37 protein-coding genes and 1 tRNA gene are annotated in these 47,938 nt (G+C 50.9%); 11 read left to right on the plus strand and 27 right to left on the minus strand.

Features of this window, described 5'->3' with window-relative positions; translation table 11 throughout:
- Positions 1 to 699 (plus strand): hypothetical protein (locus tag EKO24_RS22550; RefSeq protein ID WP_206667257.1); only part of this gene is annotated, 699 nt, incomplete at its 5' end.
- A 532-nt stretch (positions 700 to 1,231) separates the two neighbouring features.
- On the opposite strand, the gene EKO24_RS10540 is transcribed toward EKO24_RS22550, so the two are convergent.
- From EKO24_RS10540 to EKO24_RS10570, 7 genes are all read right to left on the minus strand, one after another.
- Positions 1,232 to 2,593 carry an HlyD family type I secretion periplasmic adaptor subunit gene (locus EKO24_RS10540; protein ID WP_127028308.1) on the minus strand — a complete coding sequence of 454 codons (1,362 nt, stop codon included), beginning with the start codon at positions 2,591 to 2,593 and terminating at the stop codon, positions 1,232 to 1,234.
- 3 nt (positions 2,594 to 2,596) lie between these two features.
- Positions 2,597 to 6,547, minus strand: coding sequence for a peptidase domain-containing ABC transporter (locus EKO24_RS10545; RefSeq protein ID WP_127028309.1), 3,951 nt, complete (start codon positions 6,545 to 6,547; stop codon positions 2,597 to 2,599).
- Positions 6,548 to 6,549: 2 nt separating this feature from the next.
- Positions 6,550 to 8,211, minus strand: coding sequence for a LuxR C-terminal-related transcriptional regulator (locus EKO24_RS23400; protein ID WP_127028310.1), 1,662 nt, complete (start codon positions 8,209 to 8,211; stop codon positions 6,550 to 6,552).
- On the minus strand, positions 8,208 to 10,649 hold the full coding sequence (locus EKO24_RS10555; protein ID WP_127028311.1) for an efflux transporter outer membrane subunit: 2,442 nt from the start codon (positions 10,647 to 10,649) through the stop codon (positions 8,208 to 8,210). The genes EKO24_RS23400 and EKO24_RS10555 overlap by 4 nt, the downstream gene beginning before the upstream one ends.
- A 212-nt stretch (positions 10,650 to 10,861) precedes the next feature.
- Positions 10,862 to 13,531: an ATP-binding protein gene (locus EKO24_RS10560; protein WP_127028312.1), complete on the minus strand. Its 2,670-nt coding sequence runs from the start codon at positions 13,529 to 13,531 to the stop codon at positions 10,862 to 10,864.
- A 21-nt stretch (positions 13,532 to 13,552) separates the two neighbouring features.
- Entirely contained in the window at positions 13,553 to 15,043 is a 1,491-nt protein-coding gene (locus EKO24_RS10565; protein WP_127028313.1) for a DcaP family trimeric outer membrane transporter, read from the minus strand.
- Between the two features lie 10 nt (positions 15,044 to 15,053).
- Positions 15,054 to 15,530: a cytochrome c gene (locus tag EKO24_RS10570; protein ID WP_127028314.1), complete on the minus strand. Its 477-nt coding sequence runs from the start codon at positions 15,528 to 15,530 to the stop codon at positions 15,054 to 15,056.
- Between the two features lie 415 nt (positions 15,531 to 15,945).
- Between EKO24_RS10570 and rlmN the strand changes: the two genes are divergently transcribed.
- Positions 15,946 to 16,989, plus strand: coding sequence for a dual-specificity RNA methyltransferase RlmN (gene rlmN / locus EKO24_RS10575; protein WP_127028315.1), 1,044 nt, complete (start codon positions 15,946 to 15,948; stop codon positions 16,987 to 16,989).
- Positions 16,990 to 17,189: 200 nt separating this feature from the next.
- Here rlmN and EKO24_RS10580 read toward each other — a convergent pair whose 3' ends face one another.
- The 8 genes from EKO24_RS10580 to EKO24_RS10610 form a co-directional block, all read right to left on the minus strand.
- Positions 17,190 to 19,406, minus strand: a complete 2,217-nt coding sequence (locus EKO24_RS10580) for a heavy metal translocating P-type ATPase (RefSeq protein WP_241674463.1) — start codon at positions 19,404 to 19,406, stop codon at positions 17,190 to 17,192.
- Between the two features lie 85 nt (positions 19,407 to 19,491).
- Entirely contained in the window at positions 19,492 to 22,683 is a 3,192-nt protein-coding gene (locus EKO24_RS10585; protein WP_127028317.1) for an efflux RND transporter permease subunit, read from the minus strand.
- 41 nt (positions 22,684 to 22,724) lie between these two features.
- The gene (locus EKO24_RS10590) at positions 22,725 to 24,200 is read right to left on the minus strand and encodes an efflux RND transporter periplasmic adaptor subunit (protein ID WP_127028318.1); all 1,476 of its coding nucleotides are present in this window, start codon (positions 24,198 to 24,200) and stop codon (positions 22,725 to 22,727) included.
- A gap of 16 nt (positions 24,201 to 24,216) precedes the next feature.
- Positions 24,217 to 25,557: a TolC family protein gene (locus tag EKO24_RS10595; protein WP_127028319.1), complete on the minus strand. Its 1,341-nt coding sequence runs from the start codon at positions 25,555 to 25,557 to the stop codon at positions 24,217 to 24,219.
- Positions 25,558 to 25,640: 83 nt separating this feature from the next.
- The gene (locus EKO24_RS22865) at positions 25,641 to 26,090 is read right to left on the minus strand and encodes a hypothetical protein (RefSeq protein WP_206667258.1); all 450 of its coding nucleotides are present in this window, start codon (positions 26,088 to 26,090) and stop codon (positions 25,641 to 25,643) included.
- Between the two features lie 525 nt (positions 26,091 to 26,615).
- On the minus strand, positions 26,616 to 26,768 hold the full coding sequence (locus EKO24_RS22380; RefSeq protein WP_154671591.1) for a hypothetical protein: 153 nt from the start codon (positions 26,766 to 26,768) through the stop codon (positions 26,616 to 26,618).
- 14 nt (positions 26,769 to 26,782) lie between these two features.
- The gene (locus EKO24_RS10605) at positions 26,783 to 27,013 is read right to left on the minus strand and encodes a hypothetical protein (protein WP_127028321.1); all 231 of its coding nucleotides are present in this window, start codon (positions 27,011 to 27,013) and stop codon (positions 26,783 to 26,785) included.
- A gap of 69 nt (positions 27,014 to 27,082) precedes the next feature.
- A complete protein-coding gene (locus EKO24_RS10610; protein ID WP_127028322.1) occupies positions 27,083 to 27,292 on the minus strand; it encodes a DNA-binding protein in 210 nt (69 codons plus the stop codon).
- A 98-nt stretch (positions 27,293 to 27,390) separates the two neighbouring features.
- Between EKO24_RS10610 and EKO24_RS10615 the strand changes: the two genes are divergently transcribed.
- Positions 27,391 to 27,660, plus strand: coding sequence for a DNA-binding protein (locus EKO24_RS10615; protein WP_127028323.1), 270 nt, complete (start codon positions 27,391 to 27,393; stop codon positions 27,658 to 27,660).
- Positions 27,661 to 28,130: 470 nt separating this feature from the next.
- Positions 28,131 to 28,610, plus strand: coding sequence for a hypothetical protein (locus EKO24_RS10620; RefSeq protein WP_127028324.1), 480 nt, complete (start codon positions 28,131 to 28,133; stop codon positions 28,608 to 28,610).
- A 75-nt stretch (positions 28,611 to 28,685) separates the two neighbouring features.
- Here EKO24_RS10620 and EKO24_RS10625 read toward each other — a convergent pair whose 3' ends face one another.
- The 11 genes from EKO24_RS10625 to EKO24_RS10675 form a co-directional block, all read right to left on the minus strand.
- Positions 28,686 to 30,203 carry a cbb3-type cytochrome c oxidase subunit I gene (locus tag EKO24_RS10625; RefSeq protein WP_127028325.1) on the minus strand — a complete coding sequence of 506 codons (1,518 nt, stop codon included), beginning with the start codon at positions 30,201 to 30,203 and terminating at the stop codon, positions 28,686 to 28,688.
- 2 nt (positions 30,204 to 30,205) lie between these two features.
- A complete protein-coding gene (locus tag EKO24_RS10630) occupies positions 30,206 to 30,802 on the minus strand; it encodes a c-type cytochrome (protein ID WP_127028326.1) in 597 nt (198 codons plus the stop codon).
- Between the two features lie 42 nt (positions 30,803 to 30,844).
- Positions 30,845 to 31,150 carry a hypothetical protein gene (locus EKO24_RS10635; protein WP_127028327.1) on the minus strand — a complete coding sequence of 102 codons (306 nt, stop codon included), beginning with the start codon at positions 31,148 to 31,150 and terminating at the stop codon, positions 30,845 to 30,847.
- Positions 31,151 to 31,682: 532 nt separating this feature from the next.
- Positions 31,683 to 31,758, minus strand: a tRNA-Thr gene (locus EKO24_RS10640).
- 130 nt (positions 31,759 to 31,888) lie between these two features.
- Positions 31,889 to 32,536, minus strand: a complete 648-nt coding sequence (locus EKO24_RS10645; protein ID WP_127028328.1) for a uracil-DNA glycosylase — start codon at positions 32,534 to 32,536, stop codon at positions 31,889 to 31,891.
- Between the two features lie 119 nt (positions 32,537 to 32,655).
- On the minus strand, positions 32,656 to 32,928 hold the full coding sequence (locus EKO24_RS10650) for a GIY-YIG nuclease family protein (protein ID WP_127028329.1): 273 nt from the start codon (positions 32,926 to 32,928) through the stop codon (positions 32,656 to 32,658).
- A 5-nt stretch (positions 32,929 to 32,933) separates the two neighbouring features.
- Positions 32,934 to 33,626 (minus strand): VIT1/CCC1 transporter family protein, encoded by a 693-nt coding sequence (locus EKO24_RS10655; RefSeq protein WP_127028330.1) that lies wholly within the window; start codon positions 33,624 to 33,626, stop codon positions 32,934 to 32,936.
- Between the two features lie 150 nt (positions 33,627 to 33,776).
- On the minus strand, positions 33,777 to 35,720 hold the full coding sequence (locus EKO24_RS10660; RefSeq protein ID WP_127028331.1) for a heavy metal translocating P-type ATPase: 1,944 nt from the start codon (positions 35,718 to 35,720) through the stop codon (positions 33,777 to 33,779).
- 91 nt (positions 35,721 to 35,811) lie between these two features.
- Positions 35,812 to 36,585, minus strand: a complete 774-nt coding sequence (locus EKO24_RS10665; protein ID WP_241674464.1) for a Nif3-like dinuclear metal center hexameric protein — start codon at positions 36,583 to 36,585, stop codon at positions 35,812 to 35,814.
- Positions 36,573 to 37,079 carry an NUDIX hydrolase gene (locus EKO24_RS10670; RefSeq protein WP_127028332.1) on the minus strand — a complete coding sequence of 169 codons (507 nt, stop codon included), beginning with the start codon at positions 37,077 to 37,079 and terminating at the stop codon, positions 36,573 to 36,575. The genes EKO24_RS10665 and EKO24_RS10670 overlap by 13 nt, the downstream gene beginning before the upstream one ends.
- 306 nt (positions 37,080 to 37,385) lie before the next feature.
- Positions 37,386 to 37,967, minus strand: a complete 582-nt coding sequence (locus EKO24_RS10675) for a beta-class carbonic anhydrase (RefSeq protein ID WP_127028333.1) — start codon at positions 37,965 to 37,967, stop codon at positions 37,386 to 37,388.
- 187 nt (positions 37,968 to 38,154) lie between these two features.
- Between EKO24_RS10675 and EKO24_RS10680 the strand changes: the two genes are divergently transcribed.
- The 7 genes from EKO24_RS10680 (at position 38,155) to EKO24_RS10710 (ending at position 47,532) form a co-directional block, all read left to right on the plus strand.
- On the plus strand, positions 38,155 to 39,072 hold the full coding sequence (locus EKO24_RS10680; RefSeq protein WP_127028334.1) for a LysR family transcriptional regulator: 918 nt from the start codon (positions 38,155 to 38,157) through the stop codon (positions 39,070 to 39,072).
- A gap of 20 nt (positions 39,073 to 39,092) precedes the next feature.
- Positions 39,093 to 39,692 carry a TetR/AcrR family transcriptional regulator gene (locus EKO24_RS10685; RefSeq protein WP_127028335.1) on the plus strand — a complete coding sequence of 200 codons (600 nt, stop codon included), beginning with the start codon at positions 39,093 to 39,095 and terminating at the stop codon, positions 39,690 to 39,692.
- 363 nt (positions 39,693 to 40,055) lie between these two features.
- Positions 40,056 to 40,469, plus strand: a complete 414-nt coding sequence (locus EKO24_RS10690; RefSeq protein ID WP_127028343.1) for a response regulator — start codon at positions 40,056 to 40,058, stop codon at positions 40,467 to 40,469.
- Between the two features lie 23 nt (positions 40,470 to 40,492).
- Positions 40,493 to 42,967 carry an EAL domain-containing protein gene (locus EKO24_RS10695; protein WP_127028336.1) on the plus strand — a complete coding sequence of 825 codons (2,475 nt, stop codon included), beginning with the start codon at positions 40,493 to 40,495 and terminating at the stop codon, positions 42,965 to 42,967.
- Positions 42,968 to 43,415: 448 nt separating this feature from the next.
- A complete protein-coding gene (locus EKO24_RS10700; RefSeq protein ID WP_127028337.1) occupies positions 43,416 to 45,416 on the plus strand; it encodes a TonB-dependent receptor plug domain-containing protein in 2,001 nt (666 codons plus the stop codon).
- 4 nt (positions 45,417 to 45,420) lie between these two features.
- Entirely contained in the window at positions 45,421 to 45,933 is a 513-nt protein-coding gene (locus EKO24_RS10705; protein WP_127028338.1) for a YfiR family protein, read from the plus strand.
- A 12-nt stretch (positions 45,934 to 45,945) separates the two neighbouring features.
- Entirely contained in the window at positions 45,946 to 47,532 is a 1,587-nt protein-coding gene (locus EKO24_RS10710) for a sensor histidine kinase (RefSeq protein ID WP_127028339.1), read from the plus strand.
- 180 nt (positions 47,533 to 47,712) lie between these two features.
- Here EKO24_RS10710 and EKO24_RS10715 read toward each other — a convergent pair.
- On the minus strand, positions 47,713 to 47,938 hold a 226-nt coding region (locus EKO24_RS10715; protein ID WP_143733213.1), incomplete at its 5' end, for an EAL domain-containing protein.

Here is a 47,938-nt window from a genome sequence, read left to right on the forward strand (position 1 = left end):
CTCACCGGAGCCGTGCTGCTCACCGGAGCCGTGCTGCTCACCGGAGCCGTGCTGCTCACCGGAGCCGTGCTGCTCACCGGAGCTGTTGCGCTAACCGGAGCGGTACTGCTGACTGGAGCGGTGCTGCTCACGGGTGCCGTACTGCTGACCGGAGCCGTACTGTTGACAGGAGCCGTACTGTTGACCGGAGCCGTACTGTTGACCGGAGCCGTACTGCTCACCGGAGCTGTTGCGCTAACCGGAGCCGTACTACTGGCCGGAGCGGTACTGCTAACCGGAGCCGTGCTACTCACCGGAGCCGTGCTGCTCACCGGAGCCGTGCTGCTCACCGGAGCCGTGCTGCTCACCGGAGCTGTTGCGCTGACCGGAGCTGTGCTGCTAACCGGAGCTGTGCTGCTAACCGGAGCTGTGCTGCTCACAGGGGCCGTGCTACTAACCGGTGCTGTCGCACTAACCGGAACGGTGCTACTCACCGGAGCCGTACTACTGACCGGAGCTGTTGCACTAACCGGAGCTGTGCTACCGACCGGTGCGGTGCTGCTAGCTGGTGCGGAGAAATTGGCAGGTGCCGTGCTACTGACCGGAGTCGTGGCGCTAACAGGTACGGTGGCGCTAACCGGAGCCGTCGGGCTAGTTGGCGCCGTCCCGCCGACAGGTGGTGGCGCCGAAATATTGTTATCGGATATCGGCGCTGCTTGAACACTACCCGTTTCTGTACTTGCCGGCGAAAATTCTCCTCCTGAGACGGACATGTCTACCTCAGGATTAGCGTCCTGGCCACCTTCGCTGTTATTTAATAAAGCGGGAATAACCGTTTCACTGTCTTGAGGACTCGTAGCGATCTCTATATCTTGATGACGAGACTCACCTTGATCGAAATAGGTTTGCTCACTAATATCCTTGCCGGATGTGTCGATGATCAGGTTTTCATTTCCCGCCGAAGGAGCGTCCCCTGCTTGACCGGCAGGGCCGGAAAGCGCTTCTTGCGGAGTTTGGCCGTTGCCGTTTTCGCCTCGCGCAAGAAGCGTTAAATCATCAAGTAACTGTGCATCTGTTTGCTGGCTGCCGGTCCCGGTACCGCTTGTTTCATTTTGCTCTGCCATGACACATCTCTCTTACTAATTAATTATTCCGATGCTGCCATACTAGTAGAATTACTTAGTGATTGGCTAGACGTCCAGAAGTTATATACCCATACAGAACAATACTTGCCGCTACGTTATTGTAGGTATCAGCGTTCGTGGAAAGAACGCGTCACGACGTCAAGGACCGGCTTGGAAAGATAGGTCAGCAGCGTTTTCTCTCCCGTTACGATTTCCGCGTCAACGCTCATTCCAGGCTGCAACAAATTCTGGCCGGGCGTCTTCCCCATATACGATTTGTCGAGCTTTGCCCAGGCAATATAGTAAGGCATCTTGTCATCATCTACGGTACTGGTGGCCGACACGCGTTTCAACGTACCGGTCGCAAAACCGTAGCGCGAATAATCGAAGCTGCTGATTCGTAAATTAACCGGCTGGCCGACCCTGACATAGCCAATATCCTTGGGCTGGATATGAACTTGCGCTTCCAGGGGCACGTTGTCCGGGACGATTTGCATCAGCACCGCGCCCGGCTGGATTACTTGCCCCACTGTTTGCACTTTTAAGTCATGAACGTAACCCCGGTTCGGCGCGGTAACGACCAGACGTTCGACTTTAGTTTGCAGATGCCGGATCGACTCTTCCACTTCAGCGATTTCAGCCTGTACGCTTCCCATTTCATTCAGCGCATCGCGATACATCTGGTTGAGAGTGTCGGCGCGGCGGTTTTGCACTTCGGCCAGTTCCTGCTGGGTAATATCGTTATCCTGCTGGATACGGAAGACTTCGCTGTCCGCGGTTACCTTGGCGCGTTGGGTTTCCAGCAGCACAGTACGCTTTACCAGCTTGCGAAACGCCAAGTCTTCGCGCAATTTCGCCATTTCTCCGGTTAATTGCTGATGCTGTTTGGCGGCGGCCAACGCGTGGCCCTGCTGAATAATACGTTGCTTTGTTTGCTCGATTTGACGGTCGAATACAGCTAAAGTCGAGTCGCGCGTAGCAAGCTGTTTACGGTAAATCGCCTGCTGAGCCGCCAGTAAATCCGCATACCCGCCCATTAACGGTTCCAAGTTCGGAGTCCGGCCTTCGGCAAAAGCGCTGAGCCGTTCCGAACGCAGCTTCAGCGCCACCAGCCTGGCTTCCATCTGGCGCAAATCGGCCTGAGCCTGGTCGCCGTCAATGCGCAACACGACCTGGCCGGCCTGCACCAACATATGCTCTTCGACGGTAATTTCCTTCACTACGCCGCCGTCAAGATGCTGGACGACCTTTATTTCACCGCTGGGTATGATTTCTCCCGGAGCCCGCGCCACTTCGGTCACGGTGGCCAACCCGGACCAGACGAAGAAAAGCACCATAATCGCCGCCGTAACGCCCAGCATTGGCCGAACAAATACCGGTATGAATTCTTCTTCAACATGCACGTTATCGGACAGAAAGCTCCGTTGGCGACTGCCGAGGCGGACGGGGTGCTGTTGCTGTTTTTCTGTAGATGCCGTCTTTTTGAACATTGCTTACATGCCCCCTAGATTCAGTCTTTCCTTAATCGTGTCGAATGGCCCCATTGCAGCTATAGAACCACGTTCCAAATAAATAACGGTATCGGCCAAGCGCATGTGCGCGGGACGATGAGAAATCATCAATAATGTCGACCGCCCCCGCAACCACGCTATACATCGAAGCAAAGCTTCTTCTCCGGCTTCGTCCAAAGCGTCTCCAGGCTGGTCCAGTAATGTAATCGGCGACGGCATCAACATTGCCCGCGCCAATGCCAGCCGGATCAGCAAACCTTTAGGCAATTGACTAAGCTGGCTGGCGGATATGCGGGTATTGAAGCCTTCGGGCATTAACTCGACCTCCGTATCCAAACCGGCCATTTTGGCGGCCCAAGCCAGTTCCGCATCGGTTGCGGCAGGATGAACCAAACGCAAATTCTGGGTAATGGTGCCGTAAAAAATATCGCAGTTTTGCGGCATATAGCTGATGCGCGTACGCAGGTCGGTTGCGGCTAATTGGCGAATATCGACGCCATCCAGCCGTATAGTGCCGGCCTGCGGCGTATACAGACGAGCAATCAGTTTGAGAATAGTCGATTTACCGGTGCCGCTTGCTCCTGCAATGACTGCAAACTGCCCCGGCTTTAGAGAAAACGATATGCCCAGCAATGCAGGGTCCGCATCGTTCAGATAACGGAATGAAACGCGCATGAAGTTGAGCTCTCCTTGGAACGCGGGCCTGATTGCCTGGTGAGCGCCAATATCTATATCAAGCGGCAAGCGCATCAGGTTTTCAATTTGCGAGACGCTGGAACGAATCCTGCCCAGTGAGTTGGTCGCCAGGAAAATACTTTGCATCGGCCCAACCAGCCGCCAGACCAGCATCATCGTCACAATCATCGCTCCGGAACCGATTTGACTGTAAATCGCGCCTAATGCGCAAACCACCAGTACCGCAAAACCCGTTAACGAGCTGATAATCTGCGCCACGCCGCCGATACGGGCTTGCGTCTGGTTATCGTGGAATTTGGCCAGTACGGTTTTGGCGCTTAAATCGCGGAAGCGCTCCAACCATACATCCTTGTTGCCCGAGCAGCGGATGGTATGCATCTGCGTCAAGGTTTCGTTTATAAATTCAATGCGGGAACTGGCCGCACGCGATAGCCGCGTGCTCATACGCGCACTGTACGATTTTGACGCCCAGCCCAAAAGGCAGTACAACGTAATCGCCGCACCGATAACTATCAGCGTCCACGGATTAATGATGCCTATAGTGACCAGGATGACCAAATTAGCCGGCATATCGAGGGTTATCGTCGCCAAAGGCCCATGAAAAAAATCGCGCAGCCCTTCGAAATTCCTTATCCGCTCGACTTGACGGCGAACCGACACGTTCGATGTTGAATTTACCGGTAAATTGATGATCTGCCGGAATACGCGAGTACCCAGAATGTAATCGGCCCGTCCGCCGATATAGGCAATTATATGGCTGCGCAGCCTGCGCATATAAAAATCCAGGCCTAACAGAAGCAAAATGCCCAACAGCAAATAAACCTGCATCTGCAAATCGCCGCTAGGCAAAACTCTTTCATAGATGGATTTCGTGAATAACGGCGGCGCAAGCGCGAACAAGGTATTAAAAACGGTTAGCGCGAAAGCCAAAACAATCAACTTTTTGAATCCCCCCAACAATTTATTGAAAAATTTTGTCTCGCTTCTAAGCGCTGTGGTCTCAACTTCATTAGGCTTGAAAATATAAATCCGGCCTTGCTCGCGATCGGGTTCATGCACCGTTTCGCAAGCGCTGCCGCCGTCAAAGCACCTGAAACGTCCGTCCGCCAATTGCTCCAGGATCACCTTCGCATGCACATCCGGCGCTACGAACAGGCAAGGCAGCAACCGGGCATCCAGGTTTTGCAGATTGCCGCTAAAACTGTTCGCCACCCATCCCAAATTAGACAACGCGTTACAAAAACCGGAAATATCCAGGTTGCTGTCCGCCGACGGCACCGACACCATGACTTCCTTAATCTCGCCATCTACTTCAGTCGTAACCTTTTTTTGCCAAAAACGCACATGCGGCATCGACATCATCAATTCCCTAATATTTCCTTCCCAGCCGATAGCGCTAAGCAGCGGCGCCAGACATAGCGAAAAATCGGAAGCCCCCTGAAAATGCTGGCGAATAACCGCAGCAGGCTGGTCCAGACGCGGAGGACGTTCATAATCGACAGCGACCGCACTTTCAGCTTTCCGTAGAGTGAAATCCGTCATCTCGCCTTCGATAAGCCGGCCGCCGGAGATAGTAAATATGCGGTCGGCAATTCTTTTCCAAGACGGCCGATGCGTGATCAAAACCATTGTGCACTGCCCTTTTTGCTGCTTCATATATTCCAATAAAAGCTTATCGCCTTCCATGTCCAGATGACCGTTTGCCTCATCGAACAAAATCACGTTGGGCTTATGCACCAGTACCCTGACCAGCGCGATAGTTTGACGCATGCCTACCGTAACTACTTCGGTATTGCCCTCGCCGACCGGCGTTTCATAGCCCAACTTCATATTCGCCACGGCCCGGTCCAGTCCCAGTTGGGCCGCGATTTTCAACGCCGGCTCGTTCAAACCGTGGTCGAACATCGTCATGTTTTCCAGAATGGTGCCGGTAATCAATGTACCGGCTTGCGGCATGAAGCCAATCTCGCGATGAATGCTGTCGGTGGCAAAGCTGTTTAAAGGGCGGCCATCAACCAGGACCTCGCCCGCGTCCGGTTGGTGGACGCCGCTTAACAGCGTCATCAAAGCGGTCTTGCCGCTGCCGCAAATGCCCTCGATAACGATGCATTCGCCTGCCGCGACTTTCAACGACAGGTTGTTAAAAACCGGCTCCCGGCCTTTGCGCTCCAACGTCACTTGCCGTAGTTCAATCTCCTCGCTGATCCTGGGCAGGGGCGGTTTGTCTTGATCGTTGATTTCCGGCATATCGGCCACTTCCTGTAAGGATTTCCTGGCGATCAGGAAAGATTGATATTTCGCCCAGGTGGTCAATCCCCGCCGCAGCGGTTGCAGTGTGCGAACGGAAAGCAACATGCAGGCCGCCAAGCCGCCGGGCGTCATTTGTCCCCACAAGACGCCCAGCGCTCCGGCAAAAATAACGCTGACAATCATCAGTTGGGAAATCAGCATTCCCATTGCGCCTACCATCGCATTCGCAAAAACCATCGCTTGGCTGGCTTCGGCATTGGTGGCCTGCAAACGTTCATGGCGGCGCTCCATTTGCGCCTCCATCGCCATCGTTTTCACGGTATAGATACCGCTCAGAACTTCAATTAAAAAGTTGTTCCGCCTTTCCGTCGCTAAACGGCCATTTTCAACCATCCGGTTTAACCACGGTGCGATTTTGGCAATTAAATACGTAAAAATGCCCAGCAAGGCCACAGGAACCCAAACGACCCAGTCGCCGATAATGTAAATCATCGCCAGAAATATCAGCATGAACGGAATATCCAGCAATACCAGCAAAACCTGGCCCGAGTAGAATTCCGCGACTTTCGCGGCCGCCGCAATGCGCTCGACATGTACGGAGGGCTCTTCATGCTGCAAATAGCGCAACGGTACGCGCAAGAATTTTTCAAACATTTTTACGCTTTCCAGGTGTTCGAAACGCGCGCCCAACCAACTGGTTACCGTCCCGTTCAATTGCCGGAGGATTTCTTCAAGCATTAAGCTGACCACCACGCCGGCAACCAGCACCGTCAAGGTTTCCATCGATTGGTTAACCACAACCCTATCCATGATTTGCAGGATAGTCATCGGCAGGACCAAGCCCAGGATGTTATAAAGAAAGGCGACCAACACCAGAATAGGGATAGCCCGCTGCAAATCGGCCGAACGTATGATATCCAGGAACGGGTTCAGGGAATGCGTAGCGGACTTAGTTGCACCGTATGACGTTCTACGAAAAGCAAACATGATTATTCAACTCTGGATTCAGCAACTGCTTGCTGTAGTAAAGGATGTGTAAAACTGAGCCGGGATTGGGCATTTTCCTGCAACACGCCGCTTTCGATGGCCTGCTCTACCGCCAATTGCACCGTCTGTAGCGGTTCGTGCAAAGCATCGGCGATTTCCTGGACCGTGCAGGATTCCGGGCTTTGAGCCAGATGCGCCAACACCGTATGATCCAGGCGAAGGCCGTCCATCCGCGCCGCAATGACCACACGCAAAGCGAAAGGCATGGTTTTATTGCGATACTGTTGCGCGAGTACAATTGCAAACAGCGGCACGCCTGACGCTCTTCTCGTAATGCCGTCGATAAGCCGGGGTTCCGTCTCGCCGATCAGATGCGTGGATAAAGCTTCCAGCGCCTCGCCGGACAATCGCCCTAATTTAAAAACCTCATTGGCTAAGGCAACGCCTTGCGGAAAGCGCCGGCCGGCGATAAGCACCAGTTTATTGTTGGCTACCGCGCCTTGCCGGGTCAGCTTTATCAATATTTCGGCGGACAGTAAATGACTGTCGTCGACAATAACAACATCGGGGAGATCTATCGGTTCAGCTTCAAGACATTGAACCAATTCATCCGCTTCGGCCGGAAGCCCGCTCGGAAACCGGTACAAAACGCCGGTCAGGCTTTTAGGCTGACAAACAAAGTGATAAACGCGGCCGCCTTGCTTGATATGATGCTCGGCCAGATGACGGCAAATGCGCGACTTGCCCATGCCGGTTTCCCCTTCCAGATAAACCAGGCGGTTGCGGCCCTGGCGAACTTCGGCCATCAATGCATGCAAACGGGCAATTTCCTGCTCGCGCCCGACCAGCGGAGGCTGCCTGCATTGACCGCTAGTCCAGGGCATTCTCTGAAGCGCCGCAAACGGCAGCACCGATGCCGTTGCATCGACACAGCCCGGCCCAAACACTTGCAATAATTCCAACGCGGACGTATCGACTTTGACGGTGCCCGGAACGGTGCTATGCGCAATATTCAGGGCCTGCGCGAAAATCGGGCTGGTGACCACTTCGCCGGTCCAGCCGCCGTGCCGCTTCATGCTGACAATGGCCATGCCCGCCGACAACCCGCCCCGTAATGCGCGGCCAACACCGGGATAGTTCTTCATCGCCAGGAAAACCGCGCGCCCGGCATGATAGGCTTTATAAATATCGTATTCGGTACAGGAATGTATACCGAACATCAGCTCGGCGGAGTTGTCTTTACGCGTCAGCAACAACGCATCGTTTGCGGATGCAAACGCCGCTAACGACTGCAACAGTTTTTCCAGCGCGTCCGGCGGCGCCGCATCCGGCGCAACGATGCTGAAGACAATACAAGGCCTGCGCGCAAGAATACCTTCGTCAAACTGAGGCGGCAGACTAGCAGAGTGAACCGTCGATTCCCGGCTCAAGCCGTGCGACACCGCCATGGTTCGATTGCTTGCACGCAGCTTTTTGAACAAAACCACCATATGCTGCTTAACCGTGCCAAGGCCTATGCCCAATTCCTTCGCAATTTCCTTGTTGACCTTCCCGGCTTTCAGCAACTCCAGGATTTGTTTCTGCCTCGGCGTCAACTCCGGCTGTGCGCCGCCATCGGAAGATCCTGCATTTGCCGGAACGGATTCATGCAGCTCGTGCTTCATGGTGCAATAACGGGTATCAACGGCGCCGGATGTCCCGCTTTATCTACGCGAATAGATACCGGTATGGTATCGGCATGCAGACTATTACTTAACAAAATACCGCTACTGGCCGCGCCTTTCCGATCTTTGTAGATACCGGTACGGATAGTAAACAGTTTTCTTCCATCGGCTCCGGCTATCGGATAAATATAAGCGTCTATCCCTTTATGTTGCCAGGCAGACAGCTCTTTCTCGGCATTAGCTTGATTACTGAGCGTGGAGAGCTGAACCGCATACGCCTCTTGGTAACTGTCATTGGCATTTTTCACCGTTGGAAGTCCGTTATCAGGATTTGCAGTGCTCTGTCCGTCATTTTTTGAAGCCGGTTCGCCGGCAGCGGGCAAGAGCGGTTCTGCCGGCGTCGCCGTCCGGTTTGCTTGAATTTCAGCGTCGGTGGATAAGGATAATTGAGGTTTAACCGGTTCAGGCTTAGCCTCTTCCAGCGCGTCCTCGGTTTTAAGATCACGAAACGCACTGGACTTGGAAGACACAACATTGCAACGCAGCAATTGCGAACCTAAGGCCCGGCAAAATGTTTCCGCGTCGTCCTGGTCGGCGAAGCGGGCAATAAATAAACGATACCAGCGGATGCGCTCTTGGTTGTCTTTCTCTATACGCCCTTGTTCGCGCGGCATAAGGACGCGATCAACCATCAGCGCCGAAAAACGTTGCTGCATATCGCGCCAGACATGGCCTACGCCCGAAATATCCTGTAGCCCGGCCAATTGAACCAGCCAGAACTCTTTATCATCGGCCGGCTTATCCCAGATAACGCCCGGTATACGCAAGGAAGCCGCCGACAAATTCGCTGTTTTGTTTGCTTCAGGCCGCTTGCCGCCTCCCGGCAAAATATCGCCTTGCGAGACGCCTCCGCCCAGCGCGGCGAACAAATCGACCAGCCCCCGATAGCGTTCCATACGGATACGGTGCAATTCATCCAGATCGCGGTGATACGTGCGCTCGGTATCGAGCAATGTCAAAAAATCTATATCCCCGAAGTCATAGGAATCCTGGCTGTATTTCCATGCCTGGGCAGCGGCATCGGTAGCGGTTTGCTGGGCCTCCAGGCGTTTACCGTTCATATGCGTGTTGGCCAATGCGTCTTCAGTTTCCCGCACGGCCGCATAAATCACGCGAATATAGGTTTCGACCAGCTCTTCATGACGCGCCCGTGCAAGCGCCACCCCTTCCATACGCTTACCGTAATCGAAAATGGTCGCCGATAGATTCGCCGCAACGTTTAGCAGCGGGCCATAAGGCGATACCATGCTGGCCAGCGAAAATACGCCCCAGCCGGCCTGAGCCGTCAGGTCCAACGACGGCAACACCCGCGCGCGCGCCACGTCAATATCCGCATCGGCGGCCAAAAGCTGCGCCTCGACCGCACGCACATCCGGCCGGTGCAATAGCAGAGTTGAAGGCACAACCGGTATTACCTTCGGAAATTTCAGCGAGTCCATTCCCCGCCCGGATAATTTCAGCATACCGGGCGTTACGCCAAGCAACTGCGCCAGCGAATTAACCGCCGTTTCGCGCTGCAATTCCAGTCCCGGAATCGTCGCTTCCACGGCCAGTACCGCTGCGCGCTGTTGTTCCAACTCGATAATCGTCGCATCCCCGGCTTTCAATCTTTCGTTAACCGCCTGCAGCAGATTTTCCAGCGCGGCTTTTGTCTCACGGGCAACGCGAAGACGATCGTTTAAGGAAAGATATTCGACATACCGGCTGGTGACATTGGCAACCAACAGGCGGCGCGTATCGTCGCGCTGGTAAGTCGCGCCCCACGCTTCCATTTCAGCGGCTTCGGTGAGCGCCTTAAGTTCGCCCCATATATCGACGCGCCAATTGGCGGCAGGACCGATTTGCGCGTTTTGTCGGTCCTTTTGCGACCCGCCTTGAGTAAACGAGTTAATGCCATTGGAAGGGCTATCGTGACGCAGTTGCCCAACAGCGGATATTTCCGGAAATTGTCCGGCAAAAGCCTGTTCGGCACGGGACTGGGATTGAGAAATCCGCAACATCGCGATGCGCAGATCGGCGTTGTTGGCCATAGCCTGGTCAACGAGATGATTGAGCTCGTCGTTTTCGAAAAAATGCCACCATTCATCGAGCAGCTGTTCGACGCGCCGTTCTACCTGGACCTTATCCTTAGCTTCGCTTTCTATCCGCTGGGTAAGCGCTTCGGTATGCTTGAATTGGGCGGGTAACGGCGCAATCGGCACATCATAACTGTCCTGTTTAATTGCGCATCCGGGAATCAGCAGACTGCATACCGCTAAAATTGGTAACCATGCCCCATCGTGAAAAGCTTTGCTAAGTGGACTGGAGATGCCCGGGTTATCTTTATTGCGGAAATATCCCTCAACAAAACAAGCATTCCATAAAACTTTTTTTGGCATTAACAGTTAATCTCAAAACCACTATGTTCAATATGGAAAAGTATATGCAGAAACCGCAGCCCCCACAAATTGGATATTTTATTGGCTAAATATTGATCGGAAACGGTCAAAAATAACGACCTGAATCAACGACCGATTAATGCGGCGACAGTAAAACGCACAAACACAACCTTCAGCGCAGGGATTTACTGCAAAGGCTTGTCCGATTGGACTTATCGACCGTTTGCGCTGTCGAGTGCATCCAAGATGGCCTGATAGTCGAAGTAATCAGCCAAACGGGACAACGAATATCCCAACTTTTCATCGATTTGGCCAATTTTCCGGATGACGGCCATGATGTCTTCGGTATCCAGCGTTTCCAGGACATTTCTTAGATCCCGGCGCAATGCGGCAGGCAGCTGCGCCAATCCGTCGACGTCAAGCTCGGTAAGGTTCTCGTCCTTGGTTTCGGCTGTATTGCTGTCGTAGCGGTATTTTATGCCCAGATGTTTCGCCATGCAGTCGTAGATCTCGTCGAAACGGTAAGGTTTGCGCACGAAATCGTCCATGCCGGCGTCGAGCATTTCCTGTTGCTGTTCCTTGAACGCGGAAGCGGTAAGAGCTGATATCTTGACCAGCTGCCCGCCTTCCAACTGGCGAATACGCCGCGTGGCCTCCACGCCATCCATGACCGGCATGCGCCTGTCCATCCAGATAAAATGCGGCGACCAGCTTTGGAAACATTCGACGCCTTCCTGCCCGTTTTCCGCTATTTTGACCTGGAAGCCCACGTTTTCCAGTAACTTCTTCAGCAACTGCTGGTTCTCAGGCTGATCTTCGACGATCAATATCCGATAGTCGGGTTGACCCGGCTCCAGGCCGGCGATCAAGCCGCTCTCAGGCTTGATCGCCCGGATTTCGGATTCACTGGCGATTTCGACCGGAAATTCGGCCCGGAATGTGGAGCCTTTGCCCAGCGTACTGTCGACGCTGAGCTCGCCGCCCATCAAATGCACGAACTGGCGCGAAATGGCTAAGCCCAGGCCGGTACCTTGATGCGCACTGGTCTTGCCGGCCTGCACGAACGCTTCGAAGACTCGTGCCAGGTCCATCGGCGCGATGCCCACGCCGCTGTCTTCCACTTCCACAATCAGCCATTGCCTATTGTTGTTCTCTTTGACGTCCAGGCGCAGGGTGACGCCGCCCTGTTGGGTAAATTTGATCGCATTGCCCAACAGGTTGGTGATGACCTGGCGCAGTTTGCCTTCGTCGCCGCGGATCAACCGGGGGAAACGGGAGGATTGGTCGAGCAGCAGCCGCAAGCTTTTTTCCTCGGCTCGCAAACGCATCATATCGGTGATGTCGCGGACCAGCGCGCCAAGATCGAAGGCCGCAATTTCCAGTACGATGCGGCCTGCCTCGATTTTGGCCATATCGAGCACATCGTTGATCAAATTGAGCAGATGTTCGCCGCTACGGTTAATGATGGTCAGATTCTCGCGCTGGCCGGCGGAAATCTCGGGCGAGCGCTGCATCAGGCCGGAGAAACCGAGAATCGCATTCAACGGCGTGCGCAGTTCGTGGCTCATGTTCGCCAAAAACAGGCTTTTCGCCCGGTTGGCTTCTTCCGCCTTGACCTTGGCTTCCGCCAGCTCGGCGGTACGCGCCTTGACCATTTCTTCCAGATGATCGCTGTAACGGAGGATTTCCGCTTCCGCCCGCTGTCGTCGACGGTTGCTGCGGATCAGGCTGACGATCAACAAGGTTTCCGACGCGAAAGCGGCGAGTACGGCGATAATATAGCCGCGGTAGCTTTCCCATAGCCCTTTTTCCCTGTTCAAAATAACGCTGCCTTTCGGCAGGCGCTCGTCGGGAATGCCCCAGCGTTTGAGCTGGCTATCTTCGAAATAATAGCCGTTCAAAGCTTCCCTGAGTTGGTCGGGCGTCATTTGCAGCGGTTTATCGTTGCCGGCCACGATAATGCGGCCAATCAAATGTCCCTCTTTATCCGCACTGACCATGTAGCCGCCCAGAGACGCAGGGTTCAGAAACGAATCGGCGACAATGAAAACCGGAACCGAGGCTATTTGCGACAACTTCGACGCAACCAGAGCGGGGATGTCTTTTTGGCCCGCACGATCCCTAAAGGTAGCGATGTAAAGAATGGCGGTATCGTTGGGCAGCTGCTTCACTTGCTCGAATAGCTCGTCGAAGACGATGTCTTCCCAATATTCCAATTCAACTTTACCGGTGAAATGTCCGGCAATGCCCTTGATCGCATGTATGCGGGTCTGCGCATACTCCGTCCACTTGTCGCCGATGACGACGATACGCCGGGTTTTGGGCAATACATCGAGTATGGTTTGCAGCGTGATTTCCCAGTCCGACGGTAACAGCACGAACGCTCCGCTGGAACGGTCGGAAGGCAGGTTTGGCGCAGCGTAATCGAAGTAATAACGCGGCACGCCGGGAAACATACCGGGTCTGTTCAACAAGAATATCGCCGCATCCTGCAGTTCGGTAACGACGGCGTCGAAAGTGACCGTGGCATATTTTTGCCTCATGTGTTCGGCGACATGATCGCTGACGGCCGCCTTGCCCAAGCGCGCTGCATCAAGCTGTTCCTCGTAGATTTCCGGCCGCTGTTCCAGCGGCAGCCGATTCACTTCCTCGTAAATACCCTCGCGCAATTTCCTGACCCACGGGTATTCGCTGGTATACGAATGGATAATCAGGACTTTGCGCGTGGCTGCCGCCTGGGCGGCAGCCACGGCGGATTTGCATTCCGGTTGCGACGAAAGGCAACCGCTTTCCGTTGCCGGGGACGCCGCAGGGTTGGCAGCCAGCAACACTCCCAGCAATCCGACGGCGAGGCGGTGGCGTCTACTAGCCGCGGTTAACACGATACAGTCTCTCCTTTCCGACTAAAAATTGAAGCGCGAGGAGAACTGCACCCTGTTCAGGTCACCGGTCTGGCCGTCCGCCCGCTCGCGCAGGACGTAAAAGTATTCCAAGCCAAAAGTGGTCGACAGCCAGGGGCTCCAGAGCAGATTGATATGAGCAGACTGCGCCTGCCGGTTCATCTCGCCAATGCTTCCGTTCAAATTAACCGCTTGTTGCACGAAGGCCGGCTGATCCGCCGCGGAGAAACTATAGGCCAGCGTTGATCGCCAGGCCTTGTTCCACCAATGTTGGTAAGAGGCCATCGCGCTGTAGACATTGACCAGTTGCAATAGGCCGGAAGCATCCAAAGCCGCGTCCTCAAACGCGTTGAAGGCGGCATAGCGGCCGTAGGCATCCCCATAGCCGAGCATGAATTTGACGTTATCCATGCCGACGGTATTGATCTTACCGGCTAAGCTGATCGCACCGCCCCAAGCCTCCTGCTGCCGGTTGGTCGTTTGCTTGGTGTAACGAATCTGGCGTCCCATCGCAGCGAGGGACAGCGTCCCCCAATCGGGACTGTAATTGAGACGGGCTATCAGATCGGGATAGCGCTCGTCGTTGGGATTGGTAAAATTATAAGCATCCGTACTTTCTCTAAGTTGCGGGTCCGTCCACAGACGGCTTTTAGGCGACTCCACGGCCGCCTGAAATTCCAACGCTGTCCCGGCAACCGTAAAAGGCTGGGTCCACCGCACCACAGGCTGGCGCAGATTCAGCAAGTCGCCGGCGGGGCCTGTTGTATCCAGCGTTTCCGGGATAGCGGCGACATTCAGGAAAGTCGTCCAGGTAAATCCCCCGAGGAAGTTGCCGATGGAGCCGTAAGCGTGCCGCAGCCGCGGCGTGTAGGTAGAGACATCCGACGCTCCCAGAAAATCCACTTCCAGAAAAGTGTCGATGTCGCCCCAGGAACTGGGCGTGAACGACTTCAGCCAGAAGCGGCTTTCCTTCGCATGAAAGGTACTTTTGCTGTGTTCGCCGAGCCGGTTGTCGCCGACGGGGATTTGGGAAATAACCAGATGTTGATCGCCCAATTTGTCGCCGCCCATGCCGATGCTGCTGTAGTTTGCGTCCAGCTTGACGTAACCGCCAAAGCCGAGCGAGGTGTCGCTACCCGGTATTTTGAAAGTACCCTTGGCATCGCCGACGGCGACGGCCGGTGCGGTTTTTGGTTTCTCCACGGCGGCCGGAACCTGAGGCGTCGCGCCGGCCGCTACGGTTGTTGCTTGAGCGCCCGGCGGTTGGGCGGCAGGAGCGGCGGAGCTAACGAGTGCTTTTTCCCTCTCGCTTTGCGCCAGTTTCTCTTCCAGTTCGGCGATGCGCCGGTTCGATTGCTTGACCTGATTGTCAAGTTCAGCCATCTTGCCGCTCATAGCCTTAATGAGGGTTCGCAAATCCTCTTCGGCTGAGACGGAAAACGACGTGACGGCAAACGCCGGCAGCAGTAAGAAGACGGTTTTTTTTACGTTCATTGTAATTACCTCAGTTGCCGAACTTTCTGAATAAACTGTGGCAAGATGAACAAGTCGCTGTGATCTGCTCCAATGTAGGCTCGATGGCGTCGATGTGGTTGAGCTTGGCTTGAGTATTCAGAATAGTGGCCTGTGCGCGCAATTTGCCGGCCAGGGCATGGAATGCCGTTTGCTCGTCCGGATTCAGATTTAATGCCGGTAAACGCGACAAAATGACGTCGACGGCCGAGCCGAGTTTATCCGCGGCATCGGCCATTTTCAGCGCATAGTTGCGGCGCTCGCGGTCGATGTCCGGTTCGGTCTTGAAGCGATCGAACATCAAGCCGTTTATTTGATCCATCAACTGCCGCAAGCGGGCGTCGCTGACTGCATGCAGGGCCGGCCGGCCAGTGTCGGGCAAGCCCGGGTGCGCGGCTGGTTGCGAGGTCGAGGTACAGGCTGGGAGCAATGTCGCTACGATAACAATGGCTAAATTTTGCAGCTTCATATTTCTCTTCCCGGAACAGTGGATGTCGTTGTAAATAAATCCCGAAAGATTATTTAAACACAAAATGATGGGGAATTATGAACCAAGATTACTGCAAGACCAAGCACTCTGCCAGCTTGCCAATAAAAGCCGCATTTGTTCGAGAGCGACGTAAGACAACGTCTTAAAAGACAGTGGCTTACGCTCGTCCATTGATTAACTCAGGCTTCATTTCGACAGCTGCTAATTTGATGTGAGGCCTTCATAAATTAGTTTATGAGGAATGAAAGGCGCTCCCCATAAACTAATTATCTAAGCCCTATACTGCTCGTGGGATGATTGTTGCATGAAAATTAAGCTGGGTTGGAATAAAATTTGCCCCTAATACTTAAAGCGAATCGATATTGGCAAATGCTGATATTGCCAGGAGAAACTTTTGAAACAGTCTTTTTACGATCTAAATTTTTCTGATTTAGAGGCGGTTGTAAATCAAAATAACTTAAATCCCTCAGTAGCGGCAGTTCTTTTTAATTGGCATTACAAGAAAAAACAAAGCTCTCAGTGCCATAATAAAATTTCTAAATCCTCATTGGCTTTTTTTGAACAAAATTTCGACTTTTTTCTACCCGAAATCGATACGGTTTATGAGTCGCAAAAAGATCGATCGGTAAAATTTCTTTTTAAGCTTAAAGACAATCATAAGGTTGAAACGGTGCTTATCCCGTTTAATAACAAATATTCGATTTGCCTGTCATCGCAGGTTGGCTGCGCAATGAATTGTTCTTTTTGCTTTACCGGGGAGCAAGGACTTAAAAGAAATTTGACGACCAGTGAAATTGTCGGGCAATTTCTAAAGGCTTGGCGTTGGTTGGCAGCCAATAGGCCTGGGGAAGAGAGAATTTTGAATATTGTTTTTATGGGACAAGGCGAGCCTTTACATAATTTTGATGCGGTAAAAAAAGCTTGTGAAATTTTTCTATCTCAACACGGAACATCAATCGGCGTTCAAAAAATTACCGTCTCAACGGCCGGTTATATTCCCGGGCTTAAAAGATGGAGTCGGGAAGCACCTGGAGTGAACCTTGCGTTATCTCTTCATTCACCGTTTGAAGAAAAGAGAAATGAACTTATTCCAATTAACAAAAAATATCCGCTAGACGAGGTGTTGGCCTATATCGACAAGATACCTTTAAATAAAAAGCAATTTGTTACTTATGAATATATTCTGATAAAGGATTTTAATGACTCTCCGGATGATGCTAAAAAACTGGGGATGCTGCTGGCCGGCAAAAGCGCTTATATAAATCTAATTCCTTTCAATTCATTCCCGGGATCGCGTTACAGATGCCCGGATTTGGATAAGGTTGAAAAGTTTAAGGAAGTTTTGGATGCGTTTAAGATTCCGACTTTAATAAGAGGTGCTAAAGGCGATGACGTATTAGCAGCATGCGGACAACTTAATTCCAATAATCAGTATTAGTAACTGATGTTACGCAGTTCGTCGCATTAATTAATGTGTCGCGTGAGCGACTCTTTAACTAACGAAGAAATGCTCAGGAACCTCATCTACACGGCCATTCAAGCATGGTTTGTTCCATCGTTCTGCTGAGAAGAGCGATGGAACACACGGTTGGCAGACAGTATTTGATTTTCTGGGCATCAAAGTAGGCAAGCTCAACTCTATTTAGCCTGTAGTAATCTCAATCCGTTTGCCACAACCAATAAAGAAGCGCCCATGTCGGCGGCAATGGCTTCCCATAAAGTTGCCAAACCGGCAAAAGCGAGCACGGCGAAAGCCGCCTTGATCGTTAGCGCAAAGGTAATATTTTGTCGTATGATCAAGAGCGTTCTTTTGGAATGAACAATCAGCCAAGGCAACTTGGACAGATCGTCGCCCATTAAGGCAATATCCGCTATTTCTATCGCCGCGTCCGAACCCAATACTCCCATGGCAATGCCTAGATTAGCCCGGCCCAGCGCCGGGGCATCATTGACGCCGTCGCCGATCATCGCCACTTGTCGGTATTTCCCGACCATTTGGTCGACAATTTCAACTTTATCGGCCGGCAACAATTCGGCATGAACTTCGTCAATACCAATTTGGGCCGCGATATTGTTTGCCGTCACCTGATTATCGCCGGTCAACATGACCAAGTGTTCGATCCCGGTTTGCCTGAGGTATTGCAAGATCGATTTAATGTCAGCGCGGGGCTGATCGGCGACGGCAATCAAGCCGCAAATGTGCCGCTCGCTGCCAATGGCAATAACGGTTTGCCCGGACTGTTCAAGGGCAATCGCTTTGGCACTGATTTCCGGAATTTCCTGGCTACGCTCCAATAGATAACGACGCGAGCCCAACCAGTAATCGGTTCCATTAAATAGCCCGGTTACGCCTTTACCGGGCAGAACCGTCACGTTGTCCGCGCAGGCGACACTGACGCCCTGCTTTTCCGTGTATTGCAGAATGGCTTTTGCCAGCGGATGATTGCTGCGCGATTCCAATGCGGCCGCACGGCTTAACAGTTCCGCTTCGCTATGACCATTGAACGGGTAAACACCGGTGACGATCGGTTCACCGCAGGTCAGCGTACCGGTTTTATCAAAGGCGATCGCATTAAGATGAGCCGGCGTTTCGATATAAATGCCGCCTTTAATCAGAATACCTTGCCGGGCCGCACTCGCTAATGCGGAAACAATACTGACAGGCGTCGAAATGACCAATGCACAAGGGCAAGCAATCACCAATAACACTAAGGCACGGTATAACCATTCGCTCCAGATGCCCGCTAAAAACAACGGCGGAATCATCCAGACGGCCAACGCCAAGGCCATCACCACCGGCGTATAAATACGCGCAAATTTTTCTACCCATTGTTCGGCTTCCGCACGCTTGCCATGCGCTTCCCCAACCAGACGCGTAATTTGTGCCAGCGTGGTATCCGTGGCGAGTTTGGTGGAGCGGATTTCCAGTGTTCCTTCGCCATTGATACTGCCGGCAAACACCGTGTCCCCCGGCTGCTTGGTCACCGGCATGCTTTCGCCGGTGATCGGAGCCTGGTTGACCGAACTAAAGCCGACGACGACCTCGCCATCTAACGGGATTTTAGCGCCTGGCGATAAAATGAAACAGGTTCCTATACTGACTTCCGCGACGGGTGCCAAGCGTTCCTGTCCGCTTTCATCCCTGACCGTAACCGTCGATGGCGCTAAATCCAACAACGCTTCTACCGCATGACGGGCACGGCCAATGCTCCAGCTTTCAATTGCCAAGGACAGGGCGAACAGGAAACTCACGGTGGCCGCTTCGAACCACTCATTAATGAACATGGCGCCGATGACGGCAACCGTCATTAATAAATTCATATCGGCGCGCAATCGTTTCAGCGCATAAAACGCTTTAACAACCACATGCCGTCCACCGAAAATCACCGCCAAACCGAACGCGATTTTTTCAGGTAACGGTATAGCCTGCTGGGTATGTGCGTTCAATAAGCTAGTGAGATAATCGACGATCACCTTGCCGCTGAATGACCAATTTTCAGGATGGTTGAGCAAGGTTTGCAGTTCACCGAAGCCGCCGGCAATGCCGACATGAATGAACATACCGGCAAGAATGAACAAGCCGCTGAGCGAAGTATAAACCGTCTTCGACCGGTGTAGTTTCTTGACATCGGTATCGATCTGACCGGATTGCCAACGAGAGCCCTTCATGCCCGTTTTGGCAATGGCTTTAATGATGGCTTTTTCCGTCACAGGCTCGGCATTAGGCAAAAGCATCATACGCCCGTTTAAAATATCAAATGCCAGCTTGCCGCTGCCGCCCACTAGCGGGCCTATCGCACTTTTTAAAGTCGCGACTTCTTCTGCGCAATCCAGGCCCTCGATCTTGAACGTCATGCCACTCGGAGAATTTGATGCCGTCGGTTGGGTGGTACCCGGCTTATCGCCAGGACAACAGCAGGATTTCTCCGTTTGCTTGCAATTATTCATGCTTCAATTCCTCTTTAATAGCCATCGGCGCATCGTCAGATGTCACGGCAGTAGCGTGTTCGTCCTGACAATGGGCGAACCAATATAAAATCGGTAATACCAATAAGGTCAGCGTCGTCGACGACAGAATACCGCCAATGACGACCGTTGCCAGCGGGCGTTGAACTTCGGCTCCTGTGCCGGTGGCAATCGCCATCGGCACGAAACCAAACGATGCGACTAATGCTGTCATCAGCACCGGTCGCAATCGGGTCAATGCACCTTCAAAAATGGCTTTCTCCAGGGACAAGCCTTCCTCCCGCAAATTGCGGATGAAGGCGATCATCACCAAACCGTTCAACACCGCCACACCCGACAAGGCAATAAAGCCGACGGCCGCTGAGATCGACAAGGGAATATCCCGTAGCCATAAGGCCACCAAGCCCCCGGTTAATGCGAACGGAATCCCGCTGAATACCAGCAGCCCATCCTTAACATTGCCAAACATCATGAACAGCAAGGTAAACACCAGTAATAACGCCGCCGGCACAACAATTTCCAAACGTTGCGTTGCGGATTGCAGTTGCTCGAATTGTCCTCCCCAGCTGGTCCAATAACCGGCCGGTATTTTGACGTGCAGGAGCTTCTGCTGCGCTTCGGCGACGAAAGAGCCCAAATCGCGTCCGCGCACGTTGGCACTGACGACAATACGGCGCTTGCCATTTTCCCGGCTGATTTGATTCGGGCCCGGGGCTAAATCCAGGTTAGCGACTTCGGCAAGAGGAATATAGGCCGTTTTATCGCCAGCGCTTGACGAACGCGGCAAGGATATCGGCAATCGCTGGATAGCGTCCAGGTCGCTGCGCAGGTTTTCAGGCAAACGCACGATGATGTCGAAGCGGCGGTCGCCTTGAAACAGCAAGCCGGCTTCCTTACCGCCAATCGCGGCAGCCACCGTATCCTGAATGTCACCCATATTCAGGCCATAGCGAGCGGCTTTGTCTCGATCGATATTGACCGTTAACATGGGTAAACCGGTGGTCTGCTCAACCTTGACTTCCGACGCACCGGGAATTGTTTCCAACGCTTCAGCCACTTCGGTGCCGGTCGCATTGAGCACGGTCATGTCGTCGCCAAAAATTTTCACCGCCACATCGCTACGTACCCCGGAAATCAGCTCATTGAAGCGCAACTGAATCGGTTGGGAGAACTCGTAAATATTGCCCGGCAATTGACTGGCGGCTTGCTGAACGGCCGTCAATAATTGATCGCGCGATTTTTTCGGCTCCGGCCATTGCTCTTGGGGCTTGAGCATGATGTAGCCGTCGGATATGTTGGGCGGCATCGGATCGGATGCTATTTCCGCCGTCCCGCTGCGCGCGAAAACCCGGTCGATTTCCGGGAATTGCCGTTTCAACGCGGTTTCGATTTGCTGCTGCATCGCCACCGACTGCGACAGACTCGTACCCGGTACGCGCATCGCTTGGATCGCAAAATCGCCTTCGTTAAGGCTGGGTACGAATTCGCTGCCCATGCGTGTCAGCAGCAACCCGGACAACACAATGGCAATGACCGCGAAGGCCACCACAACCGGTTTATTGTCCATAACCCTGGCCAGCACAGGTGCATACAGTTGCTTGGCCGATTGCATCAGCACGTTTTCTTTTTCATCGATTTTTTCCCCGATGAATAAGGCTACGGCGGCCGGAATGAAACTGATAGACAGCAACATTGCTCCCACCAAGGCAATTACCACCGTAAATGCCATCGGATGGAACATCTTGCCTTCGACGCCGGTCAGCGCAAAGATCGGCAGATACACGACCATGATGATCAGTTGACCGAACAGCAGCGCACGACGCGCTTCCCTGGAAGCGGCAAAGACTTCCTCCAAACGTTCCTGCCGGGTTAATCGGCGACCATATTGAGTTTGCGCATGAGCGAGCCGACGCACGCAGTTTTCGACGATGACCACGGCGCCGTCGATAATGACGCCGAAATCCAGGGCGCCAAGACTCATCAAGTTTGCACTGACGTGATAACCGACCATGCCGGTAAAGGTGAACAACATGGCCAAAGGAATGACCAGCGCGGTAATTACAGCGGCACGGATGTTGCCCAAGAACAGGAACAAGATGACGATCACCAGGATCGCGCCTTCGGTCAGGTTTTTCTTCACGGTATCGATGGCCTTATCGACCAATACGGTCCGGTCGTAGACCGTGACGGCTTTAACCCCCGACGGAAGCGTCCGGTTGATTTCCTGCATTTTTTGGTCAACGGCCTGCGAGACGCTGCGGCTGTTCTCGCCAATCAACATGAAGACCGTGCCCAATACCACTTCATGTCCATTTTCGGTGGCGGCGCCGGTACGCAGCTCGCGGCCGATGTCCACCTCACCGATGTCGCGAATACGAATCGGCACGCCGTTCACATTACCGAGAATGATGTTGCGAATGTCGTCGATGGAATGCACTTGGCCGGGTACACGAATCAAATATTGCTCGCCATGTTTTTCGATATAACCGGCGCCGACGTTACCGTTGTTTTTCTCCAACGCGGTGACGACATCGTCGAACGTCAAACCGTATGACGACAATTTCTCCGGGATGGCGGCCACTTGGAATTGTTTGGCGTAGCCACCAATGGAATTGATGTCGGTCACCCCCCGAACGCTGCGCAGTTGGGGTTTGATGATCCAGTCTTGAATCTCCCGTAAGTCGGTGGATGTATAGGCGCTGCCGTCGGCTTTTTTGGCGCCTTCTTCGGCCTCGACGGTCCACAAATAAATCTCACCCAACCCCGTGGAAATGGGGCCCATCGCTGGGGTCACGCCTGCGGGCAAGCGGTCCTTGGCTTCCTGTAGCCGTTGATTGGCCAACTGCCGCGCAAAATACACATCGGTGCCGTCTTCAAAAATGACCGTGACTTGCGACAGGCCGTAGCGCGATAACGACCGCGTTTGCTCCAAATGCGGCAAACCCGCCATCACGGTTTCAAGCGGATAGGTAATGCGCTGTTCGACTTCCAGCGGCGAATAGCCGGGTGCGCTGGTATTGATTTGTACCTGCACGTTGGTAATGTCGGGTACGGCATCAATGGGCAATATCCGGTAATTATAAAGTCCGGCTGCCGCCATCCCGATGACAGCCATCATGATCAGCCAACGCTGCTCGATAGCCAGGCGAATGATTCGTTCAAACATGATGTACCGCTCCCAAATTCGCCTGCAACAAGATCATCCACTCAGTGTTCATGCGACGCTCCAGCCTTGCCTTGTTCCGACTTCAGGACGAAGCTGCCGTTGACCGCAACTTGCGCGCCCGGCTTTAGCCCGTTGACAATTTCTACCGCGTGGCCATCGGCCAGACCCGTCTCAACGGGGTGGGCGATAAAACCGCCGGGTATTTTGACGAAAACGGCCGGTTGATTGTTGATCGATTGCACCGCGTCGGCGGCAACCGCCACGGGGACATCCGCTTCGCTGGCAGCCATTTCGACTGTGATAAACAAGCCGGGACGCCAGGCCAATTGCGGATTGCCCAAGGTCACTCTGGCTTTGGCCGTACGCGTCTGCTCGCCGATCAATGCCCCGACGTAGGACACCGTGCCGGTCGCTACCGAATCGAGCGCCGTAGCCTTGATGGTGACGGGTTCGCCGATGCGCACCACGTTCAAATCCCTGGCCGAGACGATCATTTCCGCCCACACCGTGGAAAGATCGGTGATGGTAAAAATGCTGCTGTCTTCTTTAACCGCCTCGCCGATCGAAATATGTTTCTCGACAATAATGCCGTCGAACGGTGCGCGAATTTCATAACGGCTGAGTTCGCCGTGGACATCCGGTTTGGCCCCTAATACCAGCAGTTTTTGCTGGGCGTTATGCAGGGCAATTTCCGCTTCGCTCAACGCCTGACGTGCTTGCTGGTAATCCTGTTCGGCCGAAATTTTGGCTTCCCATAGATGTTTTTCCCGATTAAACGTCGCTTTCGCCAATTCCAATCGCTTTTGCGCGCTAAACAACTCGCTTCGCTGCTCAGATAGACTGGCACTGGCAATAACGATCAATAATTCGCCTTTTTTCACGCGCTGCCCCAAGTTTGCCGGAATTTCTTCCGCAATCCCGGCGACACGCGGCACGACATGAGACGTCCGATCCTCGTTGAAACGAATTTCGCCAGGCAGCGTGATGCGCTTTTGGATGCGCGCAGGTCCCGCCGTTTGTAATTGAATGCCTGCTTGTTCAATTTGCTGCTCGGTCAGAACAATTTTTCCTTCATCTTTACCGAAGCTAAATTGCATGACATCCTGATCGCTTTTCACCGTTATCGCGGCCTCAAAGACATGGGGCTCTTCTATAACTTGTCGGCTTTGCAAAAAATCCTGGCTGGCCTCGAAATCGATGGTTTGCGATTCGCCATCGGGACGATGCAAGGTCATGGTCAAATGGTTGACCTGCGGCGGCAATAGCCGTTCGTTTTTGTATTGATAAATCTGAAAATGCGGTTCGCCACTTTTTTCCGATAGCAGCACCTCCAGCGCCACTGGACCATTGGTCAGTAATTGGCCGCCATGGGAGCCTCTATTTTCAGTGGTCTTTTCATGTTCATTGTCTCCTTCTGCCTCGCCGACAACGGGCCGTTCCAAACTTAATATCAAGATGGCCAAGATGAGGCCCGCGGCAAGCATGCCTAAGATTATCCGGAGTTGTTTTTTGGTCATGGTTCACTCGCTTCCTTTATGGGGCCGCCTTCGGCGATGGATTGGGATTGCCGCCAATTAAACGCTCAACGTCGGCAAGGGCTTTGTGGTATTCCGCTTCCGCCTGTAAATGTTGGCTTTGAGCGCTAAACAGCGTGCGTTGCGCATCGAGCACGTCAAGAAAACCGAATTTGCCCAGACGATAACCTTCGCTTGCCGCGTTGTAAGCGGTTTCCGCATTGGGCAGGATGTCTTGATGCAAGGCGTTGACTTCGGCATAGGAGGCAGCCAAGCGTTGATAGGCCGTGTTTAAGGCGGTTTGAATACGAACTTCTGCGTTTCGGCGTTCTTCTTCCGCTTTAGCCAAACGCTGTTGAACTTCGCCAATCCGGCCTTGATTACGATCGAATACCGGCAACGGCAAAGAGAAACCAACCAGTAAGGCATAATCGTTGGGCATCAAGTAGTTACTGGTGCCTACCGTCGCCGTTACGTCAGGAATCGCCTTGCTCTTTTCAACTTCGACTAATGCCTGGCGCTGGGTAATTTCCGTGGCCCAGCGAGCCAGATCGGGATTGTCGCTAAGCCGTTGTAACAGGCTGTCCAAACGGGGCGGCGGTTGCAGGGTTTCCAGATTGCCGGCCACTTGGTCAAAACTAGGCGAGGTGCTGCCCCAGGTTGCCGCCAAGCGCTTTTTGGCTGCATCCAACTCGCGTTGCGTGCGTTGAAATTCGATTTGCGCGGACGACAACGCGATTTTGGCTTTACTTTCTTCAACAGGCGATACTTTGCCCGCCTGCACCCGTGCTGCAGTGCTGGCGTATGTTTGTTGAGCCAACGCTTGCATTTGTTGGGTTAACGCCAGGCGTTGCTGCGTGATGAGAACATCGATAAAGGCTTGAGTAACCAGGGTTAAGATGTCAGCACGCTTGGCTTCGTAATCCCAGCCGGCCAATTGCTTGGTGAGATCGGCAGCCGTTATTCTAGCCGCACGTTTGCCGCCCAGCTCGATTAGCTGGCTGAGCTGCAGGGTAACCACATCACCGTCAAAACCGCGAATGACGTTATTGCCGAAGTTGGCTGCATTAGCGCCAAACACCGGGTTAGGTAGCAAACTCGCTTGTAAAATCGCGGACTCTTGGGCGCGTATTTCCGTTGAATAAGCCGATAGCTCAGGATTTCGAAGCAAAGCGATCGCCAGAGCCTGGGGCAGAGCCAGTTTGCCGGTAGGCTCTTCCGGTACGCCGACGGTATTTTCGACAGTAGTCAGCGATTGATTAGGATTTAAGCGTTCGTCCGTCGCGTTAACGATAGTCAAGCCCGACAAAAGGAACAATAAAACGACACGGCCGCATAGCCGCGTTGTGGATACAGTCATAAACATAACTCTTCATAAATAAAAAACACAGCAAAGCCGCAGCGGCTAGCTGCAACCGTGATGACGATTTAGAAGAGAGGACTCTAGTTCAGAAGAACGATACTTCGTAGCGCTCGTTGTCCTGAATCGACGAAATGGCGCTGACGACTATAGTGTAAGCGGAAAATGAGGGGACAAAAGTCAGACAAAATGAAAAGGATAGCGCCAAGCGTTAATACCCAATCATTCAAGAAGTGTTTGGAGAAATCCTTGATGGAATCGATGTTACTAATTTGGTCGGCGTTGGGATAGGCAATATCCGTGCAATGGGATTTACCCATCGACATTTGCTCCGTTTCTTCAGCCGCATGCTTTACGCGATGGCTGAACTCATGGTTGTGATGGTGGTTAGCGGATTCCATGGCAACATGACCGTCCTCGCCAAAGCACCAAACTTCGCCCGAATACAGACTAGAGTTCAGGACAAAATGGCTGAGAACTGTCAGTATCAGGACTAGTGATAGCCGTACGTGTAAGCGACGAGTAAAAATCATGGTTAGAGATAATAACCAACTATTGAACTTAGTCAATCTAATTCGATTTATTTTGCAAGATGTTAAACCAACGGGATGGACATGTATTCAGGGACATTCTATGAAGAACGCAAGTATGCCCGCGTGGAACTGATTCGACTTGCAATATGAAATGGTAATTGCGAAACGCGACTTCGGAATATTGTTAATTTCATCAAGGAATTTCTCATTAATATAACTGCTCAGCATGGCTAAAATGCACAGTTAAAGCGGTCGCCGAATGTCTAACGCAGGCCGTGGGTGCACAAGTAGCGGCTACCTGGATTGGCACCGACGTTCCAGTGGCCGCTTCTGCTATTTGGATGCCCATTGGATTAAAAAACCGGCAAAATTTAGACGCCGGTTAACCTGCACTCCCGTCCCGCATGAACACAAAAACGGATTTTTTTCTAGCGCAATAATCAGGAAATTTTGTTTTCCAGAGCCGGGAAGAAAAACAAAAGCCTCAAAAGAAAGCGAGGAATAAATCCATCGAAAAGACAGTATTCATTGATTGCCCTCATGAATGGCGACATCATGAGGCACCGCATAGGGATAGCATTGGTTTAAGCCGCGTTTGTCGCCTAAGTACAAACCAAACACAAAAACAACGCAAAGCAAAACAAGCTCGATAAAATCTCTGAAAAATGAAATTTTCATTGGTAGCGCTCCCTTTAATCCGACGAATGACATTGCATAAAATCAATATCTTCCTGCCCAGTTAAAATGCCGCCCTGCCCCACTACTTCTGGCGATTGAGCAGGATGGCGGCAAGCGTCACCAGAATCCGCGAGGAGGAATTGAAGCTTGGCAAAAATTTGAGTAGTTATGCGCTTCTCTGAATAACAAAAGCTGCCAAGAAGGCGGAGTAAAAAATCATATTCATCAAGCGTTAATGTCAACATGATGTTCTCTCATGCGCGATAGGTGTTTGTGCGGATTGTTGGTTCATAGGCTTGCCTCTAATTTGTGATCTAATCCCCGAAAGATTCATCCCTCAAAAGCTCTTGGTTAAAAAGAGCGAGATTTATCAGGGTGTACTTGCCTATACGCTTGGTAGGCAAATAACCTTTTTTAATCCAACCTAAAACTACGCCTTCTTCCATGCCGGATTGCTCAGCGAATTTAGACAGGGTACAGACTAGAACGGGCGAGACTTGATAGCTCGACGGTTGACCTTCCATATTGAACCCCTTATAGTTCTGCATAGTTCTACGTAAAAAATTACTTCAAGTAACTATTACTCAATCAACAAAAACGGTCAAGTAAATTTTACTCAATCATGAACAATATTAACTCAAGAGTGCTTCATTTATTAGATGACTCAATGCTTTCTAATCCAGCATTGGAAGCAAAAACCGGAATAAAAAGCACAACTTGGGCAAACTTGAGACTAAAAAAAATAAGACTTAACGAAGAACATTTAGAAGCAGTAATCAAACTATTTCCCGAATACGCATACTGGATTACAACAGGAAAGGATTTACCCGAAGCCGGACAAATTAGCCCTGAAATAGAGGAAACAAGAAAAAGACTGTCTACGGGTACATAACCGCAGGGAGGGCATTAAAACAATGGGGGACGGTTAAAACCTAAACCGGATTAAAGCCGGTAGGCAAAATAAAGCGGCTTACATAATCCGTTAATTACTAATCGTAGCCACAAAATTACAATATAAAAGCAATAAAATGGGCTTAAGAGATCGAGAGTATCCGACTTTCCATTTGAGCCAATTGCTTTGGTCATAGCGGGCTATTCGTACATTTGTGGAAAACGGCATTCAATATTAACCCACCAATCAGCGTTGGGTTTTCCAGCCAAGAAATTGCATGTCTAATAATAACGATATAATTGGCGCGAAGGTGCTGGAAAATTTAAACGCTCTTTTTGATCAAAGTCGCAAAACGTCAACGCCGTTTTCAAGATATAACACTCTGCCCTATTCGCTTATGTTATTCTGAAGGCGAAACTGAAGGAAAAAACGTTACCCACTTTCCAACCAACTGGTAGAAGAGTCCGTAGATGGAAAATTTCAATTACTTTGTCTTTGCTCGCGCTTTTCATGTGATTGGCGTAGTGCTTTGGATCGGTGGCGTCGCCTTTGTTACGCTGGTGCTTATTCCCTCGCTTAAAAGCATCAACGATTCTTCAAATAAACTGGAGTTATTCGAAAAGCTGGAAGGAAAATTTTCATTTCAAGCCAAGCTAGCCACCTTAGTGACTGGAATTTCCGGTTTCTATATGGTCGAAGTTATGAATGCGTGGGATCGTTATCAACACTTGTCATTCTGGTGGATGCACTTGATGACGTTCGTTTGGTTTATCTTTACCCTGGTTTTATTTGTCCTGGAGCCATTATTTCTTCATCAATGGTTCCATGAGCAAGCCGTAAAAGATAGCGTCAAAACGTTTGCCCTGGTTCACACAATACACAAGCTATTACTGGCACTCAGTTTGCTGGCTGTATTCGGAGCGGTAGCAGGGGCTCATGGTTTCTTTTAGCGAGAAAAAGTAAGAGGGAGTTGTTATACGGTATAAGGTTAAAACTCAAGCCTTATACCGTAAAATTGCACTTAATTAAATTTCAACAATCTCAGGCGCTTTTCTCGTCTCGCCTTTACCTATCGTTAATAAATCCCAGACTAGCAAAATAAATCCGGCAAGAGTCATACCGCCAAAAAGCAAACGCCAAACCATCGCACTTTGAAATGACGGATGGTTTTGAGCGGTAAAATAGCCCCCCCAAGTTGAGCCTTCTACCGCACGCTCAATAAAAGATTGCTCATAACCTGCTATTAATAACGCTATCGTCATGCCAAGAACACCGCCATTGAGTAATCCTAAAGCCCATTTCCAACGCCAAGCATTTTGACTGCCGCCGCCCATCCAGACATTGCCACGCCATTGCTGTATAGCCAGATAAAAGAAGGCGATATTGATGGTCGCGTAAGCGCCAAAAAACGCTAAGTGGCCATGAGAGGCCGACCACTGCGTACCATGGGTAAATATGTTGATTTGCGGCAAGGTATGCATGAAGCCCCATACGCCAGCACCAAAAAAATTGCCGAAAGCTTGAGCAATAATCCAGGCTAAAGCGGGATGATTGCCGTTCTTAAATGCATGCGCACCGGAATCATAAACCGCATGAACCACCATCGCGACCAGGGGAATGGGCTCAAGTGCGGAGAAAAATCCACCGACAGTTAGCCAGTATTCCGGCGTTCCGATCCAAAAATAATGATGGCCTAGGCCTAAAATACCCGAGCCGAACATCAAGGCAACTTCAATATAGAGCCAGGTTTCTACGATTTTACGTCTGACCGCTAACAGCTTCATCAGTGACCAGGCCATAATCACGCCGACCAGCACTTCCCAAGTGGCTTCGACCCACAAATGAATAACCCACCACCACCAATATTGATCATGGCTGATATTCGTCATATAAAACATACCGGCCGTATAGAGACCCGCTAATGCCACCAAATCCAGCGTTAAAACGCCTGCAATGCCGGACCATTTACCTTTACTGAAAGTTGCGACCACGTTATAGAAAAAGATCAACATAACCACCACGATGCCAATATCTGCCCAACGCGGCGCTTCAATATATTCGCGACCTTCGTTAATAAACCAAAGACTGGAATCTTTACCTGGACCGATTTGCACTAACAGGTAAACCAGCACCACCAGTGTGACCGCTCCGGTAAGCACCCAAAAAGCAATATTGCCCAATTTTAGACCCACAATTTCAGTGCCGCTCTCCTCTTCAATAAACCAATACACGCAGCCTATAAAACCATACAACATCCAGACAACCATTGCATTAATGTGGATCATGCGGTTGACACTGAAATCCAGAATTTCATAAAGAAAACCAGGAAAAATAAACTGCATCGCCGCCAATAGTCCAAACAGGATTTGCGCGAAAAACAAAATAACAGCAACGGTAAAATATTTAACGGCCAATTGCCGCCCATCACTTAAATGACTGCTATCTAATTGCACCCAGGCTTTGAAATTGTTGAGATAGAGGCGCGACTTATCACTTAAAGCGGCCGCTTGTTGAATGACCCCATTTAATCCACTTGTATTCATGCTCATTCTTCCGCTTCAATAGTTTTAAAATTAGAGGGAAAGCCATTAGTATCAATACTCGACATCCACTTTAAAAAAGCAACGATGGCTTTTGCTTCCTGTTCGGTAATATTCAAATTTGGCATTTTCCGGTTACTGCCAAAAGTACGCGCATTATTTTCAGGGTCCATTAAGAATTTCACCATCATGTCTTCACGCGTCTCCTTGGAAATCCAACCTTTATCCAACCAAGCTTTGGTTAAGTCAGGCGCATAGTAAGCGCCATTGCCTAGCAGGGTATGGCAATTCATACAGTTTTTAGCTTGTGTGGTCTTTTTACCTAAATCAACCAATTGCCGCGCTTCTTCTTCGGTGTACTCTTTGCCGAATAAAAACTCATTTTCACCAATAACCGGCATCGATTTATGCAATTCCTTGTTTAATTGGTAATCGATTTTTTTGTTAATCACGTTGTAGGCAGGTACTCGTTTGCTGCCTGCGCTAGTTTTGCTTAATGAATCCATGGTCAATACAACTAAAATCAAAAATGATCCCGCCGTTACCCAGATTGCCGTTTTCTTCCAAAATGATTCGGAAGCCCATAAAGGTGTTTCATTCATAGCGTATCCTCTGTTGTTGTTATTGTTATTGGTGTTATTAGATCAGGGAGTAGACTTAGCATGTGTTTTAACACACAGATGCCAAATACCTATCGGTGCGAAGAAATAGCCGATAACCATCGCCAAGGAAATAATCAGCCAGTAGCCTTGAAAATGTGCAGCCTGCGTTAATTCAACTACGGAAAGAATCAATACGGCATAGGAAACATAGGCGGCAATTTTAATGCGGAAATTTGGATTGACTTTAGACCAGGCAAACAGCAACGCATAACTTGCGCCTGCCAATATGATTAAAGCGGATGAGAAAAAAGTGATAAAAAAATCTTGTAGAGCGACGGGTTCGATCATGAATGATTAACTCGGTTATTTGTTAACAAAACCGCAGCCAAATGATAATGCGCTGTTAAAGTGATTGAACTATAGCACAATAGAAAAGGGTTGCTATAGAAGAAGCAGCTACGGATGAAGTATCTGAAGCAAAATAGCCAGCGTTAGTCTGTTGGATTGCCCCTATCGTCTATACTTAAGTTCCGTAAATTTTGAATCAACGACAACATATGGATAAGAAGCTCTGCATGGAGAATCAAAATCTCTCCCACAGATTGCCATTGGTAATACCGCCCAAAAAACCAATATTCACACCATTAAAAATAGCTAATTCTCTGTGAGCCTATAGTTTGGCTCGTGATGAATCGAGAGATTAAAAGACAAATCGACTAGGCTCTAACGAACTGCTCGGCTACCACTTGCCGCCAATGAAAGACTACAGTATATGACCACGCTGCTACATCCGAAGGTAGCAAAAGAGTAGCAATGATATATTGCAGGTACGACAGGAGGCACCAGAACACTCGCAGCGCATTGATTCTATTATAAATAATGGAGCCAATGACGGGATTCGAACCCGTGACCTACTGATTACGAATCAGTTGCTCTACCAACTGAGCTACATCGGCCTCGCCTGCACATTAGAATATCATTCTAGTGCCGTGAATCTTAATATACTACGTTCTACTTTTTCGAGCTACCGGCTTACAAACTATCACTTCCCAAGCTTTTACCCTAGTTCAAAAAGATGACAGCCGGCTAGACAGTCTTCATACTTTGCATTGCAATAGTCCGAAAAACATCGGCAAACATTTCTTTAGTCAGCCGTTTGGTCTGTACGTTGTACCGGCTGCTGTGGTAGGAATCGACCAGCACGCGGCCATCCGGCAAGATGTGACAGGCGTTATGGGCAAATTTGACGCCCCCCTGTTTTAGTCCGTAAGCTTTTAATACCGCCTGATGGGCAACCAGCCCCAAGGCCAGTATGACAGCCCGCTCCGGCAAGGTTTTTAGCTCGGCCTCCAAGTAGCGATTGCACTGGTTGATTTCGGCATTGGTCGGTTTGTTTTGCGGGGGCAGGCATTTGACGGCATTGGTAATACGGCAGTTTTCAAGCGCCAAGCCGTCCGTTAATGACTCGGACTTTACCTGATTGCTGTAGCCGAACTCGTAAAGCGCTTCGTAGAGCAATACGCCGGCATAGTCGCCGGTAAACGGTCTGCCCGTGGCATTGGCGCCATGCATGCCCGGCGCTAAACCAACTATCAACAATTGCGCCGAGCTGTCGCCAAAAGGCGAAACCGGACGCGCATGATAATCCGGATGCTTTTGTTTAACTTCACACAGGAAATCGTCCAGCCGTTTACATTGCCTGCAATCTTGATCGAATATGGGTTTTGAGTACATGGTCTATTATATTGGCTTGTGGATTTGTTTTATGGCGGGAAAAAATCTATTTGATTAATTCACCACGAAGTTTTTATCCGGCTTTTTCTTTGTGAACTTCACGGCGAGTTTCTCTAAGCTCATAACGAAAAATTACCCACCTTGTTACTATCGGAAGCCAATAACTGCAACTTCTCAAGCCTGGGTAATTTTTTTATCGCGACTTCCCGCTTACCGGCGGAACTGCGATCATGCCCGGTCTCGACATAAACCAACTGCTTAGGCCGTCTGCCGCGAAAATATTTTGCGCCTTGTCTGTCCGCATGTTGATTAAAGCGGCGGACAACATCGTTGGTGATGCCTGTGTAAAGCGAATCGTCGCTGCAAAGGATAATGTAGACCTGCCAATTCATGCCATTTATACGACCGTTCCAAACACGGAACCGACAGTTGCGGTCAAGCCCATCGCCAGCGCGCCCCAAAAGGCAACGCGAAAAGCGCCTTTAACGATTCCCGCTCCGCCGCTATAGGCCGCCAACATACCCAGCAAGGTCAAAAACAGCAACGATGCGGACGACACCAGCACGATTAAATCGGTATCGGGAGCAAACACGACGATCAATAAAGGCAAGGCAGCCCCAACGGCGAAGGTAACGGCCGATGTCAAAGCCGCTTGAATAGGTCTTGCAGTGCCTGTTGCGGATATGCCGAGTTCGTCGCGTGCATGGGCGCCCAACGCATCGTGATTCATTAATTGCTCCGCAACTTGGTCTGCCAGTAACGGATCGAGTCCGCGCGACACGTAGATGGCCGCCAACTCTTTTTGCTCACGATGGCCGTCTTCAGCCAATTCCTTGCGCTCGCGCTTTAAATCGGCCTGTTCGGTATCGGCTTGAGAGCTGACCGATACATACTCACCGGCCGCCATCGACATCGCTCCGGCAACCAATCCGGCAATACCGGCCAGGACTATATCCTTGTGCGCTGCATGGGATGCGGCAATGCCGACGATTAAACTGGCCGTCGACACGATGCCGTCGTTAGCGCCGAGCACCGCTGCGCGCAGCCAACCGATACGGTGAGTCCGATGTGTTTCGTGATGAATGGACATTGAATTTCCTTGTATTTATTCACCCTATCGAAATTTAATGGGTGTAGGTGGTCGATTGAAAAGGCTTCTGCAACAGGGATGTATTCACGCGTCCTTTGCAATCAATGATCTACGCCCCATTTCAAAGGGGGTAAGCAGTTACATTTCCTTTTAAAAATCCGAAAGCGATTTCGGCGGAATCGCTGCCCTTAACGCATTCAAGACGGCAAGCACATCGATGGCTTCCTGGATAATCGCTCCGGCCACCGGCGTTAAATAGCCCAATCCTGCGAAGACCATCCCTATCAAGCTAAGCGCCATGCCGCCGACAGCGCTTTGCAGCGCAATTTTACGCATCCGTTGACCAATATGAAACAGTTCGTCGACTTTTAACAATGAACTGTCCATGATCACTGCATCGGCCGATTCGCCGGTAATATCGCTGTTTTGGCCGAAAGCTATGCCGATTGTCGCAGCCGTCAGCGCCGGCGCATCGTTAATACCGTCGCCCAAGAACACGGTTTTCGCGGCTTTAGTTTCATCGCGAACCAGCTCCAGCTTCTGCTCGGGGCTTTGGCTGAAATATGCATGCTCAATACCGACTTGTTCGGCCAGAAAGCGTACTTCCGACTCCTTATCCCCGGATACCAACATTACCTTGTCGAACAGATGGCTGGGCCGCAAGTGATTGATGAACGATGAACTGTCGGTTCGGACTTCATCCCGAAACTGCAAAGTCGCCGCGTAAGTATCGTCGATCAATACCACGCATTCCAGGCCACCGCAAACTGCCGGCAGCAGGTTAACTGTATCAGGGTGTTGCTGAACAAATTTTTTACGGCTGGTAATCCGGATCTGCTTTCCGGCCACATTACCTTTCAGGCCTTCGCCCGGCAACTCGGTGATATTGCTTACGCTTAATAAAGGTAACGCCGATTTTTCCGCCGCGCCAACGATGGCTCGCGATAGCGGATGCTTGGAATAGCGCTCCAGGCTGGCGATCAGCACTAATACGTCCTGCTCGTTATATCCTTCACCGGGAATCAGGGCGGTCAGCGAGGGACGGCCGTAAGTCAAAGTGCCGGTTTTATCGAAAATCGCCGTGCGGCAAGTGCCGATAGTTTCCAGAATGGCCGGATTCTTGATGATGATTTCCCGCCGCGCGGCCAGCGAAATCGAGCTGATAATGGTGACCGGTATGCCGATCAGCAAAGGGCACGGCGTGGCGATAACCAACACCGACAAAAAACGCAGCACGTCATTGCTGGCCGCCCAGGCAACCAAAGCAATGACTACGGCCAGCGGCGCATACAGCGCGCCCAATTGGTCGCCGAGCCGCCTGATATTCGGGCGATACTGTTCGGACGAGCGCATCACTTCCATGATCTTCGCATAGCGGGAATCGACAGCCAGCTTGTCCGCGCGTATCGTCAAGGCCGAATCGCCGTTGATCGCGCCGGAAAGCACTTGCGAACCGCTGACTTTCGACATCATATACGGTTCGCCGGTCAGGTAGGATTCGTCCATCGTGCCGGAGCCTTCCAGCACGGTGCCGTCGACGGGGCAGATTTCGTGCGGCAATATCAATAACGTATCGCCGATATTCACCTGCCCGGTCGTGATGTCGGTAATTTGATCGCCGGATTTTCTGTGCGCAACCGACGGCATCCGCCTGGACAACACCTCTAGCACTGACGAAGCCTTGCGCACTGCGTAAGACTCCAGCACCGCGCCGCCGGACAGCATCAACACGACCAAACTGCCGGCCAGATACTCGTCCAGCAAAACGGCCGTAACGATCGATAGACCCGCCAACAAATCCGCGCCCCAATCGCCCCGCCCCAATTTCACGACCAACTGATAAACCAGCGGGATGCCGCCCAGCACCAGCACGGCAAGCAACGGCACGGACACCAGCTCAAGCGGAAAAACGAATTGTCCTTGATAGAGTTTGGCGGTTGCTGAATTTAAAGCCGCGTTAAAGGATAGCGTGTAAACGTCATGCCCGATATCGAGCCCATAGCGCAACACCAGGTAACCGCCGATACCGAGCAGGCTTATAACTGCAATGACGCTTTCGGATATTGCCGTGGAAGTTACTTGCTTAGCAGCCATCGGTTTCGGCCTCACGTTTTTTGTGCCCTCCATTCTATCGGCAACGCGGGCGAATGTTGAAACTATATCCGTCTTTTCAGGGTAACAGACTTTACGCCGGGTTTTCACTATCAATAAAAAAGCACTCCACCGCAAAGTGCCGGCAGGTTTTGTCCATTAATGCCCGGATGCCGAACTGCTCGGTCGCATTATGGCCGCCGGCGAACATATGAATACCCGCCTCTTGGCTTTCATGCCAATCGTGTTCGCTGATTTCGCCGGTGATATATGCATCCAGCTGTGCTTTTTCGGCCAAGCGCCACTCGCTGTTCGCGCCGCCGGTAATGATGCCGACGGTTCGGATTAATGCGTTGCTGTCGGGTGTTGCAAGAATCACATGATGCTTCAGCACGCTTTCCAGTTTTTGTTGCAGCTCGATGGCGCTCAGCGGCTGTTCGAGCCTGCCTTTAATGCCGGTTGGCGAGCCTTTGTAATCGCCGAAAGGCTGCTGCTGGTTGCAATTTATCATTTGCCCCAAGACCGCGGCATTGCCTATGTCCGGGTGCCCGTCCAGCGGTAGGTGGTAAGCGAACAGGTTGATGTTGTTTTTTACCAGCGGGAAAACTCGCCGGGCAAAAGCGCCGGTCAGCGTTTTGGCGCCATGAAATGTCCAGAACAAGCCATGATGAACGACTAGCGCATCGGCCTTGCTTTCAACCGCTTGGTTAACCGAGTCGCGGGTCGCGGACACCGCAAAAGCGATACGCTCGATCTGTTCCGCCCCTTCTACCTGTAAGCCGTTAGGACAATAGTCGGCGTAGGTTTCCGGACGGAGCAAAGCCTGGTAATAATCGCCGAGCTGCTGCCGGGTAATCATGCCATCCATGCCTCGAAGTGGGTCCAAATGGTTTTAAACGCTTCTGTCAGGCTCGGATCGTCCGACGCGATGCGCTGGGATATTTCCACGGTATGAAACCAGTCGCCGTCATCGATCTCATCGGTCGCCAGGTCGAACGGGCCGTTGTGAATGCAGCGGTAGACCTGGATAAATTCCATGCCGGTAGCGGCCGTGGCCGGTAATTTAAACAACGGCTCCAATACCGGCACAATGCCGATACCCAGTTCCTCTTCGATCTCCCTGACGGCGGTGGCGTCGTAGTCTTCGCCGGCATCGACATGACCGGCCGCCGAGGTATCCCAAAGACCGCCGTTCAGGTCTTTTTTCAGCGAACGTTTTTGCAAAAAGAGCTGGCCCCGGTCGTTGAAAACCAGGATATGCACGGCGCGGTGCCTAAGCCCCGTCGCATGGACGATATGACGCGCGCAGGTGTCGACGATGCAGTCGTTTTCATCAACGACGGAGAGTAGTTCGTTATTCATTCGGTATGCTTAAAGTCATCAATCAAAAATTTACGTAACTATTCAGCGTGTTCTCAATAGAACACGGATGAGACGGATAGGACGGATTTACACGGATTTTAACCCAAGCCAAATTTAAATCCGTGATTATCCGTTTAATTCGTGTCATCCGTGTTCCATTTCTCTATATGCTGAATAGTTATAAATTTACCAGATTGGATTTTAGACTTTTATCAAAGCTACGCAAACACAGTTGATGCGCTTACGCATATCGCGGGGGGTGGACCATGCCCGCATCCTGCGACGCGGGCATGTTTGAACGGCGTTTTACGCAGCTCTGCCTGCTTGCGTCGCGGCAGGCACTTCAATTAAGCGGCCTGACTTGCAGTCGTAGATATAGCCGTAAACAGGAATGTTAGCCGGCACCAGCGGATGGTTTTTAATGCGGGTTACGTCTTCCAGCACGCTTTCTTCCTGGTTTTTAATCGTCAGCCAGTCGATGTATTTGCCTTCGGCCGACCCCGGACCTTCGCAGCAATCGTGCCAACCGTCGGCATCAACGGATGCTGTTTTTAAGCTGCTGCTTAACAGGTCGCGCATGATCTCGTCGGTGAAGGTTTCCATGCCGCAATCGGTATGATGGACGACAAACCATTCGCGGGTTCCCAACAATTTATAGGAGATCACCAACGAACGGATCGCATCGTCGCTGGCACGGCCGCCGGCATTGCGGATAACATGGGCGTCGCCTTCGGATAAACCGGCGTATTTGGCTGGATCCAAGCGGGCATCCATGCAAGTCAAAATAGCAAAATGTCTGCCGGGAGGCATCGGCAATGCGCCTTTGTCACCGAAATCGTTTACATAATCCCTGTTCGCTGCTAAAACTTCATTCAAAATTTTACTCATAAGCACCTCGTTATTATTTTTGTGTGACATAAAAAAACCGCTTGTTCCTGATCACTAAGGGGAATGACAAAGACCAAGCGGTAATTTAGATTACTATCTCCGGGCGCAAGTCTACCGTAATAATCCAAGGTTTCAAATAGCGATATAGATTATACAATATAAACTTAAAGTTTATAAAAGGCTCAATATGGCTAAATTAAATAACACGCAAGTATTTTGCCGGATTGTCGAATTGGGCACTTTTGCCGCGGTCGCGCGTGAAATGAATGTCTCGGCAATGATGATCAGCAAATACATAGCGCAACTGGAAGACTCATTAGGCGTGGCTTTATTGAACAGGACGACCCGGCAACTCAGCATGACCGAAGCGGGAAAAATTTACTATCACCGCAGCAAGCAGCTGCTGGATGATTTTTCGGAGCTGGAAGAATATACCTCGCAGATGGGCCTACAGGTAAAAGGGACATTAAAAATCAGCGCGCCAATCGATTTTGGCGGACTGTATATGGTGCCGGCTATCAATGCGTATCAACGCGCCTATCCCGACGTTAAAATCCTAATGACCTTGCACAACAGCCGAGTCAATTTAAGCGAAGGCCGCTTTGATTTGTCTATTTTAGTCACCGATACGCTCGATTTAGGCGTGGTGGCCAGAAAGATCGCCCAGACCCGGCTATGCACTTATGCGTCTCCAATCTATATCGCCCGGTACGGCGAACCGCAAACCATTGCCGAGTTGAACGCGCATCGCTGTTTGCATTATATGGATACGCCTCATAAAGATTATTGGGTATTTAACGATAACGGAGAGGACGTTAGAATCAAGGCAAACTGGCACTTTGCCTCCAACAATGGCCGGGTTCTGTGCCAGGCCGCTTCGTTGGGCATGGGCATAACCCAGGCGCCGGAATTATCGGTGATGAATTACCTGGAACAGGGAAAGCTGGTAGAGATTCTGCCGGCTAAGCGCATTCCATCGTTGGAAATTTACGCAACCTATCTGCAAAGACGCTTCCTGCCGGCTAAATTGGCTACGTTTGTAGATTTTTTAATTAACTACTTTGCCGAAAATAACAGGCTGATAAGCTCTGGGCGGATAACTTAAATTCATCTAAAGGCACATCAATGGCAAGACGGAACAAACACAGTTTGGACGAAATAAAGGAAATGGTGCTGGCTGCGGCGGAAACCATCATCGTTAACGAAGGCTCTTCAGCACTAACGGCGCGAAGGATTGCGATGGACATCGGTTATACGGTCGGCAGCATTTATATGGTCTTCGACAGCATGGCCGATTTAATCACGCATATCAATGCAGCCACTGTAGACAATCTTAGCGGACAGATGCAGCAAGTTCCCGATTGCGCGCCTGAACAGCATATTACAGAGCTGGCTAAAACTTACGTAGCGTTTGCCGGCCGAAACTTTAACCGCTGGAGTATGATTTTTATCCGGGATAACGAACCTCCCGAGTGGTATCGACAAAAAATCAAGCAGATATTCAGCTTGGTGGACGCGCAGTTTGCACGTCTTGCGCCGAACGGCCCGGCACAGCAAAACCGGCTGGCAGCCAATGCTCTCTGGAGCGGTATTCACGGCATTTGCAGCTTGTCGCTGAGCCGGGATCAGGACGCAACGGCTATTAAAGAAGTTGAAGACGCTGTTGTATTGCTGGCTAAGAATTTTATCGACGGTTGGGTCGGTTCATTGCATCGCGAAAATTAATAACCGATGTTACGCATTGTCCACGGAAGGCGCGAAAAGACCTGATGTTGTCTACGACCTCATATCGTTATGCTCAAACGGACTGCCGCAAGGCGGAAACCGGGCCGAGAGGTGGACCTTCCGGGTTTCTAAAACCCGGAAGGTCTAAAATGCGTTGCCGATATTTTCGTGCTTCTCGTGGACTATGCTTTCATCATGACATGCGCCACATCAGTTAATAATAAGCCGGAATCCATACTGGCAATGCTATTCTTCAATAGTCCTGTTTCAATCGGCAAGCAGCAGGCAAATTAGCCGGTTTGGCCTATAATATCTATTTTTTTGCGGATTATCTAAGTGCTTGAAAGTCAGCTCGTGCCCATAATGATTGTGGAAGACGATCCCGGTCACTCGAAATTAATCGAGAAAAACTTGCGGCGCGGCGGCTTGAATAATCCAATTGAAACGTTCGAAAACGGTCAGTTAGCGCTGGACTATCTTAACCGCCAAAGCAATTTTAAAGATCATCCTATTGCTCAAACTCTACTGCTGCTGGACCTGAACATGCCGGTGATGAATGGCATGGAATTACTGCATATTCTTAAACAGGATATTAAGTTGCGCGACATTCCTGTCATCGTATTAACGTCGACCGACGATCAACGTGAAATAGACGAATGTTACAGCCTGGGATGCAATCTTTATCTGCCCAAGCCAATCGAATTCAACCGGTTTACCGAAGCGATGCGCAAATTAGGGATGTTAATTGAACTCATCGCCGTCCCTTCCATTAAATAACTCCCCGCCCCTATTGCCCTGATATGTCCGATACTGCTTCCACCAATATTTTATATATCGAAGACGACTTAGGCCTTGCTGAGCTGGTGCGTATAAAACTCGAGCGCGAAAACTATTGCGTTACGCATGCCGAATCGGGACGCCAGGGCTTGGCGTTGATACGTAAACAGGATTTTGCGGCGGTACTGATCGACTTTTACCTGCCCGATATGGATGGACTGGAAGTTTTAAAATCTATGCTGGCATTGAAGCCCAAGACTACCTGCATCATGATTTCCGGCATTAGCGACATACAGTTAATGCTCAATGCCATTCAACAAGGCGCGGAAGATTTTGTGCTGAAGGATTTTGAAGGCGCTTATCTACAGCTACTGCCCAGAACATTAAGTAAAACCTTGCTCAAACAGCGCTTAATTGCGGAGAAAAATGCCGCCGAACTGGAAAAAAATAACAGCGAGGCATTTTACCGGTCGTTAATCGAACATACCCATGTTGTTGCTTGGGAATACCTGCCAAGTGAAAGACGATTCAGCTATGTATCCGCGCAAGCGGAAAAATTGACCGGACACAGCCTGGAAGAATGGACTTCGGAAGGTTTTTGGGAAACCTGTTTATATCAGGAAGATTATGCAAAAGTTATCGCATTTTGCTCTTCGCTAACGCATAGCCAGCAGGAACAAAAACTTGAATTCCGGCTACAGAAAAAAGACGGCAGCGGAATTTGGCTTAGACAGCTAATCTCGGTAGTAGACAGGATTAACGAAGGCCATTATGTATTGCGCGGATTCCTGATTGATATTACCGAACCCAAACAGGCCATAGCAAAACAACGTTTGGCCGAGCTGGTATTCGATACTATCCATGAAGGCATTATGATTACCGATGCCGACAATCGCATTGAAATTGTCAATCCGGCATTCACAAAAATTACCGGCTACAGCTTCGATGAAGTCAGGGGGCAAAATCCGCGCATACTCAGCTCGGGACTCCAGGACAACGCTTTTTACAATACACTCTGGCGTTCTTTAAACAACTACGGGTACTGGGACGGCGAGCTTTGGAACCGGCACAAAAACGGCGAGATGTACGTGCAAGCGACCTCGATTTCCTATCTTCATGACGAAGCCGGCAACCTTAAACGTCACATCGCCGTCTTTGGCGACGTGACCGAAAAGAAGCAAGCGGAAGCCAAGATTCATTATCAAGCCAACTACGACCCGTTAACAGACCTGCCCAACCGTCAATTATTCCGGGATCGATTGCATTCGGCGGTAGCTTCGGCCAAACGCAGCAAATCGCAATTGGCTTTATTGTTTATAGACCTGGATCGTTTTAAAGAGGTTAACGACAGCTCCGGCCATACGGCCGGCGACAGATTGCTTATCCAGGTAGCCCGGCGGCTGAATGAATGCATCCGTGAAAGCGACACGCTGGCTCGCTTGGGCGGGGACGAGTTTGTCGTTATCATGAACAATTCAGGCCATAGCCATGACGTGGAAAATGTGGTCAGAACAATACTGGAGGTACTGGAACAACCGTTTTCTTTGGGCGAAGGCATTAACGCGGCTATTTCGGCCAGTATCGGCATAGCGCTATATCCTACAGACGGCCGGGACGATACGACCCTTATCCAGAATGCGGACGCGGCCATGTATCGCGTTAAGGAAACCGGCCGCAACGGATTCGAATTTTTTACTGCCGAAATGAACCGCGAAGCGGGCAAACGTCAACAGTTTAAAAACGCCTTCAAAAGCAGCCTGGAGAATGGCGAATTCAAAGTATTCTTTCAACCGGTCTGGCGGCTAAATGACGGACAAATCATAAGCGCTGAAGTTCTATCGCGCTGGCAACATCCTGACTGGGGCATGGTCATGCCGGACGATTTTATTCCCGTTGCCGAGGAAAGCGGTTTTATACACGACCTGAGCCTGTTTGTTGTCAAAGAAGTCGCCAAGCAAATTAAAATCTGGGATACGTGTAACTTGAACGAAATTTCGGTCGCCATCAATCTATCGCCAACCCAATTTCGTCGCTTGCGAGAATGGCTGGACAACATGCATCGGATTTTATCCGACCATGCTATTGCGCCGCACCGGATTAAGCTTGAAATTACTGAAACAGCGTTGATGGGCGACGCGCTTAAACTAATGGAAATTTTGAGCCATGTGCAAACGTCGGGCATCGAAATTTCCCTGGATGACTTTGGGACAGGCTATTCGTCGCTATCCAGAATCAGCGGTATGCCGCTGAATTTTATTAAAATCGACCGGAGTTTTATCAATCAAATCGGCCGTAAAGGCCAATGTAATGTGATTGAAGCGATTATTTCCATGGCGCATAGCATGAACTGCCTGGTTATTGCCGAAGGCATAGAAACTACGCAACAGCTGGAGTACCTGAAACAACTGGGCTGCGACTTTGGGCAGGGCTTTTTATGTAGCCGGCCTGTTCCGGCGGAAGATATGTTAATACTGTTACAAAAAGGAATTTTTATTTAATTTCCGGGTAACTATTCAGTGCATAGAACAATGGACCACGGATGACACAGATTAAACGGATAAACACGGATTTAAAGCTGAGTTGAGCAACTTAGGATATGGTCCATAATAACTTCTCGATATAGATTAGATGAAATTTTTCCGTTCGCCCTTCGACAAGCTCAGGGCGAACGGAAAAATTTCATCCCACCGCATCAAGCCGATCATGCTTCGACAAGCTCAGCACGAACGGCTTGACGACCGAAAATAGAGATTTCGGGAAGTTATTTTTAACCAAATCCTTAGCAGCTCAAACGAAACTTATACCCTTTGGGTATAAAAGCGTTATCAAACTTGGCTCAGGCTAAAAATCCGTGTAAATCCGTACTATCCGTGTCATCCGTGTTCTATTAAAGATACGCCGAATAGTTACAATTTCCAAAGCGCAGCCCAACTTATCTGCATCGTCATGCTCGACAATTCCGCCCCAACCGAACTCAAGCATCGCCTGAAACTATCGACAGCAGCACTGCTATTGAACTTCTGCCCCCAAATCTTTGCGGTCGAAGTCAACGACATGAGCCGGATGGACTTGGAACAGCTGATGACTGTAGAGCTGGAAACCGTTACCGCATCGAAATACAATCAAAAACTGTCGGAAACGGCCAGCTCGGTGACAGTCGTCGGCAAGGATCAAATCCAACAATTCGGTTACCGCACCTTGAGCGACGTGCTGCGCACAGTGCCCGGTTTTTTTATCACCAATAACCGCGAGTACGACAACGCCGGCATCCGCGGCTTCGACCAATCCGCCGATTACAATGGACGCATGCTGGTCATGATCGACGGTATCCGCATGAACGAAGCCATTTACGATTCCGGCTTCACCGACAATGCCCTGCCGATCGATATGGACTTGGTGGAACGTGTCGAGATCGTACGCGGTCCGGGATCGTCGCTGTACGGCAACAATGCGTTTTTTGCGGTGGTCAACGTCATTACCAAACTGGGCAAGGATTATCAAGGCGGCGAGCTCGGCGGTTCATGGAGCAGCTTTGACAGTTATAAAGGCCGCGCCAGTTACGGCCGCAAATTAGATAACGGCCTGGATTTTCTGGCATCAGCCAGCGGCTTCAATTCCGCCGGACAATCGCTACAAATACCCGAAGCCGCATCGCCTAGCAATCCTTTAGGCGCTTCTTCAGGCGCCAATAACGAACACGACAAACAATTCTTCGCCAAGGCCAATTGGGGCAATTTCAGTTTTGAGGGCGGCTATGGACGGCGTTTCAAGGGAATTCCGGGAGGGATATTCGGCGTCGATTTAGGTCCTCCGGCCAGCAGCCTCCAAGACAGCGAAGCCTTCGTCAACCTGCAATACCAAAAAGCGTTATCGCCAAAGCTGGACTTTACCGCGCGCACATTTTACGGCGATTACGATTACAAAGGACAGTTCCGCTATGGCGGCCTGTTGGTCAACAATTTGACACACGCCTGGTGGACCGGCCTGGAAATGCGCTTGCTGTCCAGCCACTTCGACGGACATAAGATCCTGGTTGGGGCGGAAGCCCAGGAAAACTGGCAACTACAGCAATATGCCGACATCGGCCCGCCTATCTCGGTATCTCAGGACGACTCCCGCGATACCCACCGTATCGGTATCTTCGTACAGGACGACGTGGATTTGACCGAGCGCCTGAAACTCTCGCTGGGCGCACGCTTCGACGATAATTCCCTGTCCAGCCAAAGCATGTTTAGCCCGCGAGTGGGACTGGTTTATCAGGCGCTGGCCGATACTGTTTTAAAACTGCAATACGGCAAGGCTTTCCGCTCGCCGACAATCGCCCAACAGTTCTATACTGTTTACGGCATACCCAATCAAACTGCTAATACCGGATTGCAGCCGGAACAAATCGATACCGTATCGCTAACTTGGGAGCAAGCTTTTGCCGGAGACTGGCATTTTACGGCCACCGGCTATTACCTGAAGCAGAACAAGCGGCTTGGCGTAGAGGAAATTGCCGGCTTCAGCCATGCCGTTAATTTAAGCGGAGATGTCGGCTACGGCGGGGAGTTCGAGCTGCAGCGGCGCTGGGACAACGGCGCCCTGCTGCGTACCGGCTACAGTTTGATCTTTGCCGAAGATCAGGATCCTGTTGGCTCGGCTCCCGGCATACTAGGCAACGTACCTCGCCATCTCTACCAGTTAAACTTCATGACGCCGCTGTTCAGCCCAAAATGGCGAGGCGGTTTCGATATGCAAGTTTTGTCGTCAAGAATGGGCTTGCAAAGCAATACGCCCGGATATACCCGAGTCGGCCTGAATTTACTCTACCAGCCCATCACCTATCTTGACTTGTCGGCCGGCGTCTACGACCTGCTGGACGACAACCGTTTGGAACCCGGCGGAATTTACGGCATTCCGCAGGAAGGGCGTACTTTCCGGCTGAAATTTCAATGCCGGTTCTGATCCGATGATACGCATATCAATCGCTGTATGGGCCTTGCTAGTAACACTGCTTGCAGGCGCCGTGGCCGATGAGGCTACCGAGTACGATCTTAAAGCCGCCTACCTGCTCAACTTCGCCGCTTATGTCGAATGGCCCAGCCCACCCAAGCCGGTAACAGTTTGCGTTTACGGCAACAACCCATTCAAAGCGGCAACTATTGCCGCTTTGCTGAATGCGAAATCAGGACAAATTGACGCCGTCTTCAAATATCCTCGCCAATTGGAATATTTAACAGTCTGTAATATCCTTTTTTGGCCGCAATCCGAACAGGGAAATTTCGGCAAGGCCACTGCCCTACTGAACAACGCCCCAATCTTGATTGTTACCGATGTCCAAGACGGCCTGCCGCAAGGCGCCATGATTAACTTGATTACAGAATCCAAGCATTTAAGATTCGAGATCAATATCGGTACGGTTTTAGCGTCGAAACTGAAAATCAGCTCGAAACTGCTGAAATTAGCCAAGATCGTTTCATGACGGAGATTAGCGATGATTGATAGAACACGGCTACAGACTGATTTTTCGTTGAAGCCCGCCATTTCAAAAATGTGCCGCTTAGCGTCGAGTTCTAGCGGCTCATCCTCGATTGCCAATCGCTTACACGCTATCCTCCGGGTATCTACCGGCGTCATATTCATTTCTTTCGTTTTATTCACCGGCTATATGGTACTCAGCAAGTACCAGGACACGGTCCAACGTATGCGCTCGCTGGCGTCTATTTTGGCTATCAATAGCGAAGCGTCATTGATATTTACCGACAAGACGTCGGCCGAAGAAAATTTACGTTCGTTATCCGCTATTGCGGAAGTATCCGGCGCCGGCATTATACAAGCCGACGGCAACACGCTCGCAGAGTATGCCGCTACGCCACACTTTGCACAGAAGCTACCCCTCGCCATGCGAAACTTGCTTGATCGGCTATCTATCGGCAAATTGCATCTGGAGCAGCCCGTATTGGCGCCGTCCCGCCCTCAACGATCTACGCGCGAATCCAAGCGGCAAGTCATTGGACTGCTTTGGATCGAGGCCGACTTGACCGGAGATTGGCTGGAACTGGCTACGGTATTGGGCATTTTCATCCCGGTGATGTTCGGCATCTACAGCTTAAGCCGGATGCTTAATAACAGGCTGGCCTATAGTGTCGTCAAGCCGTTGGAAGAATTGGCGGAAACCGCGCTCGAAATCGGGCAAAAGCGTAATTACGACAGACGGATGCTGCCGCATCCGAACATCACCGAGCTCAATGCCGTGGTAAACGGTTTTAACCAGATGCTCGAACAAATAGAGTCTCGCGACAAAGAACTGCAAAACCGCCGCGACCAGTTGCAGCAATACAATGAAGAGCTGAAGGATTTTTCTTATATTATCTCTCACGACTTGCGCGCCCCGATAATTAACGTCCAGGGCTTTGTCAACGAGCTGGGCTTGAGCCTGGAGGACTTGCGCAAACTGCTGGATACTGAAATGGCGCCGATGCCCGGCCATAAAAAAGCCGCATTGCTGAACATATTGAATGAGGATATTCCAACATCGACGCGATTTATTACCGGCGGTGTCGCAAAAATGAACCAGTTGTTGGCCGGAATCTTAAAGATTTCCCGATTGGGACGGCAGGAGTTGAATATCGGAATAGTCGATACGCAACGTTTGGTAAACGATAATATCGAAGCGATAAAATATCAAAGCACTCAAGCCGGAGCCAAAATTCAGGTTGAGCCTTTACCGCAGGTTGAAGCCGACCCTGATTTGCTATCCCAGATATTTGCCAATTTATTGTCGAATGCGATTAAGTACCTGGATCCGAAACGCCCCGGCAGGATTCAAATATGGGCTGACGATCAAGGCGATCATTTCAGGTTCTTTGTTAAGGATAACGGCTTGGGCATTCCGGAAAAAGATCAAAAAAGAATTTTTGAAATGTTCCGCCGCGGCAGTAACCATAAGTTGGAAGGCGAAGGCATAGGACTGAATTACATCAAATCGGCCATCAAGCGCCTGAATGGCGCGATTGCGCTGGAAAGCATTGCCGGTCAAGGTAGTGTATTCAGCTTTACGCTGCCCAAGGCTTCGTCGTAACTACGATAAACCGGCACAAATAACTTAGTAATTATTCAGCATATAGAGAAATGGAACACGGATGCCACGGATAGGACGGATTTACACGGATTTTTAACCCAAGCCTGATTAAACCCGTGATGATCCGTTTAATCCGTGTCATCCGTGTTCTATTGGAAATACGGTGAATAGTTACAAAGCTTAAACGCTTACAAGCTCGGCTGTTGTTTGTTCTTGCTGAGCACGCAATAACTCGACGAACTCTTCCTCCGGTATCGGACTGCTTTTAATATAGCCCTGGTACATATCGCAGCCTTTTTCCTGCAAAAACGCCAGTTGCTCCGGCGTTTCGACGCCTTCGGCCAAGACTTTAAAGCCCAAAATATGGCCCATCGCGACAATGGTGGCGGCGATTTCCATATCGTCC

The sequence above is a fragment of the Candidatus Methylobacter oryzae genome (genome assembly GCF_003994235.2).
In the GTDB taxonomy this organism is placed as follows: domain Bacteria; phylum Pseudomonadota; class Gammaproteobacteria; order Methylococcales; family Methylomonadaceae; genus Methylobacter_A; species Methylobacter_A oryzae.

Excerpts from the sequence above, each read along its gene's own strand:
- EKO24_RS10540 (WP_127028308.1), bottom strand. The coding sequence starts at position 2,593 with ATGTTCAAAAAGACGGCATCTACAGAAAAACAGCAACAGCACCCCGTC.
- EKO24_RS10545 (WP_127028309.1), bottom strand. The coding sequence starts at position 6,547 with ATGTTTGCTTTTCGTAGAACGTCATACGGTGCAACTAAGTCCGCTACG.
- EKO24_RS23400 (WP_127028310.1), bottom strand. The coding sequence starts at position 8,211 with ATGAAGCACGAGCTGCATGAATCCGTTCCGGCAAATGCAGGATCTTCC.
- EKO24_RS10555 (WP_127028311.1), bottom strand. The coding sequence starts at position 10,649 with ATGCCAAAAAAAGTTTTATGGAATGCTTGTTTTGTTGAGGGATATTTC.
- EKO24_RS10565 (WP_127028313.1), bottom strand. The coding sequence starts at position 15,043 with ATGAACGTAAAAAAAACCGTCTTCTTACTGCTGCCGGCGTTTGCCGTC.
- EKO24_RS10570 (WP_127028314.1), bottom strand. The coding sequence starts at position 15,530 with ATGAAGCTGCAAAATTTAGCCATTGTTATCGTAGCGACATTGCTCCCA.
- EKO24_RS10580 (WP_241674463.1), bottom strand. The coding sequence starts at position 19,406 with ATGACGTTCAAGATCGAGGGCCTGGATTGCGCAGAAGAAGTCGCGACT.
- EKO24_RS10585 (WP_127028317.1), bottom strand. The coding sequence starts at position 22,683 with ATGTTTGAACGAATCATTCGCCTGGCTATCGAGCAGCGTTGGCTGATC.
- EKO24_RS10590 (WP_127028318.1), bottom strand. The coding sequence starts at position 24,200 with ATGACCAAAAAACAACTCCGGATAATCTTAGGCATGCTTGCCGCGGGC.
- EKO24_RS10595 (WP_127028319.1), bottom strand. The coding sequence starts at position 25,557 with ATGACTGTATCCACAACGCGGCTATGCGGCCGTGTCGTTTTATTGTTC.
- EKO24_RS22865 (WP_206667258.1), bottom strand. The coding sequence starts at position 26,090 with ATGATTTTTACTCGTCGCTTACACGTACGGCTATCACTAGTCCTGATA.
- EKO24_RS22380 (WP_154671591.1), bottom strand. The coding sequence starts at position 26,768 with ATGAAAATTTCATTTTTCAGAGATTTTATCGAGCTTGTTTTGCTTTGC.
- EKO24_RS10605 (WP_127028321.1), bottom strand. The coding sequence starts at position 27,013 with ATGTTGACATTAACGCTTGATGAATATGATTTTTTACTCCGCCTTCTT.
- EKO24_RS10610 (WP_127028322.1), bottom strand. The coding sequence starts at position 27,292 with ATGGAAGGTCAACCGTCGAGCTATCAAGTCTCGCCCGTTCTAGTCTGT.
- EKO24_RS10615 (WP_127028323.1), top strand. The coding sequence starts at position 27,391 with ATGAACAATATTAACTCAAGAGTGCTTCATTTATTAGATGACTCAATG.
- EKO24_RS10620 (WP_127028324.1), top strand. The coding sequence starts at position 28,131 with ATGGAAAATTTCAATTACTTTGTCTTTGCTCGCGCTTTTCATGTGATT.
- EKO24_RS10625 (WP_127028325.1), bottom strand. The coding sequence starts at position 30,203 with ATGAATACAAGTGGATTAAATGGGGTCATTCAACAAGCGGCCGCTTTA.
- EKO24_RS10630 (WP_127028326.1), bottom strand. The coding sequence starts at position 30,802 with ATGAATGAAACACCTTTATGGGCTTCCGAATCATTTTGGAAGAAAACG.
- EKO24_RS10635 (WP_127028327.1), bottom strand. The coding sequence starts at position 31,150 with ATGATCGAACCCGTCGCTCTACAAGATTTTTTTATCACTTTTTTCTCA.
- EKO24_RS10645 (WP_127028328.1), bottom strand. The coding sequence starts at position 32,536 with ATGTACTCAAAACCCATATTCGATCAAGATTGCAGGCAATGTAAACGG.
- EKO24_RS10650 (WP_127028329.1), bottom strand. The coding sequence starts at position 32,928 with ATGAATTGGCAGGTCTACATTATCCTTTGCAGCGACGATTCGCTTTAC.
- EKO24_RS10655 (WP_127028330.1), bottom strand. The coding sequence starts at position 33,626 with ATGTCCATTCATCACGAAACACATCGGACTCACCGTATCGGTTGGCTG.
- EKO24_RS10660 (WP_127028331.1), bottom strand. The coding sequence starts at position 35,720 with ATGGCTGCTAAGCAAGTAACTTCCACGGCAATATCCGAAAGCGTCATT.
- EKO24_RS10665 (WP_241674464.1), bottom strand. The coding sequence starts at position 36,585 with ATGGATGGCATGATTACCCGGCAGCAGCTCGGCGATTATTACCAGGCT.
- EKO24_RS10670 (WP_127028332.1), bottom strand. The coding sequence starts at position 37,079 with ATGAATAACGAACTACTCTCCGTCGTTGATGAAAACGACTGCATCGTC.
- EKO24_RS10675 (WP_127028333.1), bottom strand. The coding sequence starts at position 37,967 with ATGAGTAAAATTTTGAATGAAGTTTTAGCAGCGAACAGGGATTATGTA.
- EKO24_RS10680 (WP_127028334.1), top strand. The coding sequence starts at position 38,155 with ATGGCTAAATTAAATAACACGCAAGTATTTTGCCGGATTGTCGAATTG.
- EKO24_RS10685 (WP_127028335.1), top strand. The coding sequence starts at position 39,093 with ATGGCAAGACGGAACAAACACAGTTTGGACGAAATAAAGGAAATGGTG.
- EKO24_RS10690 (WP_127028343.1), top strand. The coding sequence starts at position 40,056 with ATGATTGTGGAAGACGATCCCGGTCACTCGAAATTAATCGAGAAAAAC.
- EKO24_RS10695 (WP_127028336.1), top strand. The coding sequence starts at position 40,493 with ATGTCCGATACTGCTTCCACCAATATTTTATATATCGAAGACGACTTA.
- EKO24_RS10700 (WP_127028337.1), top strand. The coding sequence starts at position 43,416 with ATGCTCGACAATTCCGCCCCAACCGAACTCAAGCATCGCCTGAAACTA.
- EKO24_RS10705 (WP_127028338.1), top strand. The coding sequence starts at position 45,421 with ATGATACGCATATCAATCGCTGTATGGGCCTTGCTAGTAACACTGCTT.
- EKO24_RS10710 (WP_127028339.1), top strand. The coding sequence starts at position 45,946 with ATGATTGATAGAACACGGCTACAGACTGATTTTTCGTTGAAGCCCGCC.